Consider the following 54,271-nt stretch of genomic DNA (forward strand, 5'->3'; position numbering starts at 1 on the left):
ACATACGTGCCAGCCCGCTTCCGCCAGCGCGCCCTGTAACCGCAGCAGCCGTTCCCGGTGCGCATCCAGCGATTCGCCGGCCAGGTGAAGGGTGAGACTGAAAAACCGGCCCCACCAGAAAAACGTGCGGCAGGCGAAAATACGCTCACGGCTAAACGAGCGCGGATAATCGAGGATCACGTATGGCAGGCCCAGGTATTGCTCTCCCCTGCTGATCTTCGCAGGTTGCGCCTGCGCCTCCGGCAACCGTGCAATTACCGGGTCCGCCGCCATGGCCTGCTGCAGGGCCCCGAAAAGACCATACACCTTGTCGATGATCCGGTTTTTGACGAGTATCCATTCCGCATCGCGCACCATTCCCATTTCTATGCTGTTCAACTCAAATGTGCCCATGAAAATAAATTAACGGTTTTTTGATTTGCCGCCGCATCCAGCTTCAGGGAATCGTGTTAACTTTGTGCGGCTGGTTTACAAAAGTATACTGAATACCAGTCAGTTTCACATTTTTCAATTTTAATTTCCGTTGAGCGGCAGTGAAGAAACTCGATAAACTTATTATTAAAACCTTCGTAGGGCCTTTTATAGCCACTTTTTTCGTGACGCTTTTTGTGCTCATCATGCAGTTCGTATGGAAGTACATAGACGATCTCGTGGGCAAAGGGCTGGATACGCCGGTGATCGTGGAACTGCTGGTGTATACCAGCGCCAGCCTCGTGCCGCTGGCCATGCCCCTGGCCGTGCTGCTTTCTTCCATCATGACCTTCGGCAACCTCGGTGAGAGTTTCGAGCTGGTCGCCATCAAGTCCGCCGGCATTTCGCTGCTGCGCTTCATCCGCCCGCTTTTTTTCTTTTCCGCCCTCATCGCCGTAGGCGCATTCCTTTTCGCCAACTACATCATCCCCATCGCCAACCTGCGCGCAAAATCGCTCCTTTACGATATCACCCAGTCCAAACCCGCCTTCAACATCAAACAGGGCGTGTTTTACAGCGATATTCCAGGTTATGTGATCAAGGTCGCGAAAAAAGACCCGGACAACAAGACCATTCACCAGGTGATGATCTACGACCGCTCGCCCAACGGCGGCACCTCCGGCAACGAAAGGCTGATACTCGCCGAAAAAGGCACCATGGAGCTTTCGCCGGACAAACGGTATCTCAACTTCACCCTCGAGAACGGATGGCGTTTCGAAGAGAGAGACAATCGTTCCGGCAGGGGCGGCAACGAACTGATCCGCCTCGGTTTCAAAACCTACATCAAACCGTTCGACCTGAAGGCACTTGCATTCGACCGCCTGCCGCTCGATGCGTTCGCCTCCAACCAGCAGATGCTCAATATCCGCCAGCTGGACGAAGGGCTCGATTCGCTGCGCGGCATCGATTCCGCGTATATCCGTACCGTGCATGCCTACGTTACCACGCGTTACCCGTTCTACAAATGGAAAGACACGGGCTGGCTGGCTTCCGCGCCGCCGCTCAAGGTAGACAACTTCCTGGAGGTGATCCCCGAAAAATCGCAGCGTTACGTGCTGGAGCGCGTGGAATCCAACCTGCGCGAAACCGAAGTGTCGCTCGCTTCCAGCGCGAAAGACTTTTCAGACAACCAGTCCAAGATATCGCTCTTCAAAGTGGAGTGGCAGCGCAAATTCTCGCTGGCCGCGGCCTGTGTCGTGATGTTCCTCATCGGCGCGCCGCTCGGCTCCATTATCCGGAAAGGCGGCCTGGGCACACCGCTTGTATTCGCCGTCATATTCTTCGTGATCTTCAATATATTTTTTATGACCGGCGAGAAGATGGCGCGTAAAGATGTAATGGCGTCGTGGAGCGGGATGTGGCTGGCCAATATCGTTCTTCTGCCGATCGCGGGGTTCCTCGTGTACAAGGCCATGAACGATTCCAACCTTTTCAACAAAGAAGCTTACTACAGGGCATTTCAAACATTTAAAAAATATTTCCGGCGCCGGCAGAGCCAGCATGAGATCAGCAGGTAGCGCGGGCGGCGGTTAACTGCTGTTTAAAATAAAGAAAGCCGGGCAAACAACTGCCCGGCTTTTATATTTTGTATGCGTACTGCATTATTTCTTCAGTGCTTCGGTGTACAGTTCGTTTACCTGGGTCCAGTTCACCACGTTCCAAAATGCTGTGAGGTAATCGGGGCGTTTGTTCTGGTACTTGAGGTAATAGGCATGCTCCCAAACGTCCACGCCAAGAATGGGCGTGCCGGGGTCTTTGGCCAGGTTGGTCATAAGCGGATTGTCCTGGTTGGGCGTGGAAGTAACAGCGAGGCTGCCGTCTGTTTTCACGATCACCCATGCCCAGCCGCTGCCGAACACGCCTTTGCCGGCGTCCGCGAATTTGGTTTTGAGTTCGTCCATTGAGCCGAAGGCGGTATCGATCGCTTTTTTAAGTTCGCCGGAAGGCTCGGATTTACCGGCGGACATCAGTTTCCAGAAGAGGCTGTGGTTGTAGTGGCCGCCTGCGTTGTTTCGCACTGCTGTGTCGCCGGCGGAAACTTTCGTGAGGATGTCTCCGAGGCTGAGGCCTGCGAAAGCGCCTTGTTCCACGGCTTTGTTGAGATTGGTAACGTAACCCGCGTGGTGTTTTCCGTGGTGGATCTCCATGGTCATCTTATCGATGTTAGGCTCCAGCGCGTCTACCGCGTAAGGCAGCTCGGGCAGCACAAACGGCGGTTTGAGGGCCAGGAGGGTTTTATTGCCGTCTGCAGCTTCCGCGGCGCCTGCGCAACCGGGCGCTACGAGCGCAGCGATACCGGCCAGGCCGGCCACTTTGATGAATTCTCTCTTATTCATTATGAAACTATTTAGGTTACAAATCTATATTTTAACAGCGCAAAGGCGCGCAAATTTTACACCAATGTAAAAAATTGAAGCGGGAAGACCAGTATAATTTTATCATTATATTTGCTAACCGGTTAAAATAAAGTAGCGGATTATAGTTTAATTTGAAATTAATTGCTATTTTACTTTTATATTCATGTGTTGAAGTAGTAGTATTTTAATCATTTTCGAAAGATGACGCTATTTATCCCTGGAATAAGGCTTTACCCTTCCCCGGACCGGACTTCGCCGGAAGGCAACCTGTACTTCCTGCAACCGGCAACCGCCGGCACTCGTCCATCCCCCGCAAACGTTGAATGTAGTTCTTGATTTTCCTTTTATATAACCGCCGTTCCCTCGCGGGCCGGCAGACACAGATTTACCACGCCGGGCTGCAGGCCCGGTGCCAACAGTTTTTTAAATATTAATCACTTATTGCTTGTTTTAAAGCCGGAAAGGAGTTTGTGAGTCATAACACCCCTTAGCGGCAGAGAACGAATTGGTGAGATGGTCCTTATACTTTGAAGTAACAATAACCTAACGAAGCATCAAGGAGCACCAGGAAAGCAGAATCGATCACCCAGTAAAACAGAGAGTGGAGGCAGCATGACAATCCAGGAACGAATACAGCAGTCACGGCACGAACGCTTAACCTATTCGCCAGTTTTCTTTGAGCCCGCGCGGCGGGGGGAAAAGGAAGCCCTGCTGGACCTGTTGCGGGAGAACCCGCAGGTCAGCGTATTTGACGAGTTGCACAGCCAGCTGAAAGAGCTTGTCAAGATCAGCCATCCCACCCGCAGCCTTACGGCGGCGGAAACGGAAGCGGCCATTGAGAAGCATCTGAACGGGACATCTCCCGAAGATTACGGCCTATGGGTATATTTTCCCTGGTCTGCCAAGGTAGTGCACCTGGTGGGCCGGGAAGAGTTCATTTTACTGCGCACTTCCCGCAACATGCATAAAATTACCGCGGAAGAAAGAGACGTGCTGGCGAAGAAGAAGATCGGCATTATCGGCCTGAGCGTCGGGCAAACGATTGCGCTCACGCTGGCGATGGAGCGGGTGTGCGGCGAGCTGCGGCTGGCCGATTTCGACGCCGTGGAACTGACCAATATGAACCGCCTGCGGACGAACGTATCCAGCCTGGGCATGCCCAAAGTGATCGTGGCCGCCCGCGAGATCGCGGAAATAGACCCTTTCCTGCAGGTGAAATGTTATGCGGACGGCGCTACTGAAAACAATCTCGACAGCTTCCTGACCGAAGGCGGCAAGCTGGACATACTCGTGGAAGAATGCGACGGCATCGACGTAAAGATCCTCAGCCGGCAGAAAGCCAAAGCGCTGCGGATACCCGTTGTGATGGACACCAACGACCGCGGCATGCTCGACATCGAGCGGTTCGACCTGGAGCCGGATTACCCGATGCTGCACGGGCTGATACCGCAGATAGACGATCTCAGCACGCTGCGCAACCTCAGCAACGAGGAAAAAGTGCCGATCCTGGGCCCGATGGCGGGCTTTGCCAATATGAGCCGGCGGATGAAATATTCCGTGGGCGAGATCGGCAAAACGATCACGACCTGGCCGCAACTGGCATCGTCTGTAATGCTGGGAGGCGCGATGGTAACAGACACCTGCCGGCGCATCCTGCTGGACCAGCTGAGAGTGTCAGGCCGGTATTATGTGGATTTTGACGAACTTATTCAATAATGCCCCTGTAAATAAAAGAAGCAACCAATGAGCGCACCGATTAACGTAAGGGCTTTTTTCGCGCCGGATGACCCGGAAGCGGCAATGCGGTTTTACGAAGGCCACAGTAAATTGTTGCAGATATACTTTGGTATCACCAAGATCACGTCCGGCAACGTGGACTGGATCAACCACCGGAATACGGTGGTGGTGATCGTCGAAGACGATACCGGCACCAAAACCTACGGAGGCGCTCGCGTGCAGATGGCCGACGGCGTTTTGCCGCTGCCCATCGAAACGGCCATCGGCAAATACGATCCCAAGATATATTCGGATGTGAAGATCGGCAGCGCGGAGATCTGCGGCTTGTGGAACTCCAAAGAGGTGGCCGGCATGGGCATCGGGAGCCTCATCCTGAGCAGGGTGTGCGTAGCGCTGATGACCCAGCTTCCCGTCAACAACGTACACGTGCTTTGCGCCCCGGTAACTACCCGCGGGGCCAAAAGAGTAGGCGCGGTGATAGACACTTCACTCGGCAACGAAGGTGTGTTCTATTACCCGAAAGACGACCTGGTGGCCACCGCCATGATCATCAGGGACATTCACGAAGTAGCCAGCGCAGACCCGGGCGAGAGGGAACTGATACGCAACCTGCGCGGCAACCCCAACCAGGTGCGTACCGAAACAGGCCCCAAAGGCACTTTTGAAGTGAATTACCTGCTCGGATTGCCGCAAATGGTGCAATAATCTGTTAAGTTTGCATACACAATTCCGATTTGAGATGCCTATACGTTTTTTTGTACTTCTTTTCCTGGCCCTCACCGGGTGCGGGAACGTTTTTGCATCTGAACCCGTAGTATTCAGAGACAGCTCCAAGCTGATGCAGATCGGGCATGCTCTGGAACTTTACCGGGACAGCACGAACCTGCTTACCATCGATCAAATCCGGAAACAGCCGTTCGCGCCAACCGGGCAAACGGTGCCCAACCTCCAGATCTCCCCCTTTTCCAACTGGGCCCGATTTTATATCAAAAACGAAACAGACCTTCCCAGGCTGCTGCTCGAAGTGGAATATCCCACCATCGACGAGATCACCCTTTACGAAGTGCTGCCCTCAGGCGGGTACCGCATACTCAGCCTCGGCCAGTTCCAGCCTTACCGGGTACGGCCGTACGACCATCAGAACTACATCTACCCTCTCGATATCCCGCACGGCGAAACCCGCGAATTTTACCTCAAGATAAAAGCCGGCGAACAGGCGCAGCTGCCCGTATACCTCGGCGCCGAAACCACGCTCAACGTCAAAAACACCGAAAGGAACTTCATTTTCGGGCTGTATATCGGCATCATTCTCGTAATGGCGCTGTACAACTTCTTCATATACCTTACCACCCGCGACCAGAGTTACCTCATTTACGTGAGTTACATCATCTGCGTGGGGCTTACCCAGGCTTCCCAGCAAGGGTATACTTTCCGTTTCCTCTGGCCCAACAATCTCTGGCTGGCCGCCCACGACACGCTGATCATCCCCGTGCTGAACGGCATTACTGCAGCGCTGTTCATCCAGTCGTTCCTCCATACGCGCGAGCGTTACAAACTGGGACATAAAATACTCACGGGCGTGGTGATCGCCTATTCGCTGGTGCTGATCCCCACTTTCATCGACCAGTATTTTGTGGCGAATATGATGGCGCAGATCACGGCCATGACCGCTTCGCTGGCAGCCATGTTCATCGGCGTGAAAGTGGCGCGCACCGGATTCATCCCCGCGCGTTATTTCCTGCTGGCCTGGGGCATCTTCCTCACCAGCGTGTGCATATTCGTGATGCGCAATTTTAATATCCTGCCGTACAACGACTTCACCTATTACGCTCTCCAGGTGGGCTCCGCGGCGGAAGTTACCCTGCTTTCCTTCGCCCTGGCAAACAAGATCAACATCTACCGGAAGGAAAAAGAAGAATCGCAGGCCGTGGCCCTCGCCATTTCGCAGGAGAACGAGCAGCTGGTGCGCGAGCAGAACGTTGTGCTGGAAGCCAAAGTGGCCGAGCGCACCGAAGCGCTGCAGCAATCCAACAAGGAGCTGAACCGCGTGCTCAACAACCTGAAGGAAGCGCAGACGCAGCTGGTGGAATCCGAAAAAATGGCTTCCCTCGGTCAGCTTACGGCCGGCATCGCGCACGAGATCAACAATCCCATCAACTTCGTGACCAGCAACATCAAGCCGTTGAAGCTCGATTTTGAAGACCTGAAATCGCTGCTGAAGAAGTACGAATCCATCGACCCGAACGGCAATGTGGAGCAGAAGCTCAGCGAGATCGAGCAGTTCAAGCAGCAGATAGACATCGATTACGTGCATACCGAGATCGATTCGCTTATCAAAGGCATTGAAGACGGCGCCAACCGTACGGCCGAGATCGTGAAAGGGCTGCGCACCTTCAGCCGGCTCGACGAAAGCGACCTCAAGTTCGTGGACGTGCACGAGGGTCTGAACTCCACCATGGTGCTGCTGCGGAACAATGTGCCGAAAAATGTGACCGTTCATTATAATTACGCCGAGCTGCCCAAGATCGAATGTTTCGCAGGCAAACTCAACCAGGTATTCCTCAACATCATCAACAACGCCCTGAACGCCATTAAAATGAAGCCGGAGCAGGGCGAGGAGAGCCTCACCATCAGCACCCGCCTGGAGGCGAACAAGATGATCAGCATCAGTATCAAGGATTCGGGCATCGGCATGACGGAAAAGGTGAAAGAGAAGATCTTCGAGCCGTTCTTCACTACCAAAGATGTTGGTGAAGGCACGGGGCTGGGTTTATCCATCGTGTTCAGCATCATAGAAAAACATCATGGCAAAATAGTGGTTGAATCTGAGCCGGGCAAAGGAGCGGAATTTATTATATATTTACCACAGAATGTGCCAATTGCCCAAAGTCAAGCGTCCTAATTAAAAGACCCTCATGAAAAATAGCCGTATCAGAATTTTGTACATCGACGATGAAGTACATAACCTCAATGCGTTCCGTGCTAATTTCAGGCGGAGCTACGAGATCTATACCGCCAATTCGGCCGCCGAAGGGTTGCAGGTGTTGAAGGGGATAGAAGTGCACATCATCATCGCCGACCAGAAGATGCCCACCACCACGGGGGTGGAATTTTTCAACCAGATCAAGGACCTGCTGCCCGACCCCATCAGGATATTGCTGACCGGTTATACGGACGTAGAGGACATTATCGACGCCATCAACAAAGGGCATATTTTTTCCTACATCAAAAAACCCTGGGACGAGCACGAGCTTTTTAAGACCATCAATAACGCTTACGAGATCTATTCCGCGCGCAAACAGCTTAAGGAAAAAGTGCTGGAGCTGGAAAAAACGAACGACGAGCTGAACCGCTTCATTTATTCCACTTCGCACGACCTCCGCGCCCCGCTCATGAGCGTGCAGGGGATCATCAACCTGAGCCGGCTGGATAATTCGATGACCGACCCGCAGGGATATATGGGCATGATCGAAGTGTGCATCACGCGGCTGGACAGTTTCATCCAGAAGATCATCGAATATTACCGCAATTCGCGCCTCGACCTCGAATACGAAAAGATCGACTTCAACCTGCTGATCAATGACTGTATCGACACGTTCAAACACCAGAACACCTCGATCAATTTCAACGTAAAAGTAGACCAGCTGGTGCCTTTCAAAGGCGACTTTTTCAGGATCAGCGTTATTCTGAACAACCTGATTTCGAACGCCGTTAAATACCAGAAACCAGACGAATCGAGCCCGCAGGTAAATCTGTTTGTGAAAGTAGAGCCGCATAAAGCCACCATCCGCATCGAAGACAATGGCATCGGCATCCTGAGCGAGCATTTAAGTAATATTTTCAAAATGTTCTTCCGCTCCAAGAACAACAACAAACCCGGCAGCGGGATTGGTTTATACATTGTGAAAGAGGCCTTGAGCAAGATCGGCGGCACCATCGGCGTCGATTCCCGTTACGGAGAAGGCACGCAATTTGAAATTTCGATTCCAAACAGAAATGAATTCGATTCCTGATCTTCGCGTAATACTGATAGACGATAACGACATCGATCTGCTGTTGCATGAGCGCCTGATATCCATTCAGCAGCTCAGCCACACGATCCTTTCGTTCAGCAATGCCAATAAAGCGCTGGAATTCCTTTCCAGCAACATCACCCTGCCCCACATTCCCCCCACCGTTATCCTGCTGGACATTCAAATGCCCGAAATGGACGGCTTCGAGTTCCTCCGTTCCTTCGATTCGTACCCGCAGAAGATCAAGAACCAGTGTTACATCATCATGGTTTCGTCTTCGCTGGATTTCGGGGATATTTCGCGCACCAATGCCAACCCGATGGTGATCAGGCTCCTCAAAAAACCGCTGCAGCCCAGGGAGCTGAAGGAGGTGATCGAAAATATTTTCAGGGAGCAATAAAAAAAGGCTTCTCCATCGAAATGAAGAAGCCTTTCCCATAATAGTTAACCCCTTTAAAGATCCATTCTTTTCTTTCCCTTATCAATAATCGTTGATGCCGTAATAATAAATTCTGCCGCTGCCGGGGTAGGTGCCTTCCAGCTGGAAGTTGCCGCTTTGTTTGCTGAGCGCCGCTTTCAGCTCGTCTACCGTTCTCACGGGAATGCCGCCGGCTTTGGTGATCACGAAACCGGGTTTCATGTTCGTCTGATCGGCCAGAATGCCTTCTTCGCTGATGTCCGTCACTCTCACGCCGCCCGCGATGCCTATTTTGGCGGCATCCTGCCGGCTGAGCCCTTCGAACTCGCCGCCGAGCGATTCTATGATCGCGCTGCCGGAGCGGGTGCCTGCAATAGCGCCCATTTTACCTTTCAGCGTGGCGGTTACGGTGCTTTCGCTGCCGTTCCGGTTGAAGGTGAGGCTTACTTTATCGCCGGGTTTCATCCTTGCGATCTGCTCGGAGATCTGCGCGCCGGTGTTCACGGTCGTGTTGTTCACTTTGGTGATCACGTCGCCCTGTTTGATGCCTGCCGCCGCCGCCGCGCCGTTCGGGTCCGTGCCGGCTACATAAATGCCGTTCGTATAATCTTTAATGCCCAGTTCTTTTTTCTGCGCTTCGTCCAGGTTCTCCGGCGCCATGCTGATGCCGAGGTAACCGCGTTGTACGCTGCCGAACTGTTTGATGTCGTTGATCACTTTTTTCATCAGGTTCGCGGGAATAGAGTACGCATAACCTGCGTAAGAGCCGGTCGGGGAAGCGATCGCCGCGTTGATGCCGATCAGCTCGCCATTGGTGTTGACCAGCGCGCCACCGCTGCTGCCCGGGTTCACGGCCGCGTCCGTTTGCAGGAATGCTTCCACCGGGGCAGAGCCCTGGCGGTTGATGCCGATGTTGCGGGATTTGGCGGAAATGATGCCCTGGGTAACGGTTACGTCGAGATTAAGCGGGTAACCGATGGCGAGCACCCACTGGCCGAGCTTCACCTCGTCGGAATTGCCGATGGCGATGGCCGGGAGATCTTTCGCGTCGATCTTGATCAATGCCAGGTCGGTATTCGGGTCGGTGCCTATCACTTTGGCCTTGTAATTTTTGTGGTCGTTGAGGGTGACGGTCACATCTGTTGCGTTGTCTACCACGTGATTGTTGGTCACGATATAACCATCATCGCTGATGATCACGCCGGAACCGGAAGCGCGCTGCTCGGGGTTCCTGAACTGGCGCGGGCCGCCGCCGAAGAAGTGGCGGAAGATATCGTCTTCCTCATCGCCGAAGGGGCTTTGCCCCGCGACCTGTTTGTACTGAACGATGGTTTTAATATGTACTACAGAAGGCACTGCCGCGCCTGCCGCTTGTTCAAAATCCACGGGTTGGGCCGCCGGCGCGCCGGTATAGGCCGTTTTGATCAGGGGCTGGGTAGAGGCGGGTGCGATACTGTCGTAAAGATTCCCGGCTTTCCCGCTGAAAGCGAAAGCGCCGGCTGTAAAAGCCGCGGCCATGAGGCCACCGGCAATAAGATTTCTTTTATTCATAGTATCCAGTTTAGTGCTGTAAAAGTCACTGCCCTTTCTGAATACATTCTGAATGCGGGGGAGTTTGGCGCTGGTTTTAACTTTTCATTTGCACCGTGAAGGAATGATATTGATTTTCGTAGGCATAATGGATGGTAAAACCGTACAGGCGGCAGATCTTGTTCACGATCTCCAGCCCAAGGCCCATACTGTCCGCATCCGGGCTGCTTTTGGCGAAACGTTCGAAAATACGTTCTTCCGGCAGGGCGTAGGGCTGCCCGGTGTTTCGCACGGTGAATGCGCCGTTGGCCAGTTTCACCACGATGCGCCCGCCGGGAACGTTGTGGCGGATGGCATTGGAAAGCAGATTGCCCAACAAAACTTCCAGCAGCGTGGGATTCACTTGTACACTGAGGTCGTCGAGCCAGTCGGTCTCGAGCTGCAGCTTTTTCTGTTCTATCTGCGGCTGGTATTGGAACAGCAAATGTTCAGCAGAATTTTTCACGGCGATCTCTTCCGTTTCGGGGAACTGCCCGTTCTGGATACGCGTAAGCAGGATGAGGCCTTTGTTGAGCCGCGCCATGCGCTGGCTGGCCGTGGCGAGATCGGTGATCAGCTCGGCCTGTTCTTCGGTAAGCGGGTCCGTTTGCATGAGCAATTCCAGTTTGCCCTGGAAAATGGCGAGCGGCGTGCGCATTTCGTGTGAAGCGTTCTCCGCGAATTCTTTCTGCGCCACGTACGATTTGCGGCTGCGCTCGGCGAGCTGTTCCACCGCGGTGTTCAGTTCCCTGAATTCCGCCACGGCGGAGCCCCCGAGGTCGAGCGGCGCGGCGTCGTCCACCTTGTAAGCCCGCAGCTTGCGCAACGTTTGATAAAAAGGTTTCCAGATGCGCCGCGCAAGCGCCTGGTTCACCAGCAGCAAACCCGCCAGCAGCAATATCAGCAGCACGCACTGCAGCACGATGATGCTGCCGATCAGTTTCTGATGATTGGCGATGGAAGAGCGGATCTGCAGCCGGTAAGTTTCCTGGTTGATCACGAGGTGGGAAGAAAGGAGGCGGTGCGATTCGGAAGTGTAGAGCGAATCTTCCCCCCTTCCCTGCGACTTTTCGAGCGTCACGTCGTTGTTGAGCAGCGGGTTGGGCGCGCCGGGCTTTATTTCCATCACCTGCAGCTGCGGTATCAGCTGGGTTTTGGTGGCCACCAGGTCTGCATCGATATTGGCGATCACGATCTTGCGCAGCACGAGGTAAAAGACGGGCACGGCTACCAGCAGCAATACCATGCTGAGGATGAAATAATATTGTATGGTTTTGCTAAGCAGTTTCATCAGTTCATCAGTTCATTTCGTCTTTTTTACGGGCCTGATGGAATGGTCCATTCAAGGTATCTCCATTTTGTAGCCCATACCGTAAACGGCTTTGATACGGTCCGTCCAGCCAGCGTTTACCAGCTTGCGGCGCAGGTTTTTCATGTGGGCGTAAATGAAATCGTAATTATCGAAAAGGCCTTCGCCATCCGCGCTGAGATGTTCGGCGATGGCGTGTTTGCTCACTACGCGGTTGCGGTTGGAGAAAAGGTAAAGCAGCAGGTCGTATTCAGTGCGGGTGAGCTCCACGGGCACGTCGTTTACCAGTACGGTGCGGGCCTGCGTGTTGATGGTAAGCTCTTCGGCTTCGAGCAGGTTGCTGCCGGAAAAGCGACGGCGGCGGATCACGGCGGCGATGCGCGCGCTGAGCTCGGAGAGGTGGAAAGGTTTGACGAGGTAATCGTCTGCCCCCAGCTGCAGCCCTTTGATGCGGTCGTCTATGGAATCGCGGGCCGAGATGATGATCACGCCGTCGGTCTTGTTGTTTTCCTTGAGGGCCTGCAAAACGTACAACCCGTTGCCGTCGGGCAGTGAAATATCCAGCAGGATGCAGTCGTAGTCGAAACTTTCGACCTTTTCCAAAGCTGTTTTGCGGTCGGGCGCCAGTTCGCAGGTGTAATTTTCCGCCTGGAGATAGGCGGCGATGCTTTTGCCGAGCGCGAGTTCGTCTTCGATTATAAGGACTTTCATCTTTTCCGTTGGACGATGAATATAAGAAAAATAAACAGCCTGCGGAAACTGCGGGCTGTCAGCGGTACATCAATTATAACAAAGTAGCAAACGAAGCAGGGGCAATACATTTTTACGGATAACGGGCGTCTGCGTTGCTGCAGGGCTGGCGTTTTCTCCGTTTAAGCTGTGGCTCAATATTTTTTTTTGTTTTTTCGAAAAAGCGGCTAAATTTGCACTCCATTCCGGGGGGTTAGCTCAGTTGGTAGAGCGCTTGCATGGCATGCAAGAGGTCAGGGGTTCGACTCCCCTATCCTCCACAGTAACGAAAAGACGCTTTTATTCAAAGGCGTCTTTTGTTTTTTAGAATGTATTTCCCGGCTAATAATTCAAAGACATTTTGTTATCCCGCTAAAACCGCGAGTTGAAAGATTTGATCTCCCATTTATATTTCCCCTCGTTTAACGTTGCACAAAGAATTTTCTCTCCGTCCGTTCTGACGTTTACGAGGCCGTACACGATTCCTTCCACTATTTTCAACCTGTTCAGCGTCTTTACTTTATTAGATGCGCTTACCCCGCCCGATGTCATACGCCTGTAGTGAACATCGATATTTTTTTCGTCCGTATGTTCTTCGTCCCCAATATCCACCTGGAATGGATCGCCGATCTTGAGGCTTCTTGAAATTTCCGTGCTGAACACCAGGGGAGTGATCATTTCGTCTTTGTCCACCGTACGGTAACCGGTTGCCCCCGAAGCTGCTACGATATTAGGCCGCGGGTGGGCATGATTTTCATCGTCGCCGGAAGAAATGATAGTGGCGGACGCCTGAACGCATTCCAGGAATTCGTATGAACAATCGTCGCTCGCATGATGGCACGATTTCACCACATCAGCCGCCAGTTCCTGTCTTTTTCCTTTAAATGCGTCCAATATGTAGCGCTGGCTTTTTTTATTAAGATCCCCGGTAAGCAATATTCTCGCCCTTCCATAATCCAGCCGCAGCAAACTTGAATTTCCGTTGGTATTCTGCGAATCGCCACCAAAATCCTTGACTACAGGCACTCCATCCAGCTTTTCCACAACCGGCCCGAGTATCTTGACGTTAACGTCATTTTCACCCGGCCCGAAATTCGGCAAATACCCGATCTCACCGTCAAGATCGTACCCGAGACGTTTCGCCGGGCATTTTTTTTCCAGCACACAACCGAGAAAAGACGCCCACTCTCCCTGCAGCTTGAGATCTTCGCCGTTCAATGCATCTTTTATTGATTTTCTATCGTCGATAAGACTAAGAAGATACCCCTCCTGTTTGGGGCCAAGCCAGCGCTTTTTGCCGCCGCCCGTCCACCACGACACGCCGGAATGATAAAAATTTTTCACTTCCGTATTAGACGTATCCAACTCCCGTACTTCCTCCGGATTGATCAAATCCCACAACCCGCCATAGTGGTCCGCATCGTTGTGAGAACTGATCATTGCATCGAGTGTGATGGTATCCAGCCCGTATTCCCGGGAGAATTTCCAGTCTACGAAATCCGCCGCGTTTTTTCCGTGCGGCTGCGCGGAGCGTTTGTATCCACCGTCCAGCATAATGTGCTTTCGGTCCGGCGTTACGATCAATACGCCGTCTCCCTGGCCGACGTCGATAAAATAAATCTCCAGTAAAGGTGTATCGCCGATCGCATCCGCATGAACATAGCCGGTACAGGCCCGGGCTTTGACCTTGATCTTCCCGTCTGCCTTTTTGTTGCTTAATACGAGCACCGTATCGCCCCACAACAATTCGATGAGCTTTTTCCCGGGGTCGTTTTCCTCGTAAAGGGCAGTGCTTTCGTCTTTTACATACCGTGTAGTCATAACAACAGATTTATAGATTTAGAGATAAATGACTGCTGACAGGAGTAAACGGTTAAGCGTTGAAAAAGAAGATTCTTTAAAGTGAGAACTGTGAGGCATATGGGCATTAACACGATCTACAGGGAATGGGGCCAAAACAAACAGCGCTCTAAATCAGGGAATCTTAACAGTAATTTAGCGCTTTTTTTGACCAAAAAAACGGGGCTGGCGTGTTAATTTTTCAAAACAACTCCATCCCCGCATTCATCAACAAAAAATACCCCGCCAGAAACACGACAAAAAACGAAAGGCCCGGCGTATTTACGCCAAAAGGAAAAAGTTGAGCAGTACTGCCTATATGCCCCGATTTCCGCGGCCCTACTTTTGCGCCAGAACAATAACCCCCTTTCAAAAATGAAAAAGATCATCAGCATCTCGCTCATGGCAGCATTATTGGCGTGTTCCAGAGACAAACACCCGGTTACCCCCCAACCCGCTCCCCTCAGCCATAAGCCGGTTTCCCGGCCCGCAGGCACCCCTGTCGGAGCGAAACAAACATTCGCCGTAACGCCCGCCGGCGGCGTATTTCAGTCCACAGACGGCCAACTGAAAATCATGATTCCCGCGGGCGCGGTTACCGCCAACAAAGTATTCGAGATACAACAGGTCAGCAACACCTGTCACGGCAGCATCGGCAACAGCTTCAGCATCACCCCGCATACCACTTTCGCCAAACCCGTCGCCATTCAATTTTCATACGCCCAGATCCCGCACCTGGTAAGCATTCCGGACGCGCTGGGCATTGCCTGGCAGGACGCGCAGGGTTACTGGAGGCTGGCGAAAAACGCCGCAGTGAACAAAACCGACAAACACGTAACCGTGCTCACCGATCATTTCAGCAACTGGACGCTGCTGCAATGGCTGCAGATCAGCCCGGCTTCCGCGGAGCTGGAACCCGGCGCGTCCGCGGAAATGGAAGTACGGTTTTATCTTCCCCTTTCATCAGACGATCTGCTGACGCCGCTGGCCCCCAAAGAAGGGGAAGACATTGCCATCGGCGAAGGTCAGCCGCTGCCAGGACATTTCATTAAATCCTGGGCAGTAGCAGGCCCCGGCACAGTGGCCGGCAACGGCTCCAAAGCAACGTACCATACGCCGGGCGCCGTACAGTCCACCGTTACAGCTATGGTAACCGCCACGCTGAAAGACAGCAAACACCAGCTGCTGCTGGTAAGCAACATGACCATATTGGCAGACGGCCTCAGCTTCCGCATTGGCGGCGGCGCATGGCAGTTCCTGCCAGGCTTTGCAGTGGAGAGCGACGACCAGATCAACATCGCCGCAACAGACGGCGAACGTTATTTTGTGATCGATTGGCCCGGCGGAAAAGGGAATTTCCTGTGGGAACGCAACATAGCCCTCGTTTATACAGACGCGGCAGGCCTGCATACCACCAGTCACTGGTTCGACAAAGCGGAAAAACGTTATATTTATTCCGGCGGCGCGCTGAGCATCGACGAGTTCGGGGCTGAAGGCCAGTATGTTACCGGATATTTCGTGGCAACGGGCGCCGGTTCTTTCGTGGACGACGACCAGGAGCCTACCGCCAAAACCACTGTGGAAGGCTATATCAAGGTGAAACACGTGAAATAAATGGCGGGCGGCTGTAACATCGGCGGGCGCTGCCTCGTTTAAACTGGACAAAACTTGTTATATGCGATCCCTTATACTATTCGTTCCCATCACACTGCTTTTGTTCGCCTGCAAAAAAGACAAAAAGACCAGGCCGGACGGTCTGAACGGCCAGTTCCAGGGCGTGGCCTTCACGCTGCAAAACGATCTCAAAGCCGACCTGACCGATATGTATCTTACGTTTCACGACGGCGACAAGTTCGATTTTATCGTGAAATTGCCGGGCTCCACCGCGGAGCTCAGGGTAGAAGGAAACCTGTATTACACCCGTGGCAGCGACAGTGTTTTTTTTCATGGCATCGAACCGGCATCCTCCTCCCTGGTACAAGCTTATAAATATCAATTTAAGGGAGACAGCCTGGTCATGATCCGCGAAGTATCCCCGGGTTATTCAAAGCAGATAAGGCTGAGGCACGTACGCTGATTTTTTTCCCGGAATAATTTACAGGCACCGGCCCGCAGGCATTCATCCGCCCGCGGGCCGTTGTTTTGCGGGCACTTCCCCGATTTTTCCTATTTTTAGATTTTCGCCGGCTTTACAATAAATCCGAACCATGAAGGCAAAAAATATTTCCCGCAACCTGATATCAGCGATTAGCATGACAATAGCAAGTACCGTATCCGGACAGGCCCCGGCAGACAACAACCCGTTACTGCAACCGTACAGCACGAGTTTTAAAGTGCCGCCTTTTGCAGACATCCAACCCGCGCATTTCCTGCCGGCGTTCGAAGCAGGCATGCAGCAGCAACAGCAAAAAATAAAAGCGATCACCGCACAAAAAAGCACACCCACCTTCGACAATACGATCGCGGCGCTGGAGCAAAGCGGCAAACAATTGCAGCAGGCAGCCACCGTTTTTTTTAATCTCACCTCCGCCAATACCAATCCCGAGCTGGAAGCCCTCAGCCGCCAGATAGCGCCGCGCATGGCACAGCACAGCGATGATATTTATCTCAACCCCCAACTGTTCGCCCGCGTAAAAACCGTGTACGGCCAGCACACAAAGCTGAAACTCACGCCCGAACAAAACCGGCTGCTCGAAAAAACCTACAAGGCGTTCGTGCGCAGCGGCGCGCAGCTGAACGAAGCGCAGCAAACGCAGATGCGCAGCATCAATAAAGAACTGTCGCTGCTCACCGTAAAATTCGGGCAAAACCTGCTGGCCGAAACGAACGGGTTTGAGATGATCGTTGAGAAACAGGAGGACCTCGCCGGTCTTCCGCCCTCCGTGGTGGCCGCCGCGGCGGCATCCGCCAAAGAAGCGGGCAAAGAAGGCAAATGGCGCTTCACCCTGCACAACGCCAGTGTGATGCCGTTTCTCCAATACGCGCAAAACCGCGCCCTCCGTGAAAAAATGTATAAGGCCTACACCAATCGCTGCAACAACAACGACGCGCGCGATAACAAAGAGATCGTTTCAAACCTAGCCGCATTGCGTGCCGAAAAAGCAGCGTTGCTCGGCTATGCTTCGCATGCGGATTTCGTGCTCGAAGAAAACATGGCTAAAACGCCCGCCCAGGCCAACGAACTGCTGAACAAACTCTGGAACGCCGCATTGCCCGTCGCGAAAAACGAAGCCGCGGAAATGCAGAAAGTGATGGACAAAGAAGGCCGCAACGAACAGCTCGAAGCCTGGGACTGGTTCTATTACGCCGATAAAGTAAGAAAGGAAAAATATAATTACGACGCCGAAGAACTGCGACCTTACTTCAAACTGGAGAATGTGCGCGAAGGCATTTTCGCTACCGCGAAAAAGCTCTACGGCATTACGTTCACGCCGTTAAAAGACATTCCCGTATACCAGGAAGACGTGACCGCGTACGAAGTAAAAGAAGCCGACGGGCGGCACATCGGCGTGATCTATATGGACTTCTTCCCCCGCGCGTCCAAACGCGGCGGCGCGTGGATGACCTCTTACCGCAAACAGTCAGCCGAAAAAGGCGTACGCGTAGCGCCGGTAGTATCGATCGTATGCAACTTCAGCAAACCCACCGGCAACCAGCCTGCGCTGCTTACGCCGGACGAAGTGGAAACCTTCTTCCACGAATTCGGCCACGCGCTGCACGGGCTGTTATCCAACGTACATTACGAAACGCTTTCCGGCACCTCCGTTCCGCGCGATTTTGTGGAGCTGCCGTCGCAGATCATGGAGCACTGGGCATTTGAGCCGGAAGTGCTGAAAATGTACGCCAAACATTACGAAACTGGCGAACTGTTGCCCGATACACTGGTAAAGAAAATGAAGGAAGCAATGAAGTTCAACCAGGGTTTCGCCACGGTGGAATATCTCGCGGCCTCGCTGCTGGACATGAATTATCATACGTTGCCGGCGGGCAATAAGGTAGACGCGACCGCTTTTGAAAAGCAGCAGATGGAGAAGCTGGGCCTCATCCCGCAGATCGCGCCGCGTTACAGAAGCACTTATTTCCAGCATATTTTCGCCGGCGGTTATTCGGCCGGGTATTACAGTTACATCTGGTCTGAAGTGCTGGACAACGATGCGTTCGCCGCGTTCAAAGAAACCGGTAATATCTTCGATCCCGCCACCGCAAAATCTTTCCGCACCAATGTGCTCGAAAAAGGCGGCACAGCGGAGCCGATGGAGCTATACAAGGCATTCCGCCTGCGTGCGCCGGAGGTGAAATTTTTGCTGAAGAGCAGGGGGTTGGAGAATTGAGTATTAAACCGGGTTAAGCCCATAACAGGAGAAGACAATTGCGCAATTTACTACGGTTGTGTTACGGTATCCCTACTAAAGCATTACGGAAGCAATGCTTTTACCTCGCCGTAAACGGCTCCATCAGCTCCACGCGCGTACCATCTGCGTCATAGAGGTTCAGCAGCCAGCGGTTATTGCGGCCAATGCGCGGCGAAGGCACACTGCCGTTGCGGAAACGCAGGGCGTCCACCGCTTTTTGCATGTCAGGCACCATCAGCGCGATGTGATGCGCGGAACCAAGCTGACGGCGGCTTGCCGGCGGTTTTACTAGCATGTATTCCAGGTAGTCGGTGCTTTCGGGCAGGCGCATGTTGATCCAGCTGGTAACGCTGTCTGTTGCGCCGCCGCGCCAGGTTTCCGTAAAACCGAGAATGGCCGCGTAGAACGAATCCGCCCGTAAAGGATCTGCGATCGTAAGGCCGGCGTGAAGGATGCGGTCTGAAATACCCGTACCGCTCGCCGGTTTGGCGGGCGGCAGCTGCACGAACAGGATCGTGTGGCCGTCCGGGTCTTTTACGACAATGGAAGCGTTATCGGGGCCGGGACGCACCATGATCCCTTTTTGGGTGAGATACCGTTGCATCCGGGGCAGGTCGTTGGTTTGAAAGGCGAGGCTCAGCAGCCGGTCGTCCTGCGAAGGCGGCAGGCCATCTCTTACGTAGATGCGCTGCCTTGCGTTCACCTGCGCGGTGAGCGTATGCGCGGTGCGCTGCAGCTCGTAGCCAAGGTAATCTCCATAAAATTTTACGGCGGAATCAAGATGACTGACCTGGATCTCCACGGAAGCAATGCCGGTGATCTCCGGCCTTTCCACCTGCTGCGCATCCGCCATCGAGGCGGCGCTGCATAACAGCAGGCACAAGACAAATCGTTTCATAACAAGAGGAATTACACCAAAATACAAAAAACCGCCCCGCATATCCTATACTTTCTAACCCATTTATCCACTTCAAGTTCAATTAATTATCATTTTTGCATCAACTTATCCAAGTAAATAATTTTATTTAAAAAGTAGTATACTATTAAAATATTAATTATTAACTTGAAACTCACTTTTAAAATAATTAACTAAGTAGAACCCGGTTTACCGGGGAAACGCCACGTAACCTATACGCATTTCAACCATTGCTTTGAGACGCATACCACAGACATAAACGCAAGTATCTCCAAACATATCAACCACAGTACGCTAATGAAACAAACAACATTCGCTTTCCTGTTGCTGATGCTGGCATCCCTCACATCAGCAGCGCAGGCCGTCAAAATTACCGGTAAGGTCACCGGGGAAGACGGGGAACCACTCGCCGGTGTATCCGTCGTGATAAAAGGCACCAAAACAGGCACGGCCACCAATGAGCTGGGTATTTTCTCGCTCAGTCCGCAAGAGCTGAAAGGAGCTATCGTTTTCTCCAGCATCGGCTTCGTCACCAAAGAAGTCGCGCTCGGCAAATCCACCGTGTACAACACCTCGCTCACCCAGGACCCGCAGGCCCTCAAACAGGTAGTGGTAGTAGGTTACGGTACCGTTCAGCGGAAAGATCTCACCGGCTCCGTTGGCAGCGTGAACGTGGCGGACCTTCAGAAAGCTCCTGTTAAATCGTTCGACGAAGCCCTGGCCGGCCGTGTGGCGGGCGTACAGGTCACGTCCTCCGAAGGCCGCCCCGGCGCGGCGATCGACATCGTGATCCGCGGCGGTAACTCCGTTACCCAAAACAACTCGCCGCTCTACGTGATCGACGGGTTTCCCATGGAAAACCCCGGCGGAGACAACGAAAGCAATCCCATCAACTCGCTCGACCCCGCAGACATCGAATCGATCGACATCCTGAAAGACGCTTCCGCCACCGCCATCTACGGCGCGCGCGGTGCCAACGGCGTGATCGTGATCACTACCAAACGCGGCAAAGCAGGCAAAACCACCATTAATTACAATACTTATTTCGGCTGGCAGGAAAGCAACAAACGCCTCGGCGTGCTCGATCCGTACGAGTTTATCAAACTGCAGAACGACATCGATCCCATCATGACCATGACCCTGTACCGCATCAGGAACGAAAATGGCGTGAAGGACACCCTGCCGCTGGAATATTATAAAAACGTGGAAGGCATTAACTGGGAAGACCAGATCATGCAGACCGCGCCCATGCAAAGCCATCACCTTTCCCTCGGCGGCGGCAACGACAAAACGAAATTCAATGCATCCTTTTCGTATTTCGATCAGCAGGGCATCATCATCAATTCCGGCTTCAAAAGGCTGCAGGGCCGCCTCAGCCTCGACCATAACGTGAGCAACAAGCTGAAAGTAGGCATGAATGCCGCTTACGCCAATGTGAAACGTTACGGCACGCCCACTTCTTCCAGCAATTACAACAACGAGCTGAACCTGCTGTTCAGCGTTTGGGCCTACCGCCCCATCACCCTGCTCAACTCCACCACCAACCTCATCGAGGAAGGCACCGATCCGGAAGTGGAGCCCGGCTTCGATTTCAGGTGGAACCCCGTGATCACGACCAAAAACGAGCTGCGCGAAAATTACAACGACAATTTTTCCATCAACGCATACGGCGAATACGCCATCCTGCCCGGCCTGAAATTCAGAAGCAGCATCGGCTACAACAAAAGCGCCACCCGCGTGGACGTGTTCAACAACGGGCTTTCCCGCAGCGGCAACCCCACCACCAACAACCGGATTAATGGCGGCATGAGCTACATCAATTCCAGCAGCTGGCTGAACGAAAACACGCTGACCTGGAACAAAAAGATCAACCAGCATCAAAGTCTTTCCGTGCTCGGCGGCTTCACTATGCAGGAAGGCTCCAGCAGTCTTTTCGGCGCATACGCCAAACTGCTGCCGAACGAAGGGCTTGGTTTGAGCGGCCTCGACGAAGGCGTTCCCTTATCGATCTCTTCCACTTCTTCCGCCTGGAGCCTCGCTTCGTTCCTCGGCAGGGTGAATTACAACATCAAATCGAAATACCTGTTCACGGCTTCGTTCCGTACAGACGGCTCTTCGCGTTTCAGCAACGGCAACCGCTGGGGCTCTTTCCCTTCCGGCGCGTTCGCATGGCGCTTCGGCGCGGAGCCCTTCATGCAGTCGCTGCGGTTTGTTTCGGACGCCAAACTCCGCACCAGCTGGGGCGTTACGGGCAACAACAACGTGGGCAACTTCTCCAATTACATGAACTACATCACGCCCACCAACGGCGGTTATTCTTTCGGCAATATCCAGAGCCCCGGCAGCTACCCCGGTTCCATGGGCAACCCCGACCTGAAATGGGAAAGAACGGCGCAGACGGATATCGGGCTGGACCTCGGCTTCTTTAACGACCGCCTCAAACTCGCCGTGGACGTGTACCGCAAAAACACCAGCAACCTGCTGCTCAACGCCAGTCTTCCCGGCAGCACCGGTTATTCCACGCAGTTCAAGAACATCGGCAAGGTGCGCAACCAGGGCCTGGAGATCAGCCTTTTCGCCAATGTCGTAAAAGGCCACGACTTCAACTGGAACAGCAGCTTCAACATTTCCTTCAACCGGAACAAAGTGCTCGAGCTGGCCGAAAACGAACTGTCTATGCTCACCACGCAGTATTGGGGAGACGACTGGGTGCTGATACCTGCGTACATCGCCAAGGTAGGCGCACCCGTGGCGCAGTTTTACGGCCATGTGTCAGACGGTGTGTATAAATATTCCGACTTCGATAAAGTAGGCGGGAATTACATCCTGAAAGACAATGTGACCGCCAACGGTGAAGTGCGCACGCAGGTGCAGCCGGGCGACATCAAATACAAAGACCTCAACGGCGACCTGCTGATAGACGATTACGACAAAACTGTGATCGGCAACCCGCTGCCTGTGCATACCGGCGGCTTCAGCAACAATTTCGAATACAAAGGATTCGACCTGGGTATATTTTTCCAGTGGAGCTACGGCAACGACATTTACAACGCCAACCGCCTGATGCTCGAAACCGGTTACAAATACAACACCAATCAGTACGCGTCTTACGCGAACCACTGGAGCCCTGAGAACCCGGAATCCAACATCCCGCGCGTGAAAGGCACCACGCTGAAAACCTATGCCACCTGGATGGTGGAAGACGGTTCTTTCCTGCGCCTGAAAACCGTGCAGCTGGGGTACAACCTTCCGCAAAACATTTTGAAAAGAGCGAAGATCAACGCCATCCGCGTTTACGCCAGCGCGCAGAACCTCTACACCTGGACGAAATATTCCGGTTACGATCCCGAGGTATCTATCCGCAACAGCGCACTCACGCCCGGTTTCGACTATTCCGCTTACCCGAGGCCAAAAACCGCCACCGTTGGCCTGAACGTAACTTTCTAATTCTTAAAAAGCGAAAACATGAAATACATCCTGTATAGCTTCCTGATATTGTCTTTCGGCGCTGTATCCTGCAACAAATTCCTGGATAAAACGCCCACAGACTTCCCCCTTCCAAAAAACTATTTCAAAACAGAGAACGACGTGAACACGGCGCTGAACGGCATTTACGACCCGCTGGGCAAAACCGGCACCTACGGTCGCACGTTGTTCTTCGAGCTGGACATGAGCGACGAAGGTTTCAACGCGCTTTCAACCACCACCATCGACTTGTCCATCAACAACTACAATACATCGGACACCAAGGTGAACACCCTCTGGAACCTGCTGTACCAGGGCGTTAACCGGGCCAACGTGTTCCTCGAGAACATCGACAACAAAGACCTGCAGATGGACGAAGACAAACGCAAGGCCGCCAAAGGCCAGGCGCTTTTCCTCCGCGCGTATTATTATTTTATGCTGGTGAGCAATTGGGGCGATGTGCCCGTAAGGCTGCAGTCCATCAACGACGTGAACGATGTAAACCGCGCCAGAATGCCGTCTTCGGAGATCTACGCCTTCATTGTGAAAGACATGGAAGCTGCGGCGGAGCTGGTAAACCCCATCACCGCGTACACTTACAACAGCCGCATCACGAAGTCCGTGGTATGGGGAATTCTCGCAAGAGTGAACCTCAAAATGGCCGGTTACCCGCTCAACGACGCCACCCGCTGGGCGGAAGCCCGCAAATGGGCGCTGAAGGCCATGGAACCGGGGAACGGTCATGCCCTGAACCCCGACTACCAGCAGGTATTCATCAACCAGTGCCAGGACAAATACGATACGAAAGAAGTGCTCTGGGAGGTGGAATTTAACAAAGTGAACAACGGCAGCCAGGACGAAGAAGGTTCCGTGGGCGCCATCAACGGCATCGGTTCTTCAGACAGGAACATGTACAGCTACGGCGCGGTGCACATCACCGAAAGATATTACCGCGCATTCGCCGCCGGCGACCTCCGCCGCGACTGGACGAGCAATTCCTATTATTACGGCACCGTTAACGGCGTGGTGAACTCGAAGATCCCATATCCCGCCACATCGATCTACAATCGCTGCAACGCAAAATGGAGAAGGGAATACGAAACGGCGCTGCCGAAAAATATCAACACCTCTTCCATCAACTTCCCCATCCTCCGTTTTTCCGACGTACTGCTGATGTTCGCGGAAGCGGAGAACGAAGTGAACGGCGGCCCCAGCGCGGACGCATACGAAGCGGTGAACAAAGTGAGAAGAAGGGCGTACGGCCTGCTGCTGCCCACGCCGCCCAACCCGGCCATCGATGCAGACCTGCCCGCTGGTCTCGACCAGCTTTCCTTCCGCGACGCCATCCGGAAAGAACGTTCGCTGGAGCTTGGTTTCGAGGCCATCCGCCGGCACGACCTGATCCGCTGGGGCATTTACATCTCCACGATGAAAGACCTCTCCAACGAGATCACCACCACGGCGCCCGCGGCTTACAAATACGCCGCCCGCCATGGTGACAACCTCGGCCAGCGCCACCTGCTGCTGCCCATCCCCAGCTCCGAAATGGCAATCAATAAATCGCTCGTTCAAAACCCGGAATGGTAATCAATTCAGCAACAATTAAAACACGAGACAATGTTCCATTATAAAAATATGCTCCCGCTCGCCGCGCTCTGCCTCCTTTTCGCCTGTGAGCGGGATGTGGTGGAGGTTCCGGCCTTCGAAGCGCACACCGAGAAAACGCAGTACCAGGCGGGCGATTCCGTGCTGTTCACTTTCTCCGGCGAGCCGGACATCATCACTTTTTATTCCGGCGAACCGGGAAAAGAATACCGTTACAAAGACCGTACAGACACAGAAGCCGGTAAAACCGAGCTGGAATTCCTCAGCCGCGTGCTCTACGGCAGCCAGGCGAATAACCTGAAAGTGGTGGCCTCCAACGAGTTCAGCGGTATTTACGATTCCGCCAATGTAAAAAATACGAACTGGACAGACATCACCAGCCGTTTTACCCTGGCCACGGCGCCTGCCGGCGGGCTCAGCGCCAATACGCCTTCGGGAAAAGCCGACCTGTCCGACCTCGTGGTGAAAGGCAAACCGCTCTACATCGGGTTCCAGTACATTGGCGAAAAACCGGTGGCCACCACGCCCACACAGCGCACCTGGCGCATCCTGGGATTTTCGCTTACCGGCACGCAGGACGGCGGCTCGCCCAATACTTTGGTAAACCATGTGTCTGCCGGCTGGCTGGCAGTAGACGTGATCAACCGCGCAAACAAATGGGCCGTTTCGGCGGACAATATCCAGTTCTCGCCCAACAGCACCCTCGAAGCATCTGAAGACTGGATGATCACCAAACCCATCTGGGTAACCAAGGTAGCGCCCGATAAAGGCGCGGCCATCAAGGATTACAGCAAACGCAAGGAAAATTACAGCTACGTGTTCGCCACGCCCGGTACTTATACCGTTACGTTCGTAGGCTCCAACACCAGCGCCGAAGAAGTGAAAACGGTGGTGAAAGAAATTACGCTCACCATCGTGCCGTAACGCGGCCATGCCGCGGTCCCCAAGCGGCCGGACCACTTGTAAAAAATATAGCCCGGTATCACACGCCGGGCTATATTTTTTTGCGCTTTTTGTTATCTTTGATCATTACAAAAGATCGTTCAACCCGATGAAGCAAAAACTCAGCTGCCTTTTGATTGATGACGACAGGGATGACCAGGAAATTTTCAAACTCGCGTTACACGACGTAAACGAGGATGTATTTTGCCAGACAGCGGATGACGGTATCAAAGGTTTGCATATGCTGCAAACAGACGCGAGCTTCACGCCCAGTTACATTTTTCTCGACCTCAACATGCCACGGATGACCGGCAAAGACTGCCTGAGCGCCATCAAAAGCAATCCCCTGCTGGCTTCCATTCCCGTGGTGATCTACTCCACTTCTTCAGATCCGAAAGATATACAGGACACCAAGGACCTTGGCGCCGCCGATTATGTGGTGAAACAATACAGCATCGCTTCGCTGAAAGAAATTCTCCGCCGTTATTTTAACTGATCTCAGCTCGTTTTCTGCCAGATGCGCTGCCGGTGCGGGAATTGCCTGTACTTGTACGCAAGGGGGGAATATTTGAGATTTTCTTTTGAGCCGAGGGCGAGGAAGCCGTTTATTTCCAGGCTGTCGTCGAACAGCTGGAGGGCTTTGTGTTGCAGTTCCTTGTTGAAATAGATCAGCACGTTCCGGCAAAGGATCAGCTGAAATTCGTTGAACGACCGGTCTGTGGCGAGGTTGTGCGGGGAAATGACCATCTTTTTCGTCAGCTGTTCGTCGAACTTCGCCCAGTCGTACCGGGCCGCATAATATTTTGAAAAGTCGTCTGTACCGCCGCTTTGGATGTAGTTTTCCGAGAATTGTTTCATGTACCGCAGCGGGAAGATCCCTTTCCGCAGTTTTTCCAGCACGCCGGGATTGATATCCGTGGCGTACAGCAGCGATTTTTGCAGCAGCCCCGCTTCCTGCAGCAGGATGGCCATGGAATACACTTCTTCGCCGGTGGAGCAGCCGGCGTGCCATACACGGATGAACGGGGCTTTGGCGAGTTTGGGCAATACGTCTTCGCGCAGGCATTTGTAAAAATGCGGGTCGCGGAACATCTCCGTTACATTCACCGTGATCTCTTCCACAAAATGCCTGAAATAATCCGCGTCGAATAATATTTTGTTCCTGAAACCTGCATAATCACCGAACCTGTTTAGCACGAAAAGCCGGTTGATCCTGCGTTTCAGCGAAGGCCGCGCGTATTGCGCGAAATTGTACCCGTATTTGTCCATGATCTCTTCCAGCAGCACGTCTATCTGCTTGTCTTCCACGGCGGAATCATTCATAATATGCATTTTATTTACCGGTATCATACAACCAAACTCTTAACAGCGACAACAACTGATCGATATCCACCGGTTTACTGATATAATCCGAAGCGCCCGCTTCGATGCATTTTTCCCGGTCTCCTTTCATGGCTTTCGCGGTAACCGCTATCACGGGCACTGCGGCGGTTTTCGGGTCGGCTTTGATGAGGCGGGTGGATTCGTAACCGTCCATCACGGGCATCATCATATCCATCAGCACAATGTCCGCCGGGTGTTGTTTGAGTTTTCCCAGCGCTTCCCTCCCGTCCATGGCAGACACTACTTTCATTCCGCATGCTTCCAGCGCTTTGGAAAGCGAGAAAATGTTACGCACGTCGTCGTCCGCCACCAGCACGGTTTTCCCGCGCAGTACCACATCCATGGTGCCGAGGCCGTTCGAATTGCCGTTGGTTTCTTTCTGGCCGGCCACCAGGTGAAGGAACAGCGATACCTCGTCCATGATGCGCTGGTAAGAACTGGCTACCTTGATCACCACCGAATCCGCATAACCTCGCAGCTGCAATTCTTCGTCGCGGCTCAGGTTGCGGCCGGTGAATACGATGATGGGAATATTTTCAAGGCCTTGCTGTTTTTTCACTTCTTCCAGCGTATCGTACGATCGGTCGCGCGAAGCGCCCATGTCGAGGATCACGCAGTTCACTTCTTTTTTCAGCAAAGCCTCCACGCTGTCGCGGATCGATTCTTTGATCTCCGCGTTCACTTTGTAATTGCCGAGGAAATACGCCAGCGCCTTCGCATGTTTGATGTTCTCTTCCACGATCAGCACTTTGCGCGGGTTGTGGTTCAGCATAAACTCGATCTGCGAAAAAATATCCTCCATTTTTTCAAAGCTCAAGGGTTTATCGATGAAGTCTACCGCGCCTTTGCTCAGGCTTTTGAACCTGGCCTGGTAGCTGGACATCACGTGCACCGGGATATGCCTTGTTTTTTCATTGCCTTTTAATTCTTCCATCACTTCCCAGCCGTCTTTTACCGGCAGCTGAATATCGAGCAGCACGCCGAGCGGCATGTACTGTTCGGCCAGCGGTGCGGCTTCGTCGCCGCGAACGGTCACCACGCCCTTGTAACCTTTACTGCGGGTAAATTCCAGCAGCGACCGTGCAAAACTGGTGTCGTCTTCCACGATCAGGATCACGCGGTCGCCGGGTTTGATGGTGTTGCGGTCATCGTCTACCTGGCCGGGTATCACTTCGCTCACAAAACGTTCGCGCACGGGCGGGATTTCTTTTTCCCTTTCAGGAACGATCTCCTGTATTTCCTGCCCGTCGCGCCTTGCGGAAGCCGATTCGGGGATTGTCACGATGAACTCGCTGCCTTTGCCGGGTTTGCTTTTGAGGGAAATGTCACCGCCGAGCAGCCGTGCAAAATCGCGGCTGATGGACAGGCCCAGGCCGGTGCCGCCGTATTTGCGGCGGGTAGAGCCGTCTTCCTGCCGGAACGCTTCAAAGATCAGGTCCTGCTTGTCTTCCGCGATGCCGATGCCGGTGTCTTTCACGGAAAACGCAAGCTGGCCGTCTTTGCCGGGGCGGGATATTTTCATTTCCACGCTGCCTTTGTTGGTAAATTTCAGCGCGTTGGACAGCAGGTTGCGCAAGATCTGTTCCAGCCGCTGGCGGTCGGTTTCCAGGGACACGGGCACATTTTTGTCTTTGATCGCCATGAAGCGGATGTTTTTTTCCATCGCCACCGGCGTGAACAATGCGGTCATGTCCTGGATCATTTCGTCGATGCCTACTTCAGAATAAACCAGGTCCATTTTGCCGGCCTCGATCTTTGAAAGGTCGAGTATCTCGTCTATCAGCGTCAGCAATCCTTTGCCGGACTGCTGTATCACCTGCGCGTATTCGATCTGTTCGCTGTTGAGGTTCTGTTTGCCGTTTTCCGCCAGCAGGCGCGACAGCAGCAGGATGGAATTGAGCGGCGTGCGCAGTTCGTGGCTCATGTTGGCCAGGAACTCCGATTTGTAACGCGTGCTTTGCGCCAGTTCTTCCGCCTTGGCCTGTACTTCCATGTTGCGCTTCATGACGAGCTGGTTGGTTTCTTCCAGCATCCGTGCGCGGTCTTCCAGCTGGTCGTTGGCTTCCACCAGTTCTGCCTGCTGCACGCGCAGCTCTTCTTCGGAAGCCTGGAGTTTTTCGGTCTGCGCTTCCAGCTCGCTGTTGATGTTTTCCAGTTCGTTGTGCTGCGCCTGCAATTCCTCTGCCTGGCTCTGCGTTTCTTCCAGCAGCTCCTGCAGGCGTTTGCGGCTTTCCACGCTGTAAATGGCGGTACCGATATTGTGCGCCGCTTCTTCGAGGAATCGTTGCTCCAGCGGCGAGAAGTTCCGCAGCGACCCCAGTTCTATCACGCCCGCGATCTTTCTTTCGTGATACAGCGGGACGGCGATCACCGCGCGGGGCCTGAGCGTACCGGTAGCGTGGCGGATGCTGAGCAGGTCGTCGGGAATATCTTCCAGCTTCAGTGTATGGCGGCTGAGCGCACACTGGCCCGCCAGCCCTTCGCCGAATGCCGTCGTTTGCGCAATGCCGATTTCTTCGATGGCAAAGCCGCCGGTGAATCGGAGATGACTGCTGCCTTCCGCCACGTAAAACGCGCCGGTCTGGCTGCCGGTATACTGTACCAAAAAGTCGATGACGTTGCGGGAAAGCATGGGCAGTTCGTATTCACCGATCATTTTGTCGTTCAGCGTGGCAATGCCGGCCTGCATCCATTCGCGTTCAGACAATTCGTTGAAGCTGGTTTCCAGCGACGAAGCCATCCGGTTGAGGGAAACGGAAAGCACGCCCAGCCCGTCTTCTCCCCCCTCTTCCACGCGGGTGGAATAATCGCCCGAGGAAATCTTTCCCGCCACGTTCCGGATAATATTGATGCGGCGGCTGATGTCCGCGTCTTTGTCTTCCAGCGATTTTTGCATCAGCAGCCTTTCCTTAAAATCTTTCGATACTCTCAGGTAAGACACCAGGGTGATCAGCACGGCAATGATGGAGGCGATCACGATGAACACGGGCGTGGAGGAAGCGAAGCGGTTCATTTTTTCCGTGCGCTGTGTAAGCAGCAGGCGTTCCCTGTCCTTCATCTCGTCGATCAGCCGGCGCGATTCGGCCATATGCACTTTGCCCCTGTTCATATCCTCTGTGGTAAGCGCCTGCCCCCTGCGTTTCTTTACGATATTGTCGTTCAGCACGGCCATACGCAGGTTGCTCACTTTAAAAAGCTCCTCCGCCGCGGCCTGCTGCACGGGATTGTCTGTCGACTGGTTCCTGAACGCGCGGATATTTTTCCGGATGCTGTCTTCCGCGCCGCGGTATGGTTCGAGAAACGATTCGTCGCCGGTGATGAGATAACCGCGCTGGCCCGTTTCCGCGTCTTTCATATACGAAATGGCATCGTCCAGGTAATGTAGCATCTGATTGGTATGCTCCACGCTTTCCGCGCTGCTCACCAGGTTCCCGATGCTGATGTACGACGCGACCGCGCTGATGATCAGCAGGAATAACGAAAACCCGAAGCCGATGGCAAGATTTCTTTGAAAAGTCGATTTCATTTATACTGAGTTTGTCAAAGTCCGTTATGCATGATGGCCGCTTACCGGCAATACGAGAATGAAGGTGCTGCCCTTCCCTTCTTCGCTCACGGCCGTGATGAGCCCGCCATGTGTGTCGATGATCTTTTTTACGATGGCCAGGCCGATGCCCGTGCCTTCATATTCGTTCCTGCCGTGCAGGCGCTGGAATATGACGAATATTTTGTCGAGGTACACCTCGTCGAACCCGATGCCGTTGTCTGAAACGGAAATGCGGCAATACGGCCCGTCTGCATCCGGCCGGGCATCGGTGGCGAGGCGGCCTACGCGTTCTGCGCGGATGTGTATCTGCGGTTGCAAATCATGCCGTGAAAATTTCAGCGCATTGCTGAGAATGTTCTGGAACACCTGCCGCATCTGGCCCGGAACGGCTTTCACCTGGGGAATGGGGCTAACGGTGATCTCCGCGTTTTTTTCCCGGATCAGCAGCTCCATATCGTCGAGTATTTCGCGGATGATGATATTGAGATCGGCGAGATGGAATTTTTCGGCGATAGACAGCTTGGAATAATCGAGCACGTCCGTGATCAGCTTATTCATACGGTCCGCGCTGGAAATGATCTTCCCGAGATATTTCACCGCTTCCTGCTGTTCGGAGCCGAATTTCCCGTGGATGAGGTTGCCGAACACCTGGATCTTGCGCAGCGGCTCCTTGAGGTCGTGCGAGGCCACATAAGCGAATTGCTGCAGCTCGTGGTTGCTGGCGGCGAGGTCGCGGTTGGCGCGCTGCAGTTCCTGCGTTCTTTCGCTGACGCGGTTTTCCAGCAGCTGGTTGATCATCTTCTGCTCGTGGATATCAGTAAAAATGCCCACCCATTTCGCGATGGCGCCGTCTTTGCGCACAGGCGTCATGCTCAGCAGGTGGTGACGGTATTCTTCCCCGCTCAGCGGTTTGATGCGCACTTCCAGCACTTCCTGCTCGCCGGAGGCCATGGCTTTGGCGATGCACGCGGAGATGGACGGGCCGTCTTCCGGCGTGGCGGGCAGGTTTTCACGGCCCTCCGCATATTCATGCCAGTAACGGTTCACAAATTCGATATTGCCTTCGCGGTTAAGCGTAAACGCGATCTGCTGGATGGATTCAAGGATGGAACGCAGTTCTTCCAGGCTATGAGACAATGCTTCCTGGGCGGCTTTCCGCTCCGCGACCTCTTCGCGGAGTTTTTCTTGCGCGGCATGCAGCTCTCTTGTTTGCAGGTGTAACCGGTAAAAGGTGCCTACTTTCAGCAGCAGTATTTCGGGATCGAAAGGTTTGGTCACGTAATCCATCCCACCGGAGGTATACCCTTTGGCGATGAATCTTTTTTCGAGGTTGACGGCGGAAAGAAAGATAATAGGAATATCCTTCGACTTGCTGTAGCCGCTAATGGCTTCGGCCACTTCGAAGCCGTCCATACCAGGCATCTGTACGTCGAGGATGACGAGGAAATAGGTATTTTTAAGGATCTTCCGGAGCGCTTCTTCGCCGGATGATGCTGTGTCTACCGAATAATGGTTCAGCTCCAGGAGCTTTTGCAGGGAAAATATATTTTCGGGATGGTCGTCTACGATTAAAATCATATCAAGTCATAACATAAAAACAGACGGTAAATTATCTATTTTTCAATCGTTCGCACTGTAGATTTATCTCCACACATTTTTTGCCGTCAAACCGGCCGGGGGAAAGGGTTTCACCATGGCACAGTTTATGGACGCGTAAAAACACAAGGGGAACAACGCTTATCACCGCGCTGTTCCCCTTTTCACATATCCGGTCTTTGATTCGTTACTTCTTCGGCATCACCGCAGATCCGTTCCTGACTTCATCATTGGCCTTTTCCATAAGCATATCTCCGGGTTGTAACGGCCCGAATATTTCCGTTTTTCCATTCGCTTCGCGTCCTTTCCGTACGTCTACCCATTCCGCTTTCCCGTTCGTGACGCGTATCACGAAGATCTTTTCGGTGCCGTTGGCTACGGCGGTGGTGGGTACTACAAATACACTGTCTGCCCGGTTGAGCGGTATGCTTACCTCGGCAACCATGCCGGGAAGGAGCTTTTTATCGTTGTTGATCACGTCCATTTCGATCCGCTGGCTGCGCAGGCGGCTGTCCAGCGTGCCGGACTGCCGGTTGATCTTTGCTTTAAAATCCTGTCCCACGAAGGATTTCACGGTAAAGGTCACTTCGTTTCGGCTATCCAGGTACGCGGTGTACGCTTCGGGAATGGCCAGCACCAGCCGCAGTTTTTTCTGTTCCTGTAAAGTGAACATCGGCATTTCGGAGCCTTTGCCGGAAGGGCCTACATAGGCGCCGGCGCTCACGTTGCGGCTGCTGATCACCCCGGCGAAGGGCGCGCGGATCTCGAGATAGCCGCGGTTATCGGCAATTTCGCGGTAGGCCGCGCGGGCGGCTTCCTGCTGCGCGAAATCGGATTTCTGTTTGGCCAGCGCCAGGTCCAGGTCGTTTTGCGACACGGTGCCGGGGGTAAGACTGGTTTGATACAGGCGGTCGTAATTGGCCTTGCTGGCGAGGTACACGGCTTCCTGGCTGCGCAGGCGCGATTCCGCACCGGCCAGCTGGCTGCCCAGCTCGGGCGCTTCGAGCGTTGCCAGCACCTGGCCCGTGCTCACGTTAGAACCTACGTCTACATTGAGTTTTTTAACAAAACTGTTCACCTTGGCATACAGGTCTACCTGCTGAAAGGCCACCAGCTCGCCGGGCATTTTGAGGGAAGCAGAGAATATCTGTTTTTCCAGCGGAAAAACGCTCACTGCCACGGGCAATGATTCTTCCGTTTTTTTATTGTCCGGTTTGCTTTGCGAAACGCCGCATCCGGCCAGCATCACTGCCGCCACCAGTACGCGCACGGGCGTTCTATTGATGATTGTGATCATACAGGGAGGGTATATAATGTTTACTGTCTTTGTTTTCAGGATTGAGGGAAACGGAAGCGATGGACGCTTTTTTCTGCACCATGGCAAACACCAGCGGCAGAATAATGAGCGCCGCCACCGTGGAAGCCGCCAGCCCGCCGATCACCGCGCGGCCGAGGGGAGACACCTGGTCGCCGCCTTCGCCGTGGCCGATCGCCATGGGTATCATGCCCACCACCATGGCGAGGCTCGTCATCAGGATCGGCCTGAGCCGCAGCGCGGCAGCTTCTTTCGCGCTGGCCACAGAATCCCCGTTGTGCCTCCGCAGATGTTCCGCGTTCGTGATCAGCAGCACCGCGTTGGAGATCGATACGCCCACAGACATGATGATGCCCATGTACGACTGCAGGTTGAGCGTGCTGCCCGTAACGGTCAGCAGCAGCAGCGAACCGAGTATCACCGCCGGCACCGTGGTAAGCACTACGAACGATACGCTGAAAGACTGGAAGTTGGCCGCCAGCATCAGGAATATCACCACCACCGCTACCAGCAGGCCGTTCTGGAGATTGTCCAGCGTTTCGGTAAGGGTATTGGTCATGCCCACGGGCTCTACGGTAAGACCACGCGGCAGCTCTCCCAGCGATGCGATGGCCGCTTTTACGTCTTCCGCCGCGGCGCCAAGGTCTTTATCGCTGAGGTTGGCGGTTACAGACAGGGTGGGCATTGCGCCGAGGTTGTCGTTTTCGCCGTAAGTAGTTTCCTGTTTGATGGTCGCAACATCGCCGAGCACGGGCCTGGCGGAGTTTTTCATGAGCGGCACTTCCGCCAGTTCGTCGATACTGTTCATTTTATTCTCCGGCACCTGTACCTGTACGCTGTACATCAGGCCGGCCTTTTCATCTACCCACACGTTTTTTTCCGTAAGGCGCGAAGAGGATGTGGAGGCGATGAGCGAACGGGTCACGTCCGTCATGTCTATGTTCAGCTGCGCCAGCCTTGCGCGGTCTACCTCCACGTTGATGGAGGGATATTTCGTGCTTTGCATCAGCTGCACGTCGCGCATGTAGGAGATCTGCCGCAGTTTCTCTATCACCTTGTTCGCATATTCTTCGTTCATTTTTTTATTCCTGCCGGAAATGCGCACCTCTACCGGCGTGGGCGAGCCCTGGGCCAGGATCTTGTCCGTCAGTTCGATCGGTTCGAAAGACAGTTTGATGTCTGGCGCGCGTTCTTTCATCCGCTCGCGGATCTTGTCTTTCAGTTCGTCCAGCTCAAAATGTTTTTCCTTGTTCAGGCTCACCTGCAATACTGCTTCGTGCGGGCCCGCCATGAACAGGTATATCGGGCTTACGGAAAACAGCGCGGGGTGCTGGCCTACGTATGCGGAAGTGATCGCGATGTTTTCTTTCCCCACCACTTCTTCGATCACCTGCAGCGCCGTGAGCGTTTTGGCTTCGGTGCGCTCCATGCGCGTGCCTTCATCCGCTTTCATCCTGATCTGGAACTGGCCGCCGTTGGTGCGCGGCAATACGTCGCGCCCGATGCTGGAAAGCAACCATACGGCCAGGCCGCTGATGATCACGAGGTACGCGATCACGATGGGCACGCGGAAAGGCATGATCCTTTCAATGAACCGCATGAAACGTGCGCGGAATTTTTCGAAGCGGGACACTTTGCCGTCCGCATTGCTGTCTGCCCGTTCCACCAGCATCTTTTTCTGGTCCCAGGTATCGTCTTCCGAAACGGCCGGGGGCACATGGCCTTTTTTATGGCTTTTCATGATCCAGTTCGCCATCACCGGCACAAAGGTCTGCGACAGGAAATAAGACGTGATCATGGAAAAACCGATCGCCAATGCCAGCGGCAGGAACAGCGAGCCGGGAATGCCCGTCATGGTGAACGCCGGCGCAAACACCGCGAGGATACAGAAAAGGATCAGCAGCTTCGGAAAAGCGATCTCCTTACACGCATCCCAGATGGCGAGAGCTTTGGGTTTGCCCATGTCCAGGTGCTGGTGAATGTTTTCTATTGTCACCGTGCTCTCGTCCACCAGAATACCGATGGCGAGGGCGAGGCCGCTCAGCGTCATGATATTGATGGTTTGGCCGAACAGGCTGAGGAACAGTACGCCGGAAATGATGGAGATCGGGATGGTCATGATCACGATCAACGCGCCGCGAAGGTCGCCGAGGAACAGCACCACCATGAGGCCGGTAAGCACGGCGCCGATGATGCCTTCGCTCACGAGGCTTTTCACGGAGTTCATCACGTAAGTGCTCTGGTCGAACTCGTAGCTGAGCGTGACGTCTTCCGGCAGCTGCGCCTGCAGCCGCGGGATGGATTTTTTAAGGTTCTGCACCACTTCCCAGGTGGAAGCGTCCGCGGATTTAGCCACGTTGAGGTATACGGAACGTTTACCGTTCACCAGGGCATATCCGGCCGCGATATCCGCGCCGTCCTCAACGGTGGCTACATCACGCAGATAGAGGTTTTGCACGCCGCCTTTGAAAAGCGGGATATTCTCAAAATCCTTGATATTGCGGATGAGCGTATTCGTAGTGTTGATATAGTTTTTATCGCCGATGCGCACGTTGCCGGAAGGCGCTACCTGGTTGTTCAGGCGCAGGGCTTCCACCAGCTGGTCGGGCGTAAGCTGGTGCGCGCGCAGCTGTTCGGGATCGGCTTTGATCACCACGGTGCGGATGTTGCCGCCGAAGGGAGGCGGCGCCACCAGGCCGGGGATGGATGTGAAAGACGCGCGCACGTAAACGTTCGCGAGGTCCATCAGTTCGTTGTTCGTGCGTTTTTCACTGCTCAGTACCAGCTCGCCTACCGGCAGCGTGGATACGTCGAAACGAACGATGAACGGGGGCTGCGAGCCCGGCGGAAAGATCGCCTGCGCGCGGTTGGAAAAGGCGGACACTTCCGCGGCGGCCTGGCTCATGTTGGTGCCGGGGTAAAAGCTCAGTTTCATGAGCATCAGCCCCTGTACATTTTTGGTTTCGATGGCCTTCAAACCGTTTACGAACAACAGGATGTTCACATAGTTCTTCGCAAAAAACGCTTCCATCTGGTTAGGCGTATAACCGCCGAAAGGGTGCGCAATGTACAGCACCGGCAATTCCAGTTTGGGGAAGATGTCTACTTTCACCTCCCGCACTGCCTTGATGCCGAAGAAAAACAGCCCTGCCACCAGTACGAGTATGGTGATCGGTTTTTCCAGTGCGCTTTTGATAAGTCCCATTATCTTGTCAGATTAAAATTCATTGATAAATAACCCGAAATTCCCTACTGCCGCGGCTTTCAGCAGCAGCGCCTGCCATACGTTGCTATACGCCACCTCGCGGTCGGTTTCCGCGCGGTTGAGGGTATAGAGCGCCTGTGTAACGTCTACCAGCGTGCTGAGGCCATTGCGGTACATCACGGTTTTCTGCAGGTAGGCCTGCGATGCGCTGCTGATCTGTATGCCGGCTTCCCGGTAATTGTCCAGCGCGTTTTTCATTTTCACGTCCGCCAGCACCATCTGCGCTTTCAGCTGCTGGTCCACCACGCTCATTTCATCCTGCAGGGCTTTGGAAATGAAGTTCTGCGCGGTATGCTGCTGTTTTACCCGCAGCGGGCTGGTCAGGTTCCAGGTTACGCCCACGCCGAGCAGGTAGTTGCTGCGGCTGGGCTTGATGCCTTCCCAGTAATCGTGGGTGTAAGCCGTCTGGTCCTGCGCGTAGGCCGAACTGAAGCCGGAGCCTCTCGTTTGCATCACGCTGAACAGACTGAAGGCCGGGTAATTGAGCGTTTTGATATATTTCTCCTGCTCTTTGCTAAGCGCGATGCGGTGCTGGTAAAATTGCAGCAGGGGATGTGTTTCGCCGCGAAAGCTGAGCGTGTCTGTCACTACGGCGGGCAGGCGGGTGAGGAAAAGACTGTCCAGCGTGAAGTCCTGCGGGGTTACCGCCATCAGTTGCGCCAGCTGGTTGCTTTGTTCCTGTTCCAGGTCCATGGCGCGGGTGAGCGCGATGCGGGCGTTGGATACTTCGGCGTTGGCCAGTGAAGAATCCACCCCGGCAATAAGGCCGTTGGCGGCGCGGCGGGTCACTACGGAACGGAAGGTGTCCGCCCTTTCGAGGTTCCGCTGCCAGCTTTGGGTAAGGCGCTGCGCGGCCAGCAGGTTGAGATAGGCGGCCGCCACTTTCACTTCATGCCGGAACTGCTCCTGCTCCCAGTCCGATTCGTCGCGGCGGGCGGCGCTCTCGGCCGTTTTCACGCGTTCCTTCATTCTGCCGAAGGCAAAAAATTCCCAGTTGATGTTTGCGAGATAAAGCGCGCCGAATGCGGCGTTCCAGTTCTGTTCGGGCAAAGGAAGACCAGAGGAGGCCACGCCAAGACCGCCGAATCCATACAAGGGGCCGTTCTGCCCGTTCACTGTACCATAGTCCTGCTGGGCCGAGATATTCAGATTGGGCAGATAATCCCTTTTTACTTGTTGAACGGTCGCCTTGGAGGCATTCACATAGTTAGCTTTGGCCCGAATGGTACCATAATTGTTCAACGCCGTTTGCACCGCATCTTTCATGGTCAGCACCTGCGCCTTTACGCTCCAGGTAGTGCTCAGAAGGATAACAGACAATAGCAGACGAACAGCAGAGCGTTGTGTCATCTTTTCTAAATGAGCGATTTAAGCATGGGCAGCTTTAAAGCTGAATTTTCTCATGCAAAGAGCGCTCATCATTTTGAAGCAATTTTGAAGAGTTGTGACCAGCGGTAAATGCGATGGTCACCATGTGTAGGCCGGAAGCAAACTGGTAGCGGATCTTGAAGGAATTGGCGTCGCAGATCTGTTTGACGATCGACAAACCGATGCCGGCCGAGTGGTTGCATTGCGTGCCTTTTTTGAAACGCTGGAACATTTCTTCGGGGTTGCCGGTTGGCGGCAGGCCGGTGTTGGTAATACGCAGGCAATCCCTGTCCAGCGTTACTTCGATGCGGCCATTGGGAATATTGTGACGGATGGCGTTGCTGATGAGGTTATTCAGCAAAATGTCCACCAGCGCGGAATGCAGCTTTACATCCACATCGCCGGCGATCTTGTATTCCAGGTGAAGGCCTTTGAGCGTGATGAGATCAGCGAAGCTGCCCATCGCGTCTTTCGTGTATTTGCTGAGGGATACTTCTTCCAGGGCTTCGTACTCGTTGTTCTCCAGGCGCGAAAGCAGCACCAGCGAACGGTTGATGTGCGTGAGTTTGTCCACCGAATTCTGCATGTCGGAGATCAGCACGGCCTGTTCGCCCCGGATGTCTGATTCGGAAAGCAGCTCGAGTTTGCTGCGGATGATGGCCAGCGGCGTTTGCAGTTCATGACTGGCATTTTCTGCGAATTCTTTCAGGGAAATATAATCGTCCACCGCTTTGTCCGTCATTTTTGACACGTAAGTGTTCAGTTCGCTGAACTCTTTTGTTTTGGTAGCGCGGAGCGTCAGCCTTTTTTTGGCTTTCAGGTTAAAATGCTGGAGTTTTTTGAGGGTGCTGTAAAACGGCGCCAGCACGATGCGGGAGGCCAGGCGCGCGGTAAGCACCACCAGCGCGATCAGGATGATGAGTTTGGACACGATGCTGATGCGCAGGCCCGCGAGTATCTGCTCCGAACGCGTCACATAATCGCCGGAGGTGATCTTGTAGTGTTGTTGATGGATGGTATGCCAGCTGGTAACGGTGATCTTGCGGTCGTTGTCTTTCAGATCGGGGTCGTGCGTAACGTCGCGGTCGGTGATCTCGTAATAATCGGCCGGCTTTGTTTCCGTTACGGGCACTACTTTGATGCGGCAGCCCTGTGTGTATTCACCCGGCTCCTCCCCTTTGTTCAGCACCTGCGCCACGCGCTGGTTCACGTGTTTGAGCCTTTCCACCGCAGCCTTATCGATCTCGCTTTTGATGCTCATGTACGTGATAAAGCTGTTGATGGGGATGATCAGGAGCGTAACCCCCAGGAACCACAAAGTGAATCTGTCTACAAGTTTCATCCGATAATAATGATTTATTCAGAGGCCGGATGGAATTGCATTTCATCCGATAATAATAACTAACCGGCCGGCGGTTTCCGGTTATTGTTTAGAGGTATTGAATTTGTAACCCAGTCCGTAGACCGTTCCGATGTAATCCGTTCCGTTCGCCGCGCTTATTTTCTTCCTGATGTTTTTGACATGCTGGTATACGAAGTCAAAATTAGCGAGATTATCGGTATAATCCCCCCAAAGGTGCGCCGCAATACTCTGGCGGGACAGCACCCTGTTTTTGTTCACGATGAAATAAAGGAGCAGATCGAACTCCTTGCGGGTCATGTCCAGCAAAATGCCGTTCACCCGGGCTTCGAGGGTATCTATATCGAGGCTGATCTCGTTGAATGCGATGATGTTGCTGCCGTTGAGCTTTTTGCGGCGGTAAATGGCCCGAAGCCGCGCGTGCAGCTCGGGCAGGTGGAAGGGTTTGGTAAGATAGTCGTCTGCCCCTTCTTCCAGCCCTATCACCTTGTCGTCCAGGGAGTTTTTGGCGGAAAGAATAAGGGTGCTGCTCTGGATGCGCTCCATGCGCATGAACGAAAGGATGTCCAGCCCATTGCCGTCCGGCAGCATAATGTCCAGCAGCACACAGTCGTACTGGAAAGAAACCAGCCGGTCCTGCGCATCGCGGATGTTGTAGCTCACCTCGCAGATGTAGCCTTCTCTCGCCAGGAATTCGGAGATACTGCTGGCGAGCTCCACGTTGTCTTCTATCAGCAACACTTTCATATCACGATGCAAATTACGCAGAAATCTGAAGCAATCTTGAAGCGACTGAACCCTTTTGCCATTTTCGGCGTTATAGAAAAACAAATTAACTGATTGAGTTACAGTCGTTACAGATTCTGGCAGGTGATTTGCATGGTAACGGCCGTAAACCTATAAATATGAAACCATATTCTGTTGCAATCCTCTTTTCCCTGGTGCTTTTCGCCGCTTGTGCCGGCCCTTCTTCCGAGAAGAAGGCGGAAGACGGCGAAACCACCGATGAACTGTCCGCCGCCGTGAGCACCATCAGCAATTACGCTACCAGCATCGACGTGAAGGCTTCCAGCGGCAATAAAACGATGGCCTCGCACAACTTTAACAGCGGCGATGTTACTTCGGGGGTGATCGGCGTGTTCTCAGACAAAAATACGCCCATCCGCCTGTATATCTATCCCGAAGGCCCGCAACCCGATACTTCCACCGAAACCTGGTTTTACCTCGATACCGTTACCGTAGCCGTGCAACTGATGCGCGAGATCATTACTTCTCCTTCAGGCGTTACCGAAAACAGCTTTTATTTCGACGGGGATACGCTGCTGCAGGCCGAAACCCGCAAGGCGGGCGATCTTGCGTCGCTGGACAGTGCGGAGATCGTGCCTTACGAATCGCCTTTCGGCCGTGAAGATTTCCGGTTCAGCGCTCAGGAAGTGAACGACCTCGCGCAACGTGCGTCTGTGGCGCTCACCATTTCGCGCCGCGACCTTAGCCCCGGCGCCAACGAAGCCCGCAAGCAGGGCGCCTCGCATTGGGCCACCGGCAACGAGCCCGGCTGGTCGCTGGCTATTATTCCTTTTAAAAAGATATTGTATACCGGCAATTACGGCGAGCAGAAAATAGAATTTCCGCCCGCGCAGGCCGAAAAAGGCGACAACGAGGCCACGCTGTTCAGCACCGCTTCCGCGGACGGGCATAAGCTGGAGATCACTTTTGAAAATAAGGTATGTACAGACGATGCGGGCAAAAAAAGCCCGAGCACGGTAACGCTGAAGCTGGACGGCAAAACGCTCCGCGGCTGCGGCCAGTCGTTGTTTTAAACGGATTACAAACGGAAACCACCGTTCCTGAATACACTCCCTGGAAAAAGAAAGGCCACCGCGATGGTGGCCTTTCATATTGAAAGTTATGTAATTACTGCTTTTTCACTTTGTTCCATCCTTCAATGCCGGCTTTCAGCCAATTTGCATATTCGACGATGGAAGGCGTATATCCCACCGGCAGCGTCAGCAGCTGCTCGTCGTAGGTAATAAGCGCATAAAGCGGCTGGCTTTGGTTGGAGAAGTTCACCGTCTGCATCGTGGCGTATTTGTCGCCGATGGTCACGATATCCTTCGATTTGCCATTAGGGCCTACATATTTGAACTGTTGGTCTTCGGGCAGTTTTTTACGGTCGTCCGTATAAAGCGAAACGAGGATGTAATTATCCTTGATCAATGCATGCACTTCCGGGTCCGTCCATACGTTCTCTTCCATGTTACGGCAGTTCACGCAGGCCCAGCCGGTGAAGTCGATCAGGATCGGTTTGTTCTGCTCTTTGGCCAGCGCCAGCGCTTTTTCGTAATCGTTGATCACGTCTGGTTCCACGGCGCCTTTATTGGCGGCGTCTTTTCCGTACCAGCTGTAACTCAGCGGGGGCGCAATACCGCTCATCAGTTTGAGACGTGAGTACTTGGTATTGGTAAGACCGGGAATGAGATACAGGGTGAACAGGCCGAAAAGCAGGCCGAACACAATCCTTACCGGGGTGAGTTTTTTCACCGGGCTATCGTGCGGAAAGCGGTAAACGCCAAAGATGTACAGCGTAGTGAGGATGCCAATGATGATCCAGATCAGGAAGAAAGTTTCCCTGTGCAATATCCCCCAGTGCGTTACGAGATCTGCATTGGACAGGAATTTTATGGCCAGCGCCAGCTCTACGAAGCCTAGCACTACTTTCACGGAGCCCAGCCAGCCGCCGGATTTCGGCAGGGAACTGAGCCAGCCCGGGAACATGGCGAACAACGCAAAAGGAAGGCCGAGCGATACGCCAAAGCCCGCCATGCCCGCGGTAAGCAGGATCGGCGCCTGGCCATCCCCGCTAACGGAAGCGCCGGACAGCAGCGAGCCCAACAGCGGGCCCGTGCAGGAAAACGACACGATCACGAGCGTAAGCGCCATGAAAAAGATGCCGATCAGGTTGCCCCTGTTGGCTTTGGAATCCGCCTTGCTTGCGAAACTGCTGGGCAGAGTGATCTCAAACAAGCCGAAGAAGCTCAGTGCAAACACCACGAAAATGGTGAAGAAGATCAAATTCATCCACACGTTGGTGGAAATGTTGTTGAAGATCGCGGAATCCACCAGTCCCACGGCGTGGAAAGGCAGGCTGAACAACACGTATATCAGGAAAATAAAAAAGCCGTACATGCTGGCGTTAAACACGCCTTTTTTCTTGTCCTGCGCGGATTTGGTGAAGAAAGACACCGTAAGCGGGATCATTGGGAACACACAGGGCGTGAACAGCGCCACCAGTCCGCCTATCAGGCCGAATACGAACATCAGCCAGGCATTGCCGTCTCCCAGGATGCCGCCGGCCTTCACGACCGGGTTCTGCATGTCAATGGCGGGGCGCTTCAGCTCGTTCGCCGCGGCGGTATTGGTTTTAAACCAGCCCTGTTCGCCGGTAAGATTGCCGGAAGCATCGGCGGAAAAAGTGAACTGCGCGTCTTCCTGGAACACTTCGGCGTTATCGGCGATCCAGGCGCTCACCGTTCCGCGGAGGTCCTTCACGGAATCGTTGAAACGGATGGTGGCCAGTATTTCCACGTCGTTCTGATGATATTTCACGCTGGATTCCAGCAGCGAATCGTAACCTTCCTGCGGCGCGGGGTTTTCGGTCAGCGTCACGATCTTTGCGCGGGTATTGGCAAGACTGTCGAACACAATGCGCGTGTTCAGTTCATCGTCGCCCATGGCGACAGACAAGATCTTCCAGCCTGCGTCGATCTTCCCGGTAAAATGCAAAGTATATTCTTTCTCCCCCTTCTTCTCCGCTTTGAATTCCCAGTTCAGGTGCTTAGGGATCGAATCCGCGTCCTGCGCCTGCGCCATGGGGCGGGCCAGCAGGAAAAGCGCGGCCATCAACGTTAAAACATTCTTCATATGTATGATAGACTTAACAGATTGAGTTAAAGACAAAAGCAAAAAACGAGTTCTTTCGGGCGAAAGAACTCGTTCCTGTTATGCTGAAAAAAATTCGGTACTTATTTCAGGTCGAAGGCGAAGTTTACTTCCGTTGGCGGCAGGCACTGGTGATCGTCGCACACCATGAATTCCACGGAGCCTTTCACTTTTGTGGCGGCTTTGCCTTTTACGGTTACCTTTTGCACGAAAGACACAGAGTTTTCGTAATATTTCAGTTCTGAATCGAAGTTTTTGTCGAACGCCTTTTTCATTTTGCCATTTTCCTGCACTTTGCCCTGTGTGGCTACCAGCGGGTTTTTGGCGAATTTGAAAGACGTGGGGATCGGGCCTTCGCCTGCGTCCTGCGCGTACAGGTGCCATCCTTTTTCGATCGTAGCGGTGGCTACCAGTTCATAAGTGGTGGCGTTTACTTTTTTAGTGGAAAAGTTCCATTTTACCGGATCTAAGTCCTGCGCGCCTGCCAGCATGGGCAGAGCGAAGAGGCATAAAGCAACAAGTAATTTTTTCATAGCTTCTTTTTTTGCTGGTTGGTTGGTATGTATTTGTTGGTAGTATGTGTGATGTTTAGTTGTTGTTGATCAGGCTCTGGAAGATCAGCTGCCCGTCGCGGTTACCGAGCACGTCGCTGGTAGCTCTTTCCGGGTGCGGCATCATTCCGAACACGTTCCTTCCCTGGTTGCAGATGCCGGCGATGTTCCTGATCGCGCCGTTCGGGTTAGCAGAATCAACAATATTGCCAAACTCGTCGCAATAACGGAAAAGTACCTGGTTATTTGCAAAAAGCTGGTCCAGCGTAGCGTCGTCTGCGTAATACCTGCCTTCGCCATGCGCCACGGGGATCATCAGCGGGCGGCCGGTCACTTCTTTGGTGATGGAAGTATGCGTGTTTTCGCTTTTCATGAAAATATTCTTGCAAACGAACTGCTGGTTCTGGTTTTTCAGCAGCGCGCCGGGCAGCAGGCCGGCTTCGCAAAGTATCTGGAAACCGTTGCAAACACCGATCACGCGGCCGCCTTTATTGGCGAACTCCACCACGCTCTGCATCATGGGGCTGAACTTGGCGATCGCGCCGCAACGCAGGTAATCGCCGTAAGAAAAGCCGCCGGGCAGCAAAATGCAGTCTTCGGTGGAAAACATGCTCAAATCCTTATCCTTGTGCCAAAGGTCGATCACATCCTGGTTCAGGTCATTACGCAGCGCGTCGATCATGTCTTGGTCACAGTTAGAACCGGGAAAAGTAACAACTCCGAATTTCATTTGTAGTAGTGGTTTTTGGAGGGATCTTATATTAAAACCTCCGTTAATTTATCTGGAAAAGAACAAAATTACTGCGCATTGGCCAAAATACAATAACCGCTCATAGATTTATGATTCCGCTAACACCATAGGCCTAGTGGGAAAAGTACTGCATGACGATCACATACGCCAAAACGATCACATGTATTACGTTCGCTATCGTATTGTTAGTCACAGTCCAGAACACATTTCCCGCAAAAAGCGAGATCGGCAGCACCGCCAGCACCCAGTAGTTGGGGCTGAAATGATCGCTGAACAGCGGCACCAGCATGGCTACCAGCACGTAGATCACGGCGGTCGCCCATATTTTCCTGCCCTGGATCAGCATTTTCTTGAAAGTGCGCTGCAACATCAGCCATCCGGTCACAAAAAACAGCACGCTGGCGATCAGGGCGCCCCATACCTTGTAATCGGTGATCATCGGCAGGTGAAACCCGATCCGCGGCATGTCCAGGATCAGTTCAGTGCGGTTGGTGAGGAACAGGTAGGTACCGAGCAGGTAAAACGGGCAAAGGATGCCCAACAGCCCGATGATCCATTCCGCCAGCCTGAAGGCGCGCATGATGAGCAGGCTCAGCAGCAGCAGTGCCAGGAAAATCACGGACGGGAAATACATCAATCCGCAAAGCCCCAGCGCGAAACCCATGTTAAAAGCCACGTCGCGGGCCGAAGTGCGCATGTACAGGTCCGAAATGCTGGAAAATATCCATAACATCACGGTATTCACGAGCAAAGCGGGCGAAAACACGTTCCAGCCTTCCAGCAGCGAGGTGAACAGCAGGAAGCTCATGGCCGGCAGGTAACTATCTTTCGAGAACAGCCGGTGGTTGTTGATGATGCGGGTGAACAACAGTGCCTGCAGGAATTGCAGCAGCAGCGCCAGGGCGGTGAAAAACAGCGCGCTTTTGCCCGCAATGCCTTCCAGCCAGCCGGTGATCTCAGTATAGAGCAGGCCCTCGGAACCGTCTGCCTGGTAAACGGACGGGTGGATCAGATAGTAAAATTTGACAAACAGCAGGTATATAAAAAGCAACAATACCGTCAGCGGATTGCCGGATCTGAAAAATTTTATCACGATGCAAAGATGTGATTAAAAGTCAATTTTAGCAAAGCAGATATAATTCCGGTAAATACACGGTATCAGCACGCTGCGGGCGCTGATCTGCTTGCCGTAGCGGGGCATCCAGGTAAATCCTTTGTCCAGGTTGCGGAGCGTGGGGCTGCGGTCCACTTTTCCGTCCGGCCCGATCGTGTTTTCGGTGAGCACGTATTGCCGGCGGTCGAGCGTATTGAACAGGAAACGCAGCTCGCTGCCCACATTAACCAGCATGTAGCTCAGGTAGAGGTCCGCCCCGTCGTCGAACTGGCTTTTGTGCACGAAGTTGCTGTATTGCAGGTCCCCGTTTTCGTCGTAAGCCAGCAGCGCCACGTTGTCGTAATGGTAACGCGTGCCCTGGCCGTCGTTCCAGCCGTAAGGATTGTAATAATAAGGGGAATAAGGAGAATAATAATACGGATTATACCCGCCGAAGCCGCCATACATGTAGTTCCAACGGTTCCAGGGCTGGCTGCGCGAAGTGGTGTAATACGATTCCGCGGTCAGCAGAAAGCCGCCGTTGGCCGTGTTCACGATCTTGCGGATGAAATAATCGTTGAAAGCCGCCGCGGTAGATGCGTCGCCGCGGGCGCTCTGTTTCAGCTCGGGACTGAACGGCACCATTTTTTCGAATATACGTTCCCGTTTGTCGTAGTCTAAGCGCAGCAGGTACAGGCCTTCCACGTTGCCGCGTTTCTGTTTGTAAAAAAACGCGGTGACCAGGGCCTGTTTGTCCTGGTTGTCCAGCTTTATTTTCACCTCGTCGAGCAGCAGGTTCTTGGTCTCGAAAACGGCCGTCTCGAAAGAATCCACCACCGCTCTTTTGATCACCACTTCGCCGGTTACGATGTAATCGCGGTTAGACGTGCGGTCGAGCTTCGTGAAAAACAGGTCGCCTTCGTTGTTAAGCGTAAAGTTGCTCAGGAACTGGCGTTTGCCTTCCATCGGCAGCGACACGCGGCTGTTGTTCACCAGGTTGAAGGCGCTGTCGTACAGGAAAGTATAGAACACATTGTCGTTCTCCTTGTCCTGGTTGATCTTATAAACGAGTATGCGGTTTTTGTCTTCGGACACTTCAACGGAATAGATCTTGTTTTCGCGGGTAAAATTGCCGATGCGGGTGGAATCCACCATCACCGGGGCGTTGGTGAAAGAACCGTCCGGGTTTACCTGCGCGGCGAAGCTGTACACGGCGTCTTTCCGCTGGAACTGGTAGATCATAAAAGCCCTGTCGGGATAAGCCACGAAATCGACGCTGATGAGCTTTTTCGGAAGAAATTCCAGCTTCACGCGGTCTTTCAGCTGCATGGCGTTGTCGTAAATGGAAATATGGTATTCTCCACGATCTGCCTTGTAAACCAGTATGTTACCACCCATCCTGCCGATGATCTCGAACTCGGTGGTTTTGTAGTCGTCCCTTTCGGGCTCCGAATAGGTAATTTTCTGGGCGTTGGCTACCGCACTGCACAGCAACAGCACACTAATTTGCACGATATGACGAATGCGCATGGACAATTATTTAAGGTTAGATACAGGATAAACGTTGAATGTACCAGTTTTATGCATGTTCTGCTTTCAAACCTACACGAAAAATACGTTATTGCAAAGCGCTAAGAAAGCGGCGCGATTTATTGCGTAATTTTACAGGCAAAACGTTGGCGTTATCATGAAGGAAACGGTATTAATTACGGGCGGCACCGGGCTTGTAGGACAGGCTTTAACTTCCCTGTTGCTCGAGCGCGGGTACCAGGTCACCATCTTCACCCGCGGCAAAAAACGTTCCGATCAGCGCGGATTAACTTACGCCCAGTGGGACCCCGCCCGCAAAACACTGGATATCACCGCGCTGCAGGCGGCAGATTACATCATCCACCTCGCGGGCGCCAACGTGGCCGACAGCCGCTGGACGGCCAAACGCAAACAAGAGATCGTCGACAGCCGGGTGGAAAGCGCCAACCTGCTGTTCGACCAGCTCCGCCAGCATCCCAACAAGGTCAAAAAAGTGATCAGCGCCTCCGCCACTGGCTGGTACGGCGAATACACCGGCAAAATATTCACGGAGAACGATCCCGCGGCGGACGATTTCCTCGGCATCACCTGCAAAGCCTGGGAAAACAGCGTTCGCCAAATGGAAAGCCTCGGCAAAACGGTCATCATTCTCCGCACGGGCATCGTGCTGAGCCTGAATGGCGGCGCCATCAGGGAGTTCCGCAAACCGGCACGGTTCGGCTTCGCTACCGTTATGGGCAACGGCGAGCAGTTCGTGAGCTGGATACACCTGCAGGACCTTGTGCGCCTGTATCACAACGCCCTGCTCAACGACCAGCTGCACGGCGTTTACAACGCGGTGGCGCCCCGGCCCGTGACCAACCTGCAGCTGGTGCAGTCGCTGGCCCGCGCCATGAAAGGCAACAGTTTTATCACCGTGCATGTGCCCGCTTTCGCGCTGAAGCTCGCGCTGGGCGAAATGAGTACGGAGGTGCTAAAAAGCGTGAAAGTCTCTTCCGAAAAAATACAGCAGACGGGTTTTGTGTTCTCTTATCCTGATGTAGACAGCGCCGTGGAGCAGCTCGTCACGCATCCCTGAAACCTGCGCATTACGCTCCCAGGGCGGCCTGCAGGGCTTTCGCCTTCAGCAGGCATTCTTCCCATTCTTTTTCCGGGTCGCAGTAGAACGTGATGGCGGAGCCCGTCTGGAAAGAAACGTAGGGGTCTTCCGCATTATAAAGAATGCTGCGAATCACCACGTTAAAATCGAAATCCCCTTCCGGCGTAATGTAGCCTACCGCGCCGGAAAACAGTCCCCTCCTGCTTTTTTCGTATTGTTCGATCAGCTCCATCACGCGCAGTTTGGGCGCGCCGGTCATGGAGCCCATGGGAAAAGCGTGCCTGATGGCGTCGGTGAAATGATAATCGGGACTGAGTGTAGCCGATACCGTGGAGATCATATGGTGCACCTGCGGGAAGGTGTAGATGCCGAAAAGCTCTTCCACTTTCACGGAGCCCTGCACGGCGGTTTTCGAAAGGTCGTTGCGCACGAGATCTACGATCATCACGTTTTCGGAGCGTTCTTTGGCGCTGTCGCGGAGCGACTGCTGCAGGGCCGCGTCTGCCTTCGCGTCTTCGGCGCGGCGGGCGGTGCCTTTGATGGGCTGGCTGATGATGGTATCGCCTTTTTTCCGGAGAAAACGCTCCGGGCTGGAACAGGCCAGGTAACGCGCGCCCTGCCGGTAATAAGCGGCGAAGGGCGAAGGGGAAAGAGCGTTGAGACGGAGGAACAGCGCCAGTGGGTCGCCGATGCGCGCGTGCGCGAACTGTTCGCGGCAGAAGTTCACTTCGTAACAATCACCTTTCCGGATATGTTCCCGGAGGGCGTTCACCGCGGCGAGATAGCCATTGCGGTCGAGATGCGCGTCAAGTACGAAAACGGGAGTGGTGTTGACGACGGACGGGATGGATTGTGCGAGGCATTCACGGTGAATGGCGCTCGCTTCGTTTTCGGTAAGCGAGGGTCCGCTGATCCGAAGCTCGTTTTGCCGGAGGATGAGCAGGTACCGCGGGCGGAAAAAGGCCATGTCGGCAAAGCCCACTCCATCGGGATGGGCGGAGCTGAGTTTTTCCGTTTCGTTTTTGAGATCGTAGGCGAAATGGCCGAAAAGCCAGCCGGGATTGGCGGAATGAAAATCCTTCAGCTGGCTGAAAGCGTTGCCGGCGCTGCATTGCAGCAGTTCCACGGCATCCGCGGCGAGCATTGCTTCAGCGCCGGACCCGGCGAGCCGGTAGTCGTTATTGTCCAAAAAACAACAAATGTTGAACCGGTTACCCCAGCTCAACATTTGCAGTTTAAATGCGCTTATATTTTCAACAGGAAAACTGTATGATAGCACGTTTATGGATTAGAAATCATCATCATCGTCGTCAAAGCGGTCGTTGAACATGCCCATGTCCTTAAAGTCGTCGTCGAAGCCGAGATCGTCGTCGTCGTCCGGGTTCTTTTTGGTGCTGGGGCGGCCGCGTTTGTTTTTGGGCTTCGGCATGTCAAATTCCTCGAAATCAGGATCGTAATCTTCGTCTTCCCCTTTTTCCCAGGCATCGTCATCATCCTCCTCATCATCGTCATCTATATCATCGTCATCGTCGTCGTCCTTTTTCTTTTTGGCGCCGGCTTTGGCGGGACGGCCTCTTTTCGGGGCATCGTCGTCGTCGTCCTCATCATCGTCATCATCCTCTTCGTCTTTGTTTTTGGATTTTGCCGCCAGCTTATCTGATTTTTTAGAAGCAGCAGACTTACGGGGAGATTCCTCCTCGTCCTCATCCTCATCTTCGTCTACTTCTTTCTTAGGCTTGGCGCTGGTTTTCTTTTCAGAAGCTTTGTCAGTCTTAGGCGAAGTAGTCTTTTTAGTCTCTTTTTCTTTATCAGATTTTGATTTCATAATGGTACGTTACTATTAGATTCTAAGGTAAAGTTTTAACAGTTTTTTTGATTCGCCAAATTTTTTTTTGACTGTTTTTTTTGTATTTTTTTGACTTTACTTTTCGAGTATCTGATCCCTGCCGGGGCCGTTGGACACGTACTGTACAGGCACGCCGAGATAGCTTTCCACAAAAGATAAGAAATTTTTCATTTCCTTTGGTAATGTTCCGTAGCTGTTACTTTTTGCAGTCGGTTCAGACCATCCGGGGAAGCTTTCGAGTATCGGTTTGATAGGTACGCTGCAGATGTTGAACGGCATCTCCTTAGTTTGTTGTCCGTCAATCTCGTATGCGGTGCAGGCCTGTACGGTTGAAAATTCGTCCAGCACGTCGCTTTTCGTCATTACCAGTTGGGTAACGCCGCTGAGCATGCAGGTGTAATCCAGTGCCACGAGGTCTATCCAGCCACAGCGGCGGGGGCGGCCGGTGGTGGCGCCAAATTCGTGGCCTGCCTGGCGCAGTTTTTCGCCGGTCTCATCATCCAGTTCCGTGGGGAACGGCCCGCCGCCTACGCGTGTGCAGTATGCTTTGGTTACGCCGATCACTTCGCGGATCCATTTGGGCGCAAGGCCCAGGCCGGTGCAAACGCCCGCCGAAATGGTGTTGGAAGAGGTCACGAAGGGGTAAGTGCCGAAGTCTACGTCGAGCATGCTGCCCTGCGCGCCTTCCGCCAGTACTTTTTTGCCGGCTTTGAGATACTGGTCCAGCCAGTATTCGCCGCGCACGATGTTCATGCCGCGCAGGAACTCAACGGCGTCCCAGAACTCGGCTTCCCATTCGGCGATGTCTTCGCTGAAATTATAATTGGCCAGCAGTTGCAGGTGCTTGGCTTTGAGTTTTTCGTAAGAGTTTTTAAAGTCTGCGCTCAGCACATCTCCTATGCGCAGGCCGTTGCGGCCGGTCTTGTCCATGTATGCGGGGCCGATCCCTTTGAGCGTGGAGCCGATCTTTTCCTGTCCTTTGGACAGTTCTGAGGCTTTGTCCAGCGCGCGGTGGGTAGGCACGATGATATGCGTTTTTTCAGCGATAAAAAGGTTTTTGCCGAGGTCGATGCCCAGGGCGGTCACTTTTTCGCATTCTTTTTTGAAGGTCACGGGGTCCAGCACCACGCCGTTGCCGATGAGGTTCAGTGTATTGGTGTGGAAAACACCGGAGGGGATCGTGTGCAACACCACTTTCTGGCCATTGACGTACAAGGTGTGCCCGGCGTTGGGGCCTCCCTGGAAACGGGCGATTATGTCGTATTTACCCGCAAAATAATCTACTATCTTGCCTTTCCCTTCATCGCCCCATTGCAGCCCCAGCAGAACATCTACCATTGTTGATATGTGATTTTTATGTTTAAAGAAGTGGCAAAAATAAGGCGATTGAATGAAAAGTTGGAGAATATTTAATCTTCCAGCCTGCTGATGCTCTGGATGCCGTCCAGCCCCTTCAGGCGGTCCACCAGTTCCTCCAGTTCGTCTTTATCGTGCACGAATACCTTGATGAGCCCTTCGAACAGCCCTTCCTTCGATTCGATGGTAAGCCCGGCGATGTTGATCCGCAGCTCGCCGGATATGATATTGGTGATCTTGTGGATCACGCCCACATCGTCTAGCCCCACGATCCGGAGGCCGGTAAGGAAGGATATTTCCCGGTTTTTCACCCATTTGGTCTTCACCACGCGGTGGCCATAGTGGGCCAGCAGCTGCGCGGCGTTGGGGCAGTTCGTGCGGTGGATCTTGAGCCCTTCGCTGGCGGTAATGAAGCCGAACACGTCGTCGCCCGGGATGGGGCGGCAGCAGTTGGCGAGCTTGTAAGCGATCTTGTCGGAGCTTTCCCCGAAAATGATCAGCTCCGCGTCCTTTTTCGACGGCTGTTTGTGCAGGGCTTCTTCCACCGCGGGCTCCGGCGCCTTCACCGGCTTGGGCGGCTCCAGTTTGTCGCCCAGCACGTGGAACGATTTCAGTTCCTTCAGGTCGATATTTTTGACGGCGATCTGGTAATAAAGGTCCAGCGGGCTGGGCTGTTTGTAGAACTGCACCAGTTCGTTGATGTTATGCTGACTGGGAGAGGCTTTGATGTGCTCCAGCTTGCGTTCCAGTATTTCTTTCCCGTCCATGGCCACTTTGCGCTTTTCTTCCTTCAGCGCGTCTTTGATCTTGCTTTTGGCTTTGGCCGTGAGCACGATGTTCAGCCAGTCTTCGGAGGGTTTTTGTTTGTTGGAGGTGATGATCTCCACCTGGTCGCCACTGCGCAGCTTGTGGCTGAGGGGCACCAGCTTGTAGTTCACCTTCGCGCCGATGCATTTGTTGCCTACGGCGCTGTGGATGGAATAGGCGAAATCCAGCGCGGTGGAGCCTACCGGCAGTATTTTAAGGTCGCCTTTGGGTGTGTATACGTAGATCTCTTCGGTGAAAAGGTTGCTCTTGAAATCGGCCAGGAAGTCCAGGGTATTGGAATCCGGGCTGTTCAGTATCTCCCTGATCTGGCTGAACCACTGCTCGAACTTGGATTCCTGCACGGTGGAATTCCCTTCTTTGTAGCGCCAGTGGGCGGCCACGCCTTTTTCGGCATAGTCGTTCATGCGTTTGGAGCGGATCTGCACTTCCACCCATTTCCCGTTCGGGCCCATCACGGTCACGTGCAGGGCCTCATAACCGTTGCTTTTCGGGTTGCTCAGCCAGTCGCGCGTGCGCTCGGGGCTGGGGTGGTAAAAGTCCGTGATGATGGAGTATACCTTCCAGCAGTCCGCCTTTTCCTTGTCTGCCGCCGAATCGAGGATGATGCGGATGGCGAAGAGGTCGTACACTTCCTCGAACTGCACGCCTTTGGTCTTGATCTTGTTCCAGATGGAATGGATGGATTTGGGCCGGCCGAAGATCTCGAAGGTGAGGCCTTCTTCCTGCAGCACTTCCTTGATAGGCTTGATAAATTCGTTGATATAGCGGGTTCGCTCGCGTTTGGTTTCTTTCAGGCGGCGGGCTATTTCGCGGTATTTGTCCTGTTCCGTGTATTTCATGGCGAGGTCTTCCAGCTCGCTTTTGATGGTATACAGGCCGAGGCGGTGGGCCAGCGGCGCGTAGATGAACACGGTTTCGGAGGATATTTTGAGCTGGCTTTCACGTCTCATGCTGTCCAGCGTGCGCATATTATGCAGCCTGTCCGCCAGTTTGATGAGGATCACGCGGGGATCGTCCGCCAGGGTGAGGAGGATTTTCTTGAAATTCTCCGCCTGCATGGTGCTGGTATTGGAATCGATCACGGTAGAGATCTTGGTGAGGCCGTCCACAATATGGGCTATTTCGGAGCCAAATTCGCGTTCCACGTCTTCGAGGGTCACTTCGGTATCTTCCACGGTATCGTGTAGCAGGGCGCAGATGGCGGAACGTACGCCGAGGCCTATTTCTTCCACGGTGATCTGGGCTACCGCCAGGGGGTGCAGAATATAGGGCTCGCCCGATTTGCGGCGCATATCGCGGTGGGCTTCAGCGGCCATTTCGAAAGCGGTACGCACGAGTTCCCTGTCGCCTTTTTTGAGGCGGGGCTTGAGGGCGCGTAAGAGGGCGCGGTAATGCCGTACGATCTCTTTTTTCTCTTGCTCTTCGTCGAGGTTATATTTTTGAACGGTCACTGTTTCCATGCAATATCAAAAATACAAAAAGAGCACCAGTAAATGGAATACTGCCGTTGTGGCGGTTTTCGGCGATCCGGAGGGCTAAAATGGCGGTTTGGGGGTGGTTTAGCGGCAGATAAGAAGGCCGATTTTTATAATTATGAAAAAACGATACCTTTGCAGACCTTAAAAACGCGGATGTGGTGAAATTGGTAGACACGCCAGACTTAGGATCTGGTGCCGCGAGGCATGGGGGTTCGAGTCCCTTCATCCGCACGAAATAACGGGG

39 protein-coding genes and 2 tRNA genes (1 of these 41 cut by a window edge) are annotated in these 54,271 nt (G+C 53.6%); 17 read left to right on the forward strand and 24 right to left on the reverse strand.

Translation table 11 applies throughout. The annotated features are described in order from the left end of the window. A protein-coding gene (locus tag J7I43_RS08975; protein WP_209145334.1) for a hypothetical protein crosses the window boundary here: on the reverse strand, positions 1-393 show its 5' portion. Its footprint begins 213 nt before the window's first position; the window shows 393 of its 606 coding nt (coding positions 1-393); its start codon is at positions 391-393; its stop codon lies off the left edge, out of view. Between the two features lie 140 nt (positions 394-533). On the opposite strand from J7I43_RS08975, the gene J7I43_RS08980 reads away from it, so the two are divergent. Next, entirely contained in the window at positions 534-1,988 is a 1,455-nt protein-coding gene (locus tag J7I43_RS08980; RefSeq protein WP_209145335.1) for an LptF/LptG family permease, read from the forward strand. A gap of 84 nt (positions 1,989-2,072) precedes the next feature. Here J7I43_RS08980 and J7I43_RS08985 read toward each other — a convergent pair whose 3' ends face one another. Next, positions 2,073-2,807, reverse strand: a complete 735-nt coding sequence (locus J7I43_RS08985; protein WP_209145336.1) for a superoxide dismutase — start codon at positions 2,805-2,807, stop codon at positions 2,073-2,075. Positions 2,808-3,440: 633 nt separating this feature from the next. On the opposite strand from J7I43_RS08985, the gene J7I43_RS08990 reads away from it, so the two are divergent. Genes J7I43_RS08990 through J7I43_RS09010 form a run of 5 tightly spaced genes read left to right on the forward strand, consistent with a single transcriptional unit; the run spans position 3,441 to position 8,978 of the window. Continuing rightward, entirely contained in the window at positions 3,441-4,544 is a 1,104-nt protein-coding gene (locus J7I43_RS08990; protein WP_209145337.1) for a ThiF family adenylyltransferase, read from the forward strand. Positions 4,545-4,571: 27 nt separating this feature from the next. After that, positions 4,572-5,270: a hypothetical protein gene (locus tag J7I43_RS08995; protein ID WP_209145338.1), complete on the forward strand. Its 699-nt coding sequence runs from the start codon at positions 4,572-4,574 to the stop codon at positions 5,268-5,270. Between the two features lie 34 nt (positions 5,271-5,304). Next, on the forward strand, positions 5,305-7,467 hold the full coding sequence (locus tag J7I43_RS24845) for a sensor histidine kinase (RefSeq protein ID WP_209145339.1): 2,163 nt from the start codon (positions 5,305-5,307) through the stop codon (positions 7,465-7,467). Positions 7,468-7,480: 13 nt separating this feature from the next. Beyond that, positions 7,481-8,578, forward strand: a complete 1,098-nt coding sequence (locus J7I43_RS09005; RefSeq protein WP_209145340.1) for a sensor histidine kinase — start codon at positions 7,481-7,483, stop codon at positions 8,576-8,578. Then, positions 8,562-8,978, forward strand: a complete 417-nt coding sequence (locus J7I43_RS09010; protein WP_209145341.1) for a response regulator — start codon at positions 8,562-8,564, stop codon at positions 8,976-8,978. Before J7I43_RS09005 ends, J7I43_RS09010 begins: the two co-directional genes overlap by 17 nt. An 81-nt stretch (positions 8,979-9,059) precedes the next feature. Here J7I43_RS09010 and J7I43_RS09015 read toward each other — a convergent pair whose 3' ends face one another. The 3 genes from J7I43_RS09015 to J7I43_RS09025 all read right to left on the reverse strand — a co-directional run bounded on the left by J7I43_RS09015 (position 9,060) and on the right by J7I43_RS09025 (position 12,585). After that, on the reverse strand, positions 9,060-10,547 hold the full coding sequence (locus J7I43_RS09015) for a trypsin-like peptidase domain-containing protein (RefSeq protein ID WP_209145342.1): 1,488 nt from the start codon (positions 10,545-10,547) through the stop codon (positions 9,060-9,062). Positions 10,548-10,623: 76 nt separating this feature from the next. Then, entirely contained in the window at positions 10,624-11,856 is a 1,233-nt protein-coding gene (locus tag J7I43_RS09020) for a sensor histidine kinase (RefSeq protein WP_209145343.1), read from the reverse strand. A gap of 51 nt (positions 11,857-11,907) precedes the next feature. Next, the gene (locus J7I43_RS09025; RefSeq protein ID WP_209145344.1) at positions 11,908-12,585 is read right to left on the reverse strand and encodes a response regulator transcription factor; all 678 of its coding nucleotides are present in this window, start codon (positions 12,583-12,585) and stop codon (positions 11,908-11,910) included. Positions 12,586-12,811: 226 nt separating this feature from the next. On the opposite strand from J7I43_RS09025, the gene J7I43_RS09030 reads away from it, so the two are divergent. After that, positions 12,812-12,884, forward strand: a tRNA-Ala gene (locus J7I43_RS09030). A gap of 91 nt (positions 12,885-12,975) precedes the next feature. Here the strand turns inward: J7I43_RS09030 and J7I43_RS09035 are convergent. Beyond that, positions 12,976-14,424 (reverse strand): ComEC/Rec2 family competence protein, encoded by a 1,449-nt coding sequence (locus J7I43_RS09035; protein WP_209145345.1) that lies wholly within the window; start codon positions 14,422-14,424, stop codon positions 12,976-12,978. Between the two features lie 393 nt (positions 14,425-14,817). Between J7I43_RS09035 and J7I43_RS09040 the strand changes: the two genes are divergently transcribed. The 3 genes from J7I43_RS09040 (at position 14,818) to J7I43_RS09050 (ending at position 18,773) form a co-directional block, all read left to right on the forward strand. Next, positions 14,818-16,056, forward strand: coding sequence for a hypothetical protein (locus J7I43_RS09040; RefSeq protein WP_209145346.1), 1,239 nt, complete (start codon positions 14,818-14,820; stop codon positions 16,054-16,056). A gap of 61 nt (positions 16,057-16,117) precedes the next feature. Next, positions 16,118-16,519 carry a hypothetical protein gene (locus J7I43_RS09045; protein ID WP_209145347.1) on the forward strand — a complete coding sequence of 134 codons (402 nt, stop codon included), beginning with the start codon at positions 16,118-16,120 and terminating at the stop codon, positions 16,517-16,519. A gap of 175 nt (positions 16,520-16,694) precedes the next feature. After that, the gene (locus J7I43_RS09050; protein WP_209145348.1) at positions 16,695-18,773 is read left to right on the forward strand and encodes a M3 family metallopeptidase; all 2,079 of its coding nucleotides are present in this window, start codon (positions 16,695-16,697) and stop codon (positions 18,771-18,773) included. 100 nt (positions 18,774-18,873) lie between these two features. Here the strand turns inward: J7I43_RS09050 and J7I43_RS09055 are convergent, their stop codons facing one another. Continuing rightward, complete coding sequence (locus tag J7I43_RS09055) at positions 18,874-19,692, reverse strand: VOC family protein (RefSeq protein ID WP_209145349.1); 819 nt, start codon at positions 19,690-19,692, stop codon at positions 18,874-18,876. 315 nt (positions 19,693-20,007) lie between these two features. Here J7I43_RS09055 and J7I43_RS09060 point away from each other — a divergent pair, with 315 nt between their 5' ends. From J7I43_RS09060 to J7I43_RS09075, 4 genes are all read left to right on the forward strand, one after another. Continuing rightward, positions 20,008-23,157 carry a SusC/RagA family TonB-linked outer membrane protein gene (locus J7I43_RS09060; protein WP_209145350.1) on the forward strand — a complete coding sequence of 1,050 codons (3,150 nt, stop codon included), beginning with the start codon at positions 20,008-20,010 and terminating at the stop codon, positions 23,155-23,157. Positions 23,158-23,175: 18 nt separating this feature from the next. Continuing rightward, on the forward strand, positions 23,176-24,762 hold the full coding sequence (locus J7I43_RS09065; protein ID WP_209145351.1) for a RagB/SusD family nutrient uptake outer membrane protein: 1,587 nt from the start codon (positions 23,176-23,178) through the stop codon (positions 24,760-24,762). Between the two features lie 30 nt (positions 24,763-24,792). Then, positions 24,793-25,704, forward strand: coding sequence for a DUF5017 domain-containing protein (locus J7I43_RS09070; RefSeq protein WP_209145352.1), 912 nt, complete (start codon positions 24,793-24,795; stop codon positions 25,702-25,704). A 127-nt stretch (positions 25,705-25,831) separates the two neighbouring features. Next, the gene (locus J7I43_RS09075) at positions 25,832-26,218 is read left to right on the forward strand and encodes a response regulator (RefSeq protein WP_209145353.1); all 387 of its coding nucleotides are present in this window, start codon (positions 25,832-25,834) and stop codon (positions 26,216-26,218) included. Between the two features lie 2 nt (positions 26,219-26,220). Here J7I43_RS09075 and J7I43_RS09080 read toward each other — a convergent pair whose 3' ends face one another. From J7I43_RS09080 to J7I43_RS09115, 8 genes are all read right to left on the reverse strand, one after another. Beyond that, positions 26,221-27,045, reverse strand: a complete 825-nt coding sequence (locus tag J7I43_RS09080) for a CheR family methyltransferase (protein WP_209145354.1) — start codon at positions 27,043-27,045, stop codon at positions 26,221-26,223. Positions 27,046-27,055: 10 nt separating this feature from the next. Next, a complete protein-coding gene (locus J7I43_RS09085) occupies positions 27,056-30,631 on the reverse strand; it encodes a response regulator (protein WP_209145355.1) in 3,576 nt (1,191 codons plus the stop codon). A gap of 24 nt (positions 30,632-30,655) precedes the next feature. Beyond that, the gene (locus J7I43_RS09090; protein WP_209145356.1) at positions 30,656-32,230 is read right to left on the reverse strand and encodes a hybrid sensor histidine kinase/response regulator; all 1,575 of its coding nucleotides are present in this window, start codon (positions 32,228-32,230) and stop codon (positions 30,656-30,658) included. 205 nt (positions 32,231-32,435) lie between these two features. Then, positions 32,436-33,545: an efflux RND transporter periplasmic adaptor subunit gene (locus tag J7I43_RS09095; RefSeq protein WP_209145357.1), complete on the reverse strand. Its 1,110-nt coding sequence runs from the start codon at positions 33,543-33,545 to the stop codon at positions 32,436-32,438. Then, positions 33,526-36,768: an efflux RND transporter permease subunit gene (locus J7I43_RS09100; protein WP_209145358.1), complete on the reverse strand. Its 3,243-nt coding sequence runs from the start codon at positions 36,766-36,768 to the stop codon at positions 33,526-33,528. The genes J7I43_RS09095 and J7I43_RS09100 overlap by 20 nt, the downstream gene beginning before the upstream one ends. A 12-nt stretch (positions 36,769-36,780) precedes the next feature. Next, positions 36,781-38,178, reverse strand: a complete 1,398-nt coding sequence (locus tag J7I43_RS09105; RefSeq protein ID WP_209145359.1) for a TolC family protein — start codon at positions 38,176-38,178, stop codon at positions 36,781-36,783. Between the two features lie 34 nt (positions 38,179-38,212). Next, positions 38,213-39,538 (reverse strand): sensor histidine kinase, encoded by a 1,326-nt coding sequence (locus tag J7I43_RS09110; RefSeq protein ID WP_209145360.1) that lies wholly within the window; start codon positions 39,536-39,538, stop codon positions 38,213-38,215. 81 nt (positions 39,539-39,619) lie between these two features. Beyond that, positions 39,620-40,303 carry a response regulator transcription factor gene (locus J7I43_RS09115; RefSeq protein WP_209145361.1) on the reverse strand — a complete coding sequence of 228 codons (684 nt, stop codon included), beginning with the start codon at positions 40,301-40,303 and terminating at the stop codon, positions 39,620-39,622. A 158-nt stretch (positions 40,304-40,461) separates the two neighbouring features. Between J7I43_RS09115 and J7I43_RS09120 the strand changes: the two genes are divergently transcribed. Then, positions 40,462-41,376: a hypothetical protein gene (locus J7I43_RS09120; RefSeq protein ID WP_209145362.1), complete on the forward strand. Its 915-nt coding sequence runs from the start codon at positions 40,462-40,464 to the stop codon at positions 41,374-41,376. Positions 41,377-41,470: 94 nt separating this feature from the next. Here the strand turns inward: J7I43_RS09120 and J7I43_RS09125 are convergent, their stop codons facing one another. The 5 genes from J7I43_RS09125 to J7I43_RS09145 all read right to left on the reverse strand — a co-directional run bounded on the left by J7I43_RS09125 (position 41,471) and on the right by J7I43_RS09145 (position 47,420). After that, the gene (locus tag J7I43_RS09125) at positions 41,471-43,477 is read right to left on the reverse strand and encodes a protein-disulfide reductase DsbD family protein (RefSeq protein ID WP_209145363.1); all 2,007 of its coding nucleotides are present in this window, start codon (positions 43,475-43,477) and stop codon (positions 41,471-41,473) included. A gap of 101 nt (positions 43,478-43,578) precedes the next feature. Beyond that, positions 43,579-44,028, reverse strand: coding sequence for a protein-disulfide reductase DsbD domain-containing protein (locus J7I43_RS09130; protein WP_209145364.1), 450 nt, complete (start codon positions 44,026-44,028; stop codon positions 43,579-43,581). Between the two features lie 55 nt (positions 44,029-44,083). Then, the gene (gene purQ, locus J7I43_RS09135) at positions 44,084-44,776 is read right to left on the reverse strand and encodes a phosphoribosylformylglycinamidine synthase subunit PurQ (protein WP_209145365.1); all 693 of its coding nucleotides are present in this window, start codon (positions 44,774-44,776) and stop codon (positions 44,084-44,086) included. A gap of 133 nt (positions 44,777-44,909) precedes the next feature. Next, positions 44,910-45,890 (reverse strand): hypothetical protein, encoded by a 981-nt coding sequence (locus J7I43_RS09140; RefSeq protein ID WP_209145366.1) that lies wholly within the window; start codon positions 45,888-45,890, stop codon positions 44,910-44,912. Between the two features lie 15 nt (positions 45,891-45,905). Then, positions 45,906-47,420, reverse strand: a complete 1,515-nt coding sequence (locus J7I43_RS09145; RefSeq protein ID WP_209145367.1) for a hypothetical protein — start codon at positions 47,418-47,420, stop codon at positions 45,906-45,908. A 157-nt stretch (positions 47,421-47,577) separates the two neighbouring features. Here J7I43_RS09145 and J7I43_RS09150 point away from each other — a divergent pair, with 157 nt between their 5' ends. Further along, a complete protein-coding gene (locus J7I43_RS09150; protein ID WP_209145368.1) occupies positions 47,578-48,498 on the forward strand; it encodes a TIGR01777 family oxidoreductase in 921 nt (306 codons plus the stop codon). Between the two features lie 10 nt (positions 48,499-48,508). On the opposite strand, the gene J7I43_RS09155 is transcribed toward J7I43_RS09150, so the two are convergent. The 4 genes from J7I43_RS09155 to J7I43_RS09170 all read right to left on the reverse strand — a co-directional run bounded on the left by J7I43_RS09155 (position 48,509) and on the right by J7I43_RS09170 (position 54,009). Next, positions 48,509-49,708: an anthranilate synthase component I family protein gene (locus J7I43_RS09155; RefSeq protein WP_209145369.1), complete on the reverse strand. Its 1,200-nt coding sequence runs from the start codon at positions 49,706-49,708 to the stop codon at positions 48,509-48,511. Between the two features lie 99 nt (positions 49,709-49,807). Next, positions 49,808-50,344, reverse strand: a complete 537-nt coding sequence (locus J7I43_RS09160; RefSeq protein ID WP_209145370.1) for a hypothetical protein — start codon at positions 50,342-50,344, stop codon at positions 49,808-49,810. Between the two features lie 96 nt (positions 50,345-50,440). Next, positions 50,441-51,703 carry an adenylosuccinate synthase gene (locus J7I43_RS09165; protein WP_209145371.1) on the reverse strand — a complete coding sequence of 421 codons (1,263 nt, stop codon included), beginning with the start codon at positions 51,701-51,703 and terminating at the stop codon, positions 50,441-50,443. Positions 51,704-51,774: 71 nt separating this feature from the next. Then, positions 51,775-54,009: a RelA/SpoT family protein gene (locus J7I43_RS09170; RefSeq protein WP_209145372.1), complete on the reverse strand. Its 2,235-nt coding sequence runs from the start codon at positions 54,007-54,009 to the stop codon at positions 51,775-51,777. A gap of 167 nt (positions 54,010-54,176) precedes the next feature. Here J7I43_RS09170 and J7I43_RS09175 point away from each other — a divergent pair. After that, positions 54,177-54,258, forward strand: a tRNA-Leu gene (locus tag J7I43_RS09175). Positions 54,259-54,271 lie beyond the last annotated feature (13 nt).

Origin of the sequence: Chitinophaga chungangae (genome assembly GCF_017742215.1) — a bacterium.
In the GTDB taxonomy this organism is placed as follows: Bacteria; Bacteroidota; Bacteroidia; order Chitinophagales; family Chitinophagaceae; genus Chitinophaga; species Chitinophaga chungangae.

Excerpts from the sequence above, each read along its gene's own strand:
- J7I43_RS08985 (WP_209145336.1), bottom strand. The coding sequence starts at position 2,807 with ATGAATAAGAGAGAATTCATCAAAGTGGCCGGCCTGGCCGGTATCGCT.
- J7I43_RS08990 (WP_209145337.1), top strand. The coding sequence starts at position 3,441 with ATGACAATCCAGGAACGAATACAGCAGTCACGGCACGAACGCTTAACC.
- J7I43_RS08995 (WP_209145338.1), top strand. The coding sequence starts at position 4,572 with ATGAGCGCACCGATTAACGTAAGGGCTTTTTTCGCGCCGGATGACCCG.
- J7I43_RS24845 (WP_209145339.1), top strand. The coding sequence starts at position 5,305 with ATGCCTATACGTTTTTTTGTACTTCTTTTCCTGGCCCTCACCGGGTGC.
- J7I43_RS09005 (WP_209145340.1), top strand. The coding sequence starts at position 7,481 with ATGAAAAATAGCCGTATCAGAATTTTGTACATCGACGATGAAGTACAT.
- J7I43_RS09010 (WP_209145341.1), top strand. The coding sequence starts at position 8,562 with ATGAATTCGATTCCTGATCTTCGCGTAATACTGATAGACGATAACGAC.
- J7I43_RS09015 (WP_209145342.1), bottom strand. The coding sequence starts at position 10,547 with ATGAATAAAAGAAATCTTATTGCCGGTGGCCTCATGGCCGCGGCTTTT.
- J7I43_RS09020 (WP_209145343.1), bottom strand. The coding sequence starts at position 11,856 with ATGAAACTGCTTAGCAAAACCATACAATATTATTTCATCCTCAGCATG.
- J7I43_RS09025 (WP_209145344.1), bottom strand. The coding sequence starts at position 12,585 with ATGAAAGTCCTTATAATCGAAGACGAACTCGCGCTCGGCAAAAGCATC.
- J7I43_RS09035 (WP_209145345.1), bottom strand. The coding sequence starts at position 14,424 with ATGACTACACGGTATGTAAAAGACGAAAGCACTGCCCTTTACGAGGAA.
- J7I43_RS09040 (WP_209145346.1), top strand. The coding sequence starts at position 14,818 with ATGAAAAAGATCATCAGCATCTCGCTCATGGCAGCATTATTGGCGTGT.
- J7I43_RS09045 (WP_209145347.1), top strand. The coding sequence starts at position 16,118 with ATGCGATCCCTTATACTATTCGTTCCCATCACACTGCTTTTGTTCGCC.
- J7I43_RS09050 (WP_209145348.1), top strand. The coding sequence starts at position 16,695 with ATGACAATAGCAAGTACCGTATCCGGACAGGCCCCGGCAGACAACAAC.
- J7I43_RS09055 (WP_209145349.1), bottom strand. The coding sequence starts at position 19,692 with ATGAAACGATTTGTCTTGTGCCTGCTGTTATGCAGCGCCGCCTCGATG.
- J7I43_RS09060 (WP_209145350.1), top strand. The coding sequence starts at position 20,008 with ATGAAACAAACAACATTCGCTTTCCTGTTGCTGATGCTGGCATCCCTC.
- J7I43_RS09065 (WP_209145351.1), top strand. The coding sequence starts at position 23,176 with ATGAAATACATCCTGTATAGCTTCCTGATATTGTCTTTCGGCGCTGTA.
- J7I43_RS09070 (WP_209145352.1), top strand. The coding sequence starts at position 24,793 with ATGTTCCATTATAAAAATATGCTCCCGCTCGCCGCGCTCTGCCTCCTT.
- J7I43_RS09075 (WP_209145353.1), top strand. The coding sequence starts at position 25,832 with ATGAAGCAAAAACTCAGCTGCCTTTTGATTGATGACGACAGGGATGAC.
- J7I43_RS09080 (WP_209145354.1), bottom strand. The coding sequence starts at position 27,045 with ATGAATGATTCCGCCGTGGAAGACAAGCAGATAGACGTGCTGCTGGAA.
- J7I43_RS09085 (WP_209145355.1), bottom strand. The coding sequence starts at position 30,631 with ATGAAATCGACTTTTCAAAGAAATCTTGCCATCGGCTTCGGGTTTTCG.
- J7I43_RS09090 (WP_209145356.1), bottom strand. The coding sequence starts at position 32,230 with ATGATTTTAATCGTAGACGACCATCCCGAAAATATATTTTCCCTGCAA.
- J7I43_RS09095 (WP_209145357.1), bottom strand. The coding sequence starts at position 33,545 with ATGATCACAATCATCAATAGAACGCCCGTGCGCGTACTGGTGGCGGCA.
- J7I43_RS09100 (WP_209145358.1), bottom strand. The coding sequence starts at position 36,768 with ATGGGACTTATCAAAAGCGCACTGGAAAAACCGATCACCATACTCGTA.
- J7I43_RS09105 (WP_209145359.1), bottom strand. The coding sequence starts at position 38,178 with ATGACACAACGCTCTGCTGTTCGTCTGCTATTGTCTGTTATCCTTCTG.
- J7I43_RS09110 (WP_209145360.1), bottom strand. The coding sequence starts at position 39,538 with ATGAAACTTGTAGACAGATTCACTTTGTGGTTCCTGGGGGTTACGCTC.
- J7I43_RS09115 (WP_209145361.1), bottom strand. The coding sequence starts at position 40,303 with ATGAAAGTGTTGCTGATAGAAGACAACGTGGAGCTCGCCAGCAGTATC.
- J7I43_RS09120 (WP_209145362.1), top strand. The coding sequence starts at position 40,462 with ATGAAACCATATTCTGTTGCAATCCTCTTTTCCCTGGTGCTTTTCGCC.
- J7I43_RS09125 (WP_209145363.1), bottom strand. The coding sequence starts at position 43,477 with ATGAAGAATGTTTTAACGTTGATGGCCGCGCTTTTCCTGCTGGCCCGC.
- J7I43_RS09130 (WP_209145364.1), bottom strand. The coding sequence starts at position 44,028 with ATGAAAAAATTACTTGTTGCTTTATGCCTCTTCGCTCTGCCCATGCTG.
- purQ (WP_209145365.1), bottom strand. The coding sequence starts at position 44,776 with ATGAAATTCGGAGTTGTTACTTTTCCCGGTTCTAACTGTGACCAAGAC.
- J7I43_RS09145 (WP_209145367.1), bottom strand. The coding sequence starts at position 47,420 with ATGCGCATTCGTCATATCGTGCAAATTAGTGTGCTGTTGCTGTGCAGT.
- J7I43_RS09150 (WP_209145368.1), top strand. The coding sequence starts at position 47,578 with ATGAAGGAAACGGTATTAATTACGGGCGGCACCGGGCTTGTAGGACAG.
- J7I43_RS09160 (WP_209145370.1), bottom strand. The coding sequence starts at position 50,344 with ATGAAATCAAAATCTGATAAAGAAAAAGAGACTAAAAAGACTACTTCG.
- J7I43_RS09165 (WP_209145371.1), bottom strand. The coding sequence starts at position 51,703 with ATGGTAGATGTTCTGCTGGGGCTGCAATGGGGCGATGAAGGGAAAGGC.
- J7I43_RS09170 (WP_209145372.1), bottom strand. The coding sequence starts at position 54,009 with ATGGAAACAGTGACCGTTCAAAAATATAACCTCGACGAAGAGCAAGAG.